The sequence below is a fragment of the Pseudarthrobacter sp. lyk4-40-TYG-27 genome, from assembly GCF_030209295.1.
GTDB lineage: Bacteria > Actinomycetota > Actinomycetes > Actinomycetales > Micrococcaceae > Arthrobacter.
Window position 1 is genome coordinate 57,672 of the sequence record NZ_JARVSH010000002.1, and the last position, 56,530, is coordinate 114,201.

General features: G+C 66.6%; 54 protein-coding genes, 1 tRNA gene and 2 riboswitches (2 of these 57 only partly in view). Of the genes, 42 read left to right on the forward strand and 13 right to left on the reverse strand.

Annotated elements, in window-relative coordinates:
• On the reverse strand, window positions 1–1,431 hold the 5' portion of the coding sequence (locus QRM96_RS03705) for a helicase-associated domain-containing protein (RefSeq protein ID WP_285318419.1). Its footprint begins 1,047 nt before the window's first position; 1,431 of the gene's 2,478 nt are visible here — the first part of the coding sequence; its start codon is at window positions 1,429–1,431; the stop codon falls past the left edge of the window.
• A gap of 10 nt (window positions 1,432–1,441) precedes the next feature.
• Complete coding sequence (locus tag QRM96_RS03710; protein WP_026264694.1) at window positions 1,442–1,675, reverse strand: hypothetical protein; 234 nt, start codon at window positions 1,673–1,675, stop codon at window positions 1,442–1,444.
• A 222-nt stretch (window positions 1,676–1,897) separates the two neighbouring features.
• Between QRM96_RS03710 and QRM96_RS03715 the strand changes: the two genes are divergently transcribed.
• Together QRM96_RS03715 and QRM96_RS03720 are read left to right on the forward strand one after the other, a co-directional pair.
• Complete coding sequence (locus QRM96_RS03715; RefSeq protein ID WP_018762148.1) at window positions 1,898–2,281, forward strand: cold-shock protein; 384 nt, start codon at window positions 1,898–1,900, stop codon at window positions 2,279–2,281.
• A gap of 6 nt (window positions 2,282–2,287) precedes the next feature.
• Window positions 2,288–2,791, forward strand: coding sequence for a DUF3027 domain-containing protein (locus QRM96_RS03720; RefSeq protein WP_285318421.1), 504 nt, complete (start codon window positions 2,288–2,290; stop codon window positions 2,789–2,791).
• Between the two features lie 75 nt (window positions 2,792–2,866).
• Here QRM96_RS03720 and serC read toward each other — a convergent pair whose 3' ends face one another.
• Complete coding sequence (serC, locus tag QRM96_RS03725; RefSeq protein ID WP_285318422.1) at window positions 2,867–3,997, reverse strand: phosphoserine transaminase; 1,131 nt, start codon at window positions 3,995–3,997, stop codon at window positions 2,867–2,869.
• Window positions 3,998–4,269: 272 nt separating this feature from the next.
• Here serC and QRM96_RS03730 point away from each other — a divergent pair, with 272 nt between their 5' ends.
• The 9 genes from QRM96_RS03730 to QRM96_RS03770 all read left to right on the forward strand — a co-directional run bounded on the left by QRM96_RS03730 (window position 4,270) and on the right by QRM96_RS03770 (window position 15,471).
• On the forward strand, window positions 4,270–4,971 hold the full coding sequence (locus QRM96_RS03730; RefSeq protein WP_133832523.1) for an iron-dependent transcriptional repressor DtxR: 702 nt from the start codon (window positions 4,270–4,272) through the stop codon (window positions 4,969–4,971).
• Between the two features lie 118 nt (window positions 4,972–5,089).
• Window positions 5,090–5,320, forward strand: a riboswitch (cyclic di-AMP (ydaO/yuaA leader).
• 12 nt (window positions 5,321–5,332) lie between these two features.
• Complete coding sequence (locus QRM96_RS03735; protein ID WP_109863882.1) at window positions 5,333–6,154, forward strand: M23 family metallopeptidase; 822 nt, start codon at window positions 5,333–5,335, stop codon at window positions 6,152–6,154.
• 128 nt (window positions 6,155–6,282) lie between these two features.
• Window positions 6,283–6,464, forward strand: a riboswitch (cyclic di-AMP (ydaO/yuaA leader).
• A 70-nt stretch (window positions 6,465–6,534) separates the two neighbouring features.
• Entirely contained in the window at window positions 6,535–7,212 is a 678-nt protein-coding gene (locus QRM96_RS03740; protein ID WP_109863860.1) for a C40 family peptidase, read from the forward strand.
• Between the two features lie 162 nt (window positions 7,213–7,374).
• Entirely contained in the window at window positions 7,375–8,142 is a 768-nt protein-coding gene (locus QRM96_RS03745; RefSeq protein ID WP_018762154.1) for an NlpC/P60 family protein, read from the forward strand.
• Between the two features lie 267 nt (window positions 8,143–8,409).
• A complete protein-coding gene (locus tag QRM96_RS03750; RefSeq protein WP_285318425.1) occupies window positions 8,410–8,910 on the forward strand; it encodes an HNH endonuclease in 501 nt (166 codons plus the stop codon).
• A 42-nt stretch (window positions 8,911–8,952) separates the two neighbouring features.
• Entirely contained in the window at window positions 8,953–9,957 is a 1,005-nt protein-coding gene (locus QRM96_RS03755) for an NTP transferase domain-containing protein (protein WP_285318433.1), read from the forward strand.
• On the forward strand, window positions 9,954–11,405 hold the full coding sequence (locus tag QRM96_RS03760; RefSeq protein ID WP_285318435.1) for a molybdopterin molybdotransferase MoeA: 1,452 nt from the start codon (window positions 9,954–9,956) through the stop codon (window positions 11,403–11,405). Before QRM96_RS03755 ends, QRM96_RS03760 begins: the two co-directional genes overlap by 4 nt.
• A 50-nt stretch (window positions 11,406–11,455) precedes the next feature.
• Entirely contained in the window at window positions 11,456–12,340 is an 885-nt protein-coding gene (fdhD, locus tag QRM96_RS03765) for a formate dehydrogenase accessory sulfurtransferase FdhD (protein WP_285318437.1), read from the forward strand.
• Between the two features lie 98 nt (window positions 12,341–12,438).
• Window positions 12,439–15,471: an alpha-mannosidase gene (locus QRM96_RS03770; protein ID WP_285318438.1), complete on the forward strand. Its 3,033-nt coding sequence runs from the start codon at window positions 12,439–12,441 to the stop codon at window positions 15,469–15,471.
• 210 nt (window positions 15,472–15,681) lie between these two features.
• On the opposite strand, the gene QRM96_RS03775 is transcribed toward QRM96_RS03770, so the two are convergent.
• Together QRM96_RS03775 and QRM96_RS03780 are read right to left on the reverse strand one after the other, a co-directional pair.
• Window positions 15,682–16,416, reverse strand: a complete 735-nt coding sequence (locus QRM96_RS03775; RefSeq protein WP_018762160.1) for a hypothetical protein — start codon at window positions 16,414–16,416, stop codon at window positions 15,682–15,684.
• Window positions 16,413–17,144, reverse strand: a complete 732-nt coding sequence (locus QRM96_RS03780) for a hypothetical protein (protein ID WP_018762161.1) — start codon at window positions 17,142–17,144, stop codon at window positions 16,413–16,415. Before QRM96_RS03780 ends, QRM96_RS03775 begins: the two co-directional genes overlap by 4 nt.
• Before the next feature lie 253 nt (window positions 17,145–17,397).
• On the opposite strand from QRM96_RS03780, the gene QRM96_RS03785 reads away from it, so the two are divergent.
• Window positions 17,398–19,059 (forward strand): ABC-F family ATP-binding cassette domain-containing protein, encoded by a 1,662-nt coding sequence (locus tag QRM96_RS03785; protein ID WP_285318439.1) that lies wholly within the window; start codon window positions 17,398–17,400, stop codon window positions 19,057–19,059.
• A 2-nt stretch (window positions 19,060–19,061) separates the two neighbouring features.
• Window positions 19,062–20,975, forward strand: coding sequence for an ABC transporter ATP-binding protein (locus QRM96_RS03790; protein WP_018762163.1), 1,914 nt, complete (start codon window positions 19,062–19,064; stop codon window positions 20,973–20,975).
• Here the strand turns inward: QRM96_RS03790 and QRM96_RS03795 are convergent.
• From QRM96_RS03795 to QRM96_RS03805, 3 genes are all read right to left on the reverse strand, one after another.
• The gene (locus tag QRM96_RS03795) at window positions 20,972–21,394 is read right to left on the reverse strand and encodes an NUDIX hydrolase (RefSeq protein ID WP_285318441.1); all 423 of its coding nucleotides are present in this window, start codon (window positions 21,392–21,394) and stop codon (window positions 20,972–20,974) included. The genes QRM96_RS03790 and QRM96_RS03795 overlap by 4 nt on opposite strands.
• A complete protein-coding gene (locus tag QRM96_RS03800) occupies window positions 21,391–21,867 on the reverse strand; it encodes a DUF6314 family protein (protein ID WP_285318442.1) in 477 nt (158 codons plus the stop codon). Before QRM96_RS03800 ends, QRM96_RS03795 begins: the two co-directional genes overlap by 4 nt.
• A 1-nt stretch (window position 21,868) precedes the next feature.
• Window positions 21,869–21,941 (reverse strand) — tRNA-Arg (locus QRM96_RS03805).
• 82 nt (window positions 21,942–22,023) lie between these two features.
• Between QRM96_RS03805 and QRM96_RS03810 the strand changes: the two genes are divergently transcribed.
• Entirely contained in the window at window positions 22,024–22,791 is a 768-nt protein-coding gene (locus tag QRM96_RS03810) for a DUF998 domain-containing protein (protein WP_133832517.1), read from the forward strand.
• Here the strand turns inward: QRM96_RS03810 and QRM96_RS03815 are convergent.
• A complete protein-coding gene (locus QRM96_RS03815; RefSeq protein ID WP_133832516.1) occupies window positions 22,788–23,414 on the reverse strand; it encodes a hypothetical protein in 627 nt (208 codons plus the stop codon). The genes QRM96_RS03810 and QRM96_RS03815 overlap by 4 nt on opposite strands.
• A 32-nt stretch (window positions 23,415–23,446) precedes the next feature.
• Here QRM96_RS03815 and QRM96_RS03820 point away from each other — a divergent pair, with 32 nt between their 5' ends.
• Complete coding sequence (locus tag QRM96_RS03820) at window positions 23,447–24,277, forward strand: inositol monophosphatase family protein (RefSeq protein WP_285318443.1); 831 nt, start codon at window positions 23,447–23,449, stop codon at window positions 24,275–24,277.
• Between the two features lie 83 nt (window positions 24,278–24,360).
• Window positions 24,361–26,847 carry a DNA helicase PcrA gene (gene pcrA, locus QRM96_RS03825; protein ID WP_502934874.1) on the forward strand — a complete coding sequence of 829 codons (2,487 nt, stop codon included), beginning with the start codon at window positions 24,361–24,363 and terminating at the stop codon, window positions 26,845–26,847.
• Window positions 26,848–26,904: 57 nt separating this feature from the next.
• Here the strand turns inward: pcrA and QRM96_RS03830 are convergent, their stop codons facing one another.
• A complete protein-coding gene (locus tag QRM96_RS03830) occupies window positions 26,905–27,486 on the reverse strand; it encodes a TetR/AcrR family transcriptional regulator (RefSeq protein ID WP_285318445.1) in 582 nt (193 codons plus the stop codon).
• Between the two features lie 121 nt (window positions 27,487–27,607).
• Between QRM96_RS03830 and QRM96_RS03835 the strand changes: the two genes are divergently transcribed.
• The 17 genes from QRM96_RS03835 to QRM96_RS03915 all read left to right on the forward strand — a co-directional run bounded on the left by QRM96_RS03835 (window position 27,608) and on the right by QRM96_RS03915 (window position 44,448).
• Entirely contained in the window at window positions 27,608–28,285 is a 678-nt protein-coding gene (locus tag QRM96_RS03835) for an NADPH-dependent F420 reductase (protein ID WP_018762171.1), read from the forward strand.
• 13 nt (window positions 28,286–28,298) lie between these two features.
• Entirely contained in the window at window positions 28,299–29,300 is a 1,002-nt protein-coding gene (locus QRM96_RS03840; RefSeq protein WP_285318446.1) for an alcohol dehydrogenase catalytic domain-containing protein, read from the forward strand.
• 51 nt (window positions 29,301–29,351) lie between these two features.
• Entirely contained in the window at window positions 29,352–29,900 is a 549-nt protein-coding gene (locus tag QRM96_RS03845; protein WP_018762173.1) for an NAD(P)H-dependent oxidoreductase, read from the forward strand.
• A gap of 60 nt (window positions 29,901–29,960) precedes the next feature.
• Window positions 29,961–30,638 (forward strand): hypothetical protein, encoded by a 678-nt coding sequence (locus QRM96_RS03850; RefSeq protein WP_285318566.1) that lies wholly within the window; start codon window positions 29,961–29,963, stop codon window positions 30,636–30,638.
• A gap of 224 nt (window positions 30,639–30,862) precedes the next feature.
• Complete coding sequence (gene sucC / locus QRM96_RS03855) at window positions 30,863–32,032, forward strand: ADP-forming succinate--CoA ligase subunit beta (protein WP_018762175.1); 1,170 nt, start codon at window positions 30,863–30,865, stop codon at window positions 32,030–32,032.
• 10 nt (window positions 32,033–32,042) lie between these two features.
• Window positions 32,043–32,945, forward strand: coding sequence for a succinate--CoA ligase subunit alpha (gene sucD, locus QRM96_RS03860; RefSeq protein WP_285318448.1), 903 nt, complete (start codon window positions 32,043–32,045; stop codon window positions 32,943–32,945).
• 173 nt (window positions 32,946–33,118) lie between these two features.
• Complete coding sequence (locus tag QRM96_RS03865) at window positions 33,119–33,850, forward strand: FadR/GntR family transcriptional regulator (protein ID WP_285318449.1); 732 nt, start codon at window positions 33,119–33,121, stop codon at window positions 33,848–33,850.
• Window positions 33,851–34,065: 215 nt separating this feature from the next.
• Entirely contained in the window at window positions 34,066–35,415 is a 1,350-nt protein-coding gene (locus QRM96_RS03870; protein WP_285318450.1) for an MFS transporter, read from the forward strand.
• A gap of 9 nt (window positions 35,416–35,424) precedes the next feature.
• Window positions 35,425–36,201, forward strand: coding sequence for an SDR family NAD(P)-dependent oxidoreductase (locus tag QRM96_RS03875; RefSeq protein ID WP_285318451.1), 777 nt, complete (start codon window positions 35,425–35,427; stop codon window positions 36,199–36,201).
• Window positions 36,202–36,319: 118 nt separating this feature from the next.
• The gene (locus QRM96_RS03880) at window positions 36,320–37,009 is read left to right on the forward strand and encodes a GntR family transcriptional regulator (protein WP_109863842.1); all 690 of its coding nucleotides are present in this window, start codon (window positions 36,320–36,322) and stop codon (window positions 37,007–37,009) included.
• A 141-nt stretch (window positions 37,010–37,150) separates the two neighbouring features.
• Window positions 37,151–38,149, forward strand: coding sequence for a sugar phosphate isomerase/epimerase family protein (locus QRM96_RS03885; RefSeq protein ID WP_109863841.1), 999 nt, complete (start codon window positions 37,151–37,153; stop codon window positions 38,147–38,149).
• Between the two features lie 42 nt (window positions 38,150–38,191).
• Window positions 38,192–39,913, forward strand: coding sequence for a dihydroxyacetone kinase family protein (locus QRM96_RS03890; protein ID WP_109863840.1), 1,722 nt, complete (start codon window positions 38,192–38,194; stop codon window positions 39,911–39,913).
• 12 nt (window positions 39,914–39,925) lie between these two features.
• Entirely contained in the window at window positions 39,926–40,420 is a 495-nt protein-coding gene (locus QRM96_RS03895) for a ribose-5-phosphate isomerase (protein WP_018762183.1), read from the forward strand.
• Window positions 40,417–41,370, forward strand: coding sequence for a 3-hydroxyacyl-CoA dehydrogenase family protein (locus QRM96_RS03900; protein WP_175317639.1), 954 nt, complete (start codon window positions 40,417–40,419; stop codon window positions 41,368–41,370). The genes QRM96_RS03895 and QRM96_RS03900 overlap by 4 nt, the downstream gene beginning before the upstream one ends.
• Before the next feature lie 28 nt (window positions 41,371–41,398).
• A complete protein-coding gene (locus QRM96_RS03905; protein ID WP_018762185.1) occupies window positions 41,399–42,166 on the forward strand; it encodes an SDR family NAD(P)-dependent oxidoreductase in 768 nt (255 codons plus the stop codon).
• Between the two features lie 81 nt (window positions 42,167–42,247).
• Window positions 42,248–43,594, forward strand: a complete 1,347-nt coding sequence (locus tag QRM96_RS03910) for an MFS transporter (RefSeq protein WP_285318454.1) — start codon at window positions 42,248–42,250, stop codon at window positions 43,592–43,594.
• Between the two features lie 29 nt (window positions 43,595–43,623).
• The gene (locus QRM96_RS03915; RefSeq protein WP_285318455.1) at window positions 43,624–44,448 is read left to right on the forward strand and encodes a triose-phosphate isomerase family protein; all 825 of its coding nucleotides are present in this window, start codon (window positions 43,624–43,626) and stop codon (window positions 44,446–44,448) included.
• Here the strand turns inward: QRM96_RS03915 and QRM96_RS03920 are convergent.
• Both QRM96_RS03920 and QRM96_RS03925 read right to left on the reverse strand, forming a co-directional pair.
• Window positions 44,400–44,888, reverse strand: a complete 489-nt coding sequence (locus QRM96_RS03920; RefSeq protein ID WP_018762188.1) for an SRPBCC family protein — start codon at window positions 44,886–44,888, stop codon at window positions 44,400–44,402. The two genes, QRM96_RS03915 and QRM96_RS03920, sit on opposite strands and share 49 nt — an antisense overlap.
• Window positions 44,885–45,265: an ArsR/SmtB family transcription factor gene (locus QRM96_RS03925; RefSeq protein ID WP_285318568.1), complete on the reverse strand. Its 381-nt coding sequence runs from the start codon at window positions 45,263–45,265 to the stop codon at window positions 44,885–44,887. The genes QRM96_RS03920 and QRM96_RS03925 overlap by 4 nt, the downstream gene beginning before the upstream one ends.
• A gap of 142 nt (window positions 45,266–45,407) precedes the next feature.
• Between QRM96_RS03925 and QRM96_RS03930 the strand changes: the two genes are divergently transcribed.
• The 8 genes from QRM96_RS03930 to QRM96_RS03965 all read left to right on the forward strand — a co-directional run bounded on the left by QRM96_RS03930 (window position 45,408) and on the right by QRM96_RS03965 (window position 55,061).
• On the forward strand, window positions 45,408–45,812 hold the full coding sequence (locus tag QRM96_RS03930; RefSeq protein WP_285318456.1) for a tautomerase family protein: 405 nt from the start codon (window positions 45,408–45,410) through the stop codon (window positions 45,810–45,812).
• A gap of 186 nt (window positions 45,813–45,998) precedes the next feature.
• A complete protein-coding gene (gene iolC, locus QRM96_RS03935; protein ID WP_285318458.1) occupies window positions 45,999–47,018 on the forward strand; it encodes a 5-dehydro-2-deoxygluconokinase in 1,020 nt (339 codons plus the stop codon).
• An 11-nt stretch (window positions 47,019–47,029) separates the two neighbouring features.
• The gene (locus tag QRM96_RS03940) at window positions 47,030–47,950 is read left to right on the forward strand and encodes a Cgl0159 family (beta/alpha)8-fold protein (RefSeq protein ID WP_166651750.1); all 921 of its coding nucleotides are present in this window, start codon (window positions 47,030–47,032) and stop codon (window positions 47,948–47,950) included.
• A gap of 29 nt (window positions 47,951–47,979) precedes the next feature.
• A complete protein-coding gene (gene iolD, locus QRM96_RS03945; protein ID WP_502934875.1) occupies window positions 47,980–49,929 on the forward strand; it encodes a 3D-(3,5/4)-trihydroxycyclohexane-1,2-dione acylhydrolase (decyclizing) in 1,950 nt (649 codons plus the stop codon).
• A 30-nt stretch (window positions 49,930–49,959) separates the two neighbouring features.
• Window positions 49,960–51,474: a CoA-acylating methylmalonate-semialdehyde dehydrogenase gene (locus QRM96_RS03950; protein WP_285318462.1), complete on the forward strand. Its 1,515-nt coding sequence runs from the start codon at window positions 49,960–49,962 to the stop codon at window positions 51,472–51,474.
• Window positions 51,475–51,544: 70 nt separating this feature from the next.
• Window positions 51,545–52,456: a sugar phosphate isomerase/epimerase family protein gene (locus QRM96_RS03955; protein ID WP_018762195.1), complete on the forward strand. Its 912-nt coding sequence runs from the start codon at window positions 51,545–51,547 to the stop codon at window positions 52,454–52,456.
• A gap of 57 nt (window positions 52,457–52,513) precedes the next feature.
• Window positions 52,514–53,527, forward strand: coding sequence for a Gfo/Idh/MocA family protein (locus tag QRM96_RS03960; protein ID WP_285318464.1), 1,014 nt, complete (start codon window positions 52,514–52,516; stop codon window positions 53,525–53,527).
• Between the two features lie 76 nt (window positions 53,528–53,603).
• Window positions 53,604–55,061: a sugar porter family MFS transporter gene (locus QRM96_RS03965; protein ID WP_285318466.1), complete on the forward strand. Its 1,458-nt coding sequence runs from the start codon at window positions 53,604–53,606 to the stop codon at window positions 55,059–55,061.
• A gap of 63 nt (window positions 55,062–55,124) precedes the next feature.
• On the opposite strand, the gene QRM96_RS03970 is transcribed toward QRM96_RS03965, so the two are convergent.
• Window positions 55,125–55,574 (reverse strand): MarR family winged helix-turn-helix transcriptional regulator, encoded by a 450-nt coding sequence (locus QRM96_RS03970; RefSeq protein WP_018762198.1) that lies wholly within the window; start codon window positions 55,572–55,574, stop codon window positions 55,125–55,127.
• A 172-nt stretch (window positions 55,575–55,746) separates the two neighbouring features.
• Between QRM96_RS03970 and QRM96_RS03975 the strand changes: the two genes are divergently transcribed.
• Window positions 55,747–56,530: the 5' portion of an MFS transporter gene (locus tag QRM96_RS03975; RefSeq protein WP_285318468.1), read on the forward strand. It continues 419 nt past the right edge of the window; only the first 784 of its 1,203 coding nucleotides appear in the window; it begins with the start codon at window positions 55,747–55,749; its stop codon lies off the right edge, out of view.

Genomic DNA, 56,530 nt, shown 5'->3' on the forward strand with positions numbered 1-56,530 from the left:
CTGGAGGACCGCGGCGGCATCGAGTACCGGGGCGGCGCCGTCCGGGGCGGATGCCTCGCACGTGAGTTCATGCAGGATTTCCAGGATGCGTTTACGGACCACCGGGGCATCGGGCCGCTGCGCTCCGGCGGACAACGCGGCGATGGTGGTGCCGGACGCGGGCCGGGCAGCAGGTGTGCCGGGCGAGGTACTGACCGGTTGGCCCACCATCGAGGGGACGCGCTCGCTGGCCAGCCAGGCGTTGACCAGCCACAGCCATTGTTCCTGCCTCGGCAGGAGGAGCCACTCAAGCTGGGGCGGCTGCACCCAGCACGACGAGTCGACGTCGAGGCGGATCAGGCCTGCCAGGCCACACAGTTCAAGAAGCCGCCCCACCGCGCCCTGGTCGATCCGCAGCTGTTCGGAGAGCCGGCGCATTTCGCGTACCCCCACCCCGCCGCTGCGCAAGGTGGCCAGCGGCTGGTCCCGGACGGCATGCAGCAGTTCGGAGACGAGCCTCAGGGTCTCCGAAATCGCGCTCAGGGCCGCGTTCCTTCGCAGCGCTGCGGTGGTCCGGCCGAGCTCGGGGACAGGCGGCGCAAGGGTGAAGTCGTCGATGATGGCACCGCCGCGGAGCGCCAGCCCCACGCTGTGCGGCAATTCGACGTGCGCGGCGTCGAGCGGGACCAGCAGGCCGCGGGCAAGGAGCCAGTCCACCGGGTCGACGTCGGCCGGTTCCGTCAGGACCGAGGCTTTCCGTTGCGCCTGGGGGACGGCACCCATGGCCCAGTTCCGGAACCTGGCGAGCAGCGCCGTCGTCCGTTCCGGGGCTCCGGCGAGGATGTCCCGCAGCCCCTCCGGAGATGATGTCCAGTGCTGGAGGGCCAGTGCCGCGTCCATGGGGGTCGTGGCCTCGTGGACGGCGAAGCCGCTGCGGTGCAGTTCGGCAACCAGCGGTACTGCCCGTTGGGCGAACGCCGGCTGCAGGCGCACCAGTTCCGTGTAGCTGCGGCCCAGTCCGGCCGGGTAGATTCCCACCACGTCCTTGAGGGCGCCCGCCGGGAGATAGAAGACATGTCCGGACGCTGCGGGCGGGGAGCCATGCGGTGGTGCGGCCGGGTGCACCAAGGCAAGTTCCTGCAAGGTGCCAAGGATCTGTTGAATGGTGGCCAGGGACGAACCCCGGACCAGTTTTTGCAGGTTTTCCGCGGACGCGCTGTGGCCGGTGTCGGTGTTGGTGCACAGATGCAGGGTTTCGAGCACCTGCATCTGGGGCCGGTTGAGCCGTTCAAGGGCCCGTTGGACGCTGACCCGGGAGCTCGCCCGCGCTGCGAGTGCCGCGAAATCCGGCACCGAAGGGGAGATCAGGTCCGGCCGCGCGGCGAACAGTGCCCGCAACGAATCGTCGCTGCGTGCCTCCAGGTCCTTGCCGAGCGCACGAATGAGGGACATCAGTCCAACGTTACCGCGGCTCCCGCCTTCCCGCCCGCCGCCGGGCGGCCACGCCATCGAGGACCAGCAGGAGCATCAGGATGAAGGCCACCGGGAGGCCGTACAGCGCTGAGTACGTGACCCAGGTGGGAGCGACGGACCCCGCGAAGGCAAGCGCCATGACCGTTCCCACCGCTACCAGGGAAAGCAGGGCAATAACAGCTGCAAGCACCATCAGGGGCCGGCGGAAACGCAAGGGTGTCATGGAGGTAACGCTACAGCGGCGTCCGGCGTGCCGCTAAAGCCCCGGGCTTGCGCCCGGGGCGGAACAGTACGGCCGGAAGCATGATTAGGGCATGCGGCAGGATAACCTTGAAGCATACAGACCAACACGGTTTGCAGGGCCATACCTTGAACCCGCACAACAATGCGGACGCGGTGGCACCTGGCCGTGTCTCATGACAGCAGAACGAAGAAGGTTGATTACGTGCCTACCGGCAAGGTCAAGTGGTATGACAAGGACAAGGGCTTTGGATTCCTCGCGGGCGAGGACGGCCAGGAGGTCTTCCTGCCCAAGTCGTCGTTGCCCGAGGGTGTAACGGAGCTCAAAGCCGGCACCCGCGTGGAGTTTGGCGTCGCTGACGGCCGCAAGGGCGCCCAGGCACTGGGCCTGCGGGTGCTGGACAAGACCCCGTCCATTGCCAAAGCAAAGCGTCCCAGCGCCAAGGACCTCGCGCCGCTGGTCCAGGACCTGGTGACCGTCCTGGACAACCTGTCCGGGACGCTGTCCAAGGGCAAGTATCCGGACGGCAACAAGGGCAAGGCAATCGCGGCCGCCCTGCGCAAGGTTGCCGACGAGCTGGACGTCTAGGCGCCGATGAACCCCCAAGCTGAACAACCGGGCGTGGCTCCACAGGAGCAAGCTGCCAAGGCTGCGCCAAAGCGCAAGGCCGGGGTTCCGGTATGGCGGACGGGCAAGCCTGACGCGTTCCTGGCAGCAGCCGTCGATGTTGCACGGGCCGCGGTTGAGGGCATCACGCCCGCTGCCACCATCGGGCCGCACCTTGGTGCCAAAAGCGAGGGCGACCGGCTGGTCACGCACTTGTTCGAGTCCCGGCTGGCCGGCTACGGCGGCTGGCAGTGGTACGCGGTGCTGACCCGCAACTCCCGCTCCAAGGTGGTTACCGTCGATGAGCTGGGCCTGCTGCCGTCCGAAGAATCGATCCTCGCCCCGGAGTGGGTGCCGTGGGCCGAACGCGTGCGCCCCGAGGACGAGCACCAGCAGGAACCCGAACAAGCCCGCCAGGAAGAGCCGTCCGCAGCGGAGCAGGCGCCCGGGGATGAAGAGGATGCCGACGACGACGCGGAGCCAAAAGACTAAGCAAGAATTTTCCGCCACACGCGAAAGGCGCCGTCCAGGGGTTATCCCGGGCGGCGCCTTTCGCGTGTGCCTGGACTACTTGCGGAGCTCGCCCACCACATAGTCGATGCTGGACAGCAGTGCCGAGACGTCGTCGGGCTCGATGGCGACGAAGGTGGCGATGCGCAGCTGGTTGCGGCCCAGCTTCCGGTAGGGCTCGGTGTCCACGATGCCGTTGGCGCGCAGGACCTTCGCCACCGTTGCCGCGTCCACCGACTCGTCAAAGTCGATGGTGGCGATGACGTTGGAGCGCTCCTCCGGGTTGGCCACAAACGGGGTGGCGAACTCCGAGGCGTCAGCCCAACTGTAGATGCGGCCGGCGGAATCGGCGGTGCGGGCAGAGGCGAAGTCCAGGCCGCCGTTGGCGTTCAGCCACTGGACCTGGGCGCCAAGGGTTACCAGGGTGGACAGCGACGGGGTGTTGTACGTCTGGTTCAGCCGTGAATTGTCGATGGCGGTCTGGAGGTCCAGGAAGTCCGGGATCCAGCGGCCGCTTGCCTTGATGGCGGCAGCGCGCTCCAGGGCGGCGGGGGAGAAGAGGCCGAGCCAAAGGCCACCGTCGGAAGCGAAATTCTTTTGCGGGGCGAAGTAGTAAACGTCGCTTTCGGCAATGTCGACGTCCAGGCCGCCGGCAGCGGAGGTTGCGTCCACCAGGACCAGGGCGTCCTTGTCGGCGCCCGGCACCCGCTTGACCGGGGCGGCGACGCCCGTGGAGGTCTCATTCTGTGGCCACGCGTAGACGTCCACGCCCGCCTCCGCCTGCGCTGCAGGACGGGTGCCCGGCTCAGACTTAATGATCGAGGACGCTTCCAGGAACGGCGCCTTGTTGGTGGCGGAGGCAAACTTGGAGCCAAACTCCCCGAAGGACAGGTGCTGCGCCTTCTTGGACACGAGGCCGAAGCTCGCGATGTCCCAGAACGCGGTCGAGCCGCCCACGCCGAGGACCACCTCGTAGCCCTCGGGAGCACGGAAGAACTGGCTGAGTCCTTCGCGTACGGAGCCCACCAGGTTCTTGACCGGAGCCTGCCGGTGGGATGTGCCGAGGATAGTCTTCGACGCAGCGGACAGGGCATCGATCTGTTCCGGCCGGACCTTTGAGGGGCCGGCCCCGAACCGCCCGTCCTGGGGCAGGAGGTTGGCGGGAATCGTGATGCTGGTGTCGCTCACAGGTGCTCCATTCGGCGGGGACGAAAGCTGTGGTCCGGGTGGTGGGTGGCCGGGAGCCGGCCATGGCTGCAGTGCAAACCTTCCCCAATTCTGCCTGAAGCGCGCAGGGTGGCGGGAGCGGGCGGCGCCAATGTCCAGCCAATGAGACGCCGCAGGCGGCAGGCCCTATTCGGACTAAATCAAAATAGGCTAAACTCTTCCCCGGACTACGTCGCGGGAAGAGGCGATACGGTGGGACAACGCAAGGTACTGCGCTCGAGGAGCTGAGCTGGATGACGGATCTGATCGACACTACGGAGATGTACCTCAGGACCATCCTGGAGCTTGAGGAAGAGAACATCGTTGCCCTCCGGGCCCGTATCGCCGAACGCCTGCGCCACTCGGGGCCTACCGTTTCCCAGACCATCGGCCGGATGGAGCGCGATGGCCTGGTCGTCGTCTCCGGTGACAGGCACCTGGAACTGACCGACACCGGCCGCAAGCGTGCCACTGAGGTCATGCGGAAGCACCGGCTGGCCGAGCGCCTGCTGGCCGACGTGATCGGATTGGACTGGGCCTATGTCCATGACGAAGCCTGCCGCTGGGAACACGTTATGAGCGAACGGGTGGAGCGGCGCATCTACGAGATGCTGGACCACCCCACGGAGTCGCCCTACGGAAACCCCATCCCCGGCCTTGCCGCCCTGGGCGGAGAGCCCGGACCCGGGTTCGGCGACGGCGCCATCAGCCTGGTGGAGGCAATGAAGGCCTACGGGCCTGAATCGGCAGTGACCATCAGCCGGCTGGCGGAACCGATCCAGGTGGAGCCGGAACTGCTGACCCAGCTCGACGAGGGCGGTATCCGGCCCGGCGCGTCTGTCTCCCTGGAACGCGTCGGTGACTACATTTCGGTACGGGTGGCGGGAATCGAGGGCGCGCTGGAGCTGCCTCCCGAGGTGGCGGCACACGTTTTCGTCGCCGTGAACCAGGCCTGACGCCGCGTTTCCATACCCCACCCGGGGGATTCCACGCAAAGATAACGGAATTGTTACCTAGGGTCTTAAGCCCCTATAGTGGAACCCAGCGTTGATACTTAAGCGTTACCTGATCCGGAGCCGAGCTCTGCCAGCGGGCCAGGTGTACGAGTCGTTACTGGCAGAGGCGGGGGAACCACAACCGGCAGCGGGGGACTGCCTTGGGGTGAAGTCCGTCAGCAGCAAGCCTCTCCAGTGAAGGATTCTTCCGGGAATACCCCTGTGTAGAAGTTTGCCCATGACGGACCGGGTCTTTGATCTCTCTGACCCGAATCCGACAGCTAACTCCGCAGGCTATTCCAGAGAGGAACCCTTCTTGACCATGCAGACCTCCCGGGGCCGCCGTCGCGCGGCGGGCCCCCCTGAGGCACCCCGGGTTGTCGAAGTAGCCGCCGCGGAGCGCCCCCGCGACCCGCAACGGGATGCGCGCCGCCGTCGGGGTCCGTTCCGGCAAATCACCGACTTTGCCGCGGCCAGCGGCATCGGCCAAAAGGCTGGCATCGCCCTCGCCGCCACCGGCCTGGTGCTCACGGTGACCATGCCCGCCACCAGCCCCGTTATGGCGACGGATGCGGCCGGAATCGCGCCCCAGGCCGCCTCCGCAGTCAGCCCCCAGCCCCAGATTTCCGCGGATGTAGGCGCCCAGATCGACTTCAGCCGCTCAGCCGTCGTAACGCAGGCGGACCCCGACGGGAAGCTGAAGCAACTGCTGAGCGCCCAGTCGGCCGGATCGGTAACGCGTGCGGCTTCCGCCGGGACCCTGGCCGCGCCGCTGGCATCCCTCGTGACCGCGTCGCCCTTCGGCTACCGGGTCAGCCCAATCACCGGCGGCACCGGAGATTTCCACCGCGGACAGGACTTCGTGGCACAGTGCGGGACGTCCGTCCTGGCAGCCGCAACAGGAACCGTGACCTTCGCCGGCTGGCACCAGTTCGGCGGTGGAAACCGGGTGGTGATCGACCATGGCAACGGCCTGGAGACCACGTACAACCACCTCTCGTCCTTCAACGTCAAGGTGGGCCAAACGGTCTCCCGCGGCGAAGTCGTGGCGTTGAGCGGGACCACCGGGGCGTCCACCGGCTGCCACCTGCACTTCGAAGTTCAGGTCAACGGCGAAGTGGTCGATCCGATGGGCTGGCTGTAACCGTTTGATTGCGCACTCCCAGATCGCCGTGACCCGCCGTGACCTGAATGTGACATTGAAGCAAAACTGCTGTACCGTCTAACTCGCGTCAACTTTTCCGAAGTTGACGCTCTTGAGTGGATTGCCTAACTCTGCCACCGCTCAAGGTCCGTTCGCATTTCATCGTCTGGCAGGGGCGGGGGAACCAATTTTGGCCTTCTGCGTTCTGGAAGGCCTTGGGGTTAAGTCATGAGCTTCCCAGGAAGCGAAGTGGCCGGGTGACTCCCATCCGAATCCGACAGCTCACCTCGCAGGCATTGGGAGAGGCTACCTTCGTGTCTTCACGCCATAATTCTGCGCGCCACCGTGCGCAAACGGTTCGCGTCAACCCCTTGGACGCCATGTCCAAGGCCGTAAGCGCCAATGCCGGGACCGTGGGCCGCCAGGCTGCCGTTGTGGCAGCGGCTTCAGGCCTCATCCTGAGCATGGGCCTGCCGGCCAACGCCGCGGACACCACTGCCGGCATCTCGGCCTCCACGGAGTCCGGTTCCGCGCAGACCGCCCTTGCTGTCACCGCGGCCCCCACGGCCACCGTTTCCTTCGAGCGTCCGGCGGTCAAGACCACCGCCGCCCCGAAGGTGGAAACCGTGCGCACCCAGTCCACCGCGTCCGCGGACCGCACCGCCACCACTGCCGGCCAGGAGGCGTCCAAGGCCGGACAGGCAGTAGAAGCCGTTTCGTCCGCAGCCACCTCGGGTATCGCCGCGATCGCCTACACCGGCATCGGCCACCCCTACGTCTGGGGCGGCACCACCCCCAACGGCTGGGACTGCTCCGGCTTCGTTCAGTGGGTCTACGCGCAGGCTGGAATCAGCATTCCCCGCACGAACGCGTGGAGCATCATGACCCCCACCTCCACCCCCCAGCCGGGCGACCTCGTGGTCCAGAACGGCGGCGCACACGTCGGCATCTACGTCGGCAACGGCATGATGATCAGCGCGCTCAACCCGTCGCAGGGAACCATGCTCCACTCTCCCGCAGCCACCGGTACTTCCACGTACTACCACCTGAACAAGTAGTTCTTGGGCTCCACGCTCCAAGGGCTATTTCTTTGCCCAAAGCTTTTTCGCTAGAAACCAACATCCCCGTTCGGGACGCGCCGGCGTACCCCCAAGATGCCGGCGCATCCAACCCCCTCGGACAGGCCACCGCGGTCCAGAGGAAAACGAAAGAGAGAACTGATGACGACTCGTGCTACCGCACGGCACCGCGCCGAGGTCACCAAAACCAACTCGATCGCGATCATTGCCAAGGCTGTCAGCGACAACGCCGGCGGCATGGGCCGCCAGGCTGCAGTAATCGCTGCAGCTTCCGGCCTGGTCCTGACCAGCGGCATCGCAGCCAACGCAGCCGACACCAACGTCAAGCGCGACTCGGCTCCGGCATCCGCCATGGAAGTTGAATCCGCCGTCGACGCTCCGATCTCAGCGGCTTCCACCATTGCCATCAGCTTCGAAAAGCCGGCCGTTACCACCACTCCGGCACCGGCTCCCGAGCCCGAGGTTGCGGTGCAGGAAGCCGCTCCCGCTCCCGTTGCCCAGGCCGTTGCCGCTCCCAAGGTGACTGCCAAGGTTGCAACTGCCGATGCCACGGCTGCCCCCGCCGCCCAGGTTTCCGCCAGCGGAAAGGGTGCTGCCATCCTGTCCGCTGCCTACGCCCAGCTTGGCGTACACCAGGACTGCACCATGCTGGTGACCAACGCACTGGCTGCCGTCGGCATCCACTTCCACGACTGGCCCGCCGGTTACCTGTCATTGGGTGACAGGGTGTCCGCATCCCAGGCCCAGCCCGGAGACCTCATCTACTACGCCGACGGTGGCGGAGGAATGGCCCACATCGCCGTCTACGCCGGAAACGGGATGGCCGTCCACGGCGGCTTCAACGGCAACGACACCGTTGTGTTCAGCGCCAACGTTGGCTCCGGACCGGTCTTCATCCACGTTCGGTAACCACTGCCGCCCGCCGCACGCGGCGCCGCATAAGATGTGCCCGGAAGGACCCCTGCCCTTGAGGCGGGGGTCTTTTCCCATTTAACTCCCGCCATTCTGCGTGCATCCCGGCTCCCGCCACCGGGGTGGGATCCGGCCTCCGCGTATACCGATTACCTGATATTGCAATTCTCTGTTTACTCTTGTGATGTCGATCCATAGCCCGGACATGCCGAGGGCAGCCGGCCCTCGTGCCCCTGACGGGTGCGGCCGTGAAGAGGTACGTGCATGCGCACTCTCGTTCTGAATGCTGGATATGAACCGCTGGCGGTTATCACCTTCCGCCGGGCGCTGGTGCTTGTGCTCACAGGCAAGGCGAGCGTGGTGGCCGAGGGGGATGATCCCGTGGTGGGCCCCACTGACGTCCTGGGCCGCCCGTCCGTGATCCTCCTCAACCGCTACATCCGCCCGCGGTACAACCACTCAACGGCCGTCAGCCGCCGTGGTGTGCTTCGACGTGACGGGCACAAGTGTGCATATTGCGGAAAGCCAGCGCACACAATCGACCATGTCCACCCAAAATCGCGGGGCGGAGCCGATTCCTGGGAGAATCTCGTGGCTGCCTGCCTGCGGTGCAACAACGTCAAGGGTGACCATACCCCCGGCGAGATGGGATGGACCCTGCGCTTCGTGCCGGAGCCGCCGCACGGAACCATCTGGCAGATCAAGGAACTGGAGAAGCCAACCCCCGCCTGGGATCCATTCCTGCTTCCCGAGCGCGCCGCCTGACAAGCGGCTTCCGGGCCGGTTGCTGTTCGCTAGGCTGGGTGGGTGCAAACGGACCCGTTGATCTTTGACGCCCTGATCCTGGCGGGCGGCCGATCATCACGGCTGGGTGGAGTACCCAAGCAATCGTTGGTCCTCCGGGGAAGAACCCTCCTGGCATGGACCCTTGACGCCGCTGCCGGTGCCCGCCGCACGGTTGTTGTGGGCGACGTTTCCGCCGGCAGCCCTCCGTCCCGCGGGGCTGCCGATGAGGCCGGACCCGCCCAGGCCCTGCCGCCAGGCGTCCTGTCCTGCCGGGAGGAGCCGAAGTTTGCCGGTCCTGCCGCCGGGATCTCAGCCGGCCTCGATGCCCTTGCCACCTATGGGGGAGGGGCGCCCTTCACTCTGGTTCTCGCCTGCGACATGCCGCTGGCAGCCCGGGCGGTGGCGATGCTCCGGGACGCGGTGGCAGCTGCGGGCGATGGCCGGGGCGCCGTGGCCCGCTCTGCCGACGGCAGGGAACAGCCGCTGGCAGCCATATATAACACTGATGAGTTAAAAAGATCGTGCGGTGAGTTGTCCCGCCGGGACGCCCTGGTCAACGGCTCCGTGAGGTCCCTCCTTGCTAATCTGGACGTGCAGCTTGTCACAGTCCCAGCCGGGTCCACTGCCGACGTGGATACGTGGGGTGATGCTGCCACGCTGGGGATCGCCGCCGGGAGCCAGCGTGAAGACTTTGACCAAAACGTGCGGAGCCAACGTGGGAGGCAAGTCGTGAAAAGCCAGGACGAGACGCTGGAGGAATGGTGCAGGGCCCTGCTCCAGGCATACAAGCTGGAGGACGTCCAGGTGGACGTGAACGCAGTGCTGTCCCTTGCCGGCGTCGCAGCCCACGCCGTGATCCGGCCGGCTGCTCCACTCACCACGTTCATCGCAGGATTCGCCGCGGGGCTGGCTGCCGCACCGGGCAGGGAAATGGACACGGCGTCCATGGAAGCGGCGATGGCCGTGGCTCGGTCCCTGGCTGCCGACTACGAGAATGAAGCTGCCGCCGGGACCCCCGGCGAATGACGGCAGAACCCCGCGACTGGCCGGAGGTCCCACCTGCCGACGAGCCCGAAGCACCACAGGGGACCGCCGGGCACGAAACACCTGGACCGGAAACCACGGAACCGGAGGCTGAAACCAGCGGGCACCACCTGGCGCACACCTGGGAAGAAGCCCGGCAGGCTGCGTTCGATGCGGCCACCCCGATCCCGGCAGGGCCGGTGCCGCTGCGCATGGCCCTCGGCCGCAGGCTCGACCAGGACATCCTGGCACTCCAGGACATGCCGCACTATGCGTCCTCAGCCATGGACGGCTGGGCGGTCAACGGCAGCGGCCCCTGGATTCCGGTGGACCCCGGGAACCGCCTTGCCCCGCACCAAGCAAGCATCATCGTTACGGGAGGCCTGATCCCGGCCGGAGGCAAAGCGGTCCTGAGGACCGAGAATGCGGTGCTGGCCACGGACGACGAGGGACTCCCGCTGCTGATGGCCGGAGGAAAGGCGCGCCCGGGGGAACCTCGCGCCGGTGAGCACATCAGGAAAGCGGGCGAAGAGGCCCTGGAAGGGGACGTCCTGGTCAAAGCCGGCGTGGACCTCAACCCCGCACACCTGGCACTGGCCGCACTGGCCGGACACGATGAACTCCAGGTTCAGGGAAAGCCCGTGGTGCGCCTCGTCCTGACAGGCTCCGAGGTGGTGGACTCAGGAACCCCCGATCCGGGCAAGGTGCGGGATACCTTTGGGCCCCAGCTGCAGGACGTCGTAGCGATGCTGGGTGGCATACCGGGCGGCCAGCAGCGAATCGGCGACTCCTACGAGGAATGGCTTGCGGCGCTCGAGGACGTTGTGCCGGAGGTGCCGGACGCGCCGGACCTGCCGGCCGACGTCGTCATTACCACCGGAGGAACCGGGCGCTCCGGGACCGACCACTTCCGCCGGGCCGTGGCTGAACTTGGCGGCCGGCTGGTCATCGACGGCGTGGCCATGCGTCCGGGGCACCCCGCCGTCCTTGCCGAACTTCCGGACGGCCGCTTTGTCCTGGGCCTCCCGGGCAACCCGCTCGCGGCCATGATGGCATTGTCCACTGTGGGCGCACCACTCCTCGCAGCGCTGGGCCACGCCGCCATGCCCGCCGTCCAGGAGGTGCCGTGCGGCACCATGATCGAACCGGACCCGGGGCGCACCCGGCTGATGCCGTTCCGGCTGCTGTACGGCATGGCGTCGCCGGCCCAGCACACAGGACCGGGAATGATGCGGGGACTGGCTGCCGCCGACGGCGTCCTGGTGGTACCGCCGCACGGCGTGCAACTGGGGGAGCCGGTGCCGGCCTTCGCACTGCCCTGGGGGCCGCCCTTCCCGCCGCCCGCGGACGCGGCGGCCAAGGCCAAGCCCCGAACCGCCGGACGGACCGGGCAGCCCAAGGGCAAGCCCGCACCCAGCGGCCCCGTGGACTGGAGCGCGCTGCTGGACTGAGCCGGGCGCCGAAAGTGCCATGATGGAGTCATGACGAGGCAGGCTGGAACATGGGACGCGTAACCCAGCGCCGAAAGGTGCACAAATTCGTACTGGATGGATCGCCGGGCGCCCTGGAGTACCCGGTCCGCCACCGCGAAGACGTCCTCGCGGTGGAGGAGCCGCTGGAAATCCGGCTCGGCAGGCTTTCCTACTCGGTGACCATGCGGACTCCCGGGGACGACTTTGACCTCGTGGCCGGATTCCTGGTGTCCGAGGGCGTCATCTGGGCTCCGGAGCAACTGGTATCGCTGCGATTCTGTGCCGGCGAGGACGAGGACGGCGTCCAGACGTTCAACGTGGTGGAGGCCCAGCTGCGGCCCGACGTCGAGGTTCCGGATACCGGGCGTAAGGTCTACACCTCAAGCTCCTGCGGCATCTGCGGAACCGACTCCATCGATGCGGTCCAAAAGTCCTCGCACTTCAGCCCGCAGTCGGATCCGCTGAGAGTCGATGCGGAGGTCCTGGCGTCGCTGCCCGGGCTGCTGCGGAAATCCCAGCGCCTCTTTGACGATACCGGCGGAGTGCATGCCGCGGGCCTCTTCAGGATTGGGGACGACGGCGAGCCGCGCCTCCTGTGCCTGCGCGAGGACGTGGGGCGGCACAACGCCGTGGACAAGGTGGTGGGGTGGGCGTTGCGCGAAGGCCTCCTGCCGCTGACCGGCACAATCCTGCAGGTGTCCGGACGGGCGTCCTTCGAACTGGTGCAGAAGGCATCCCTCGCCGGGATACCCGTCCTGGCCGCCGTCAGCGCACCGTCGAGCCTTGCCGTGGAGCTGGCCGAGGCCAACGGGCTGACCGTGGCGGGCTTCAGCCGGGGCTCGAGCTTCAACGTCTACTCCGGTGAAACCCGGATCCTGCGACCGGAAGCCGCCGTCCCGCAGGCTCAGGGGTGAACGTCCGGCTCGAGGGGTTGGATGCCGCGAAGCCAACGGGTAGATTTGTCCATCGAATGGACACAATGATCCAGTTCCAAGCTTAAAGAGGACCAATATTGCATGACGACCGCAGGATCACGGAAGTCCGCCTGGCAAGGTTTGTGCGCGAGCGCATCACCCCGGCCGTCTACAGCAGGACGGTTCCGCTTGCCCTGAGCAGCTGGGAAGTTCCCGGCGAGCCGGTCCCCGCGCTGGAAGCGATGCGGCAGCAGTTCCAGCCGCAGGAACACGGCGCGCCCTGGGGCAAGCCGTGGGGGACCACCTGGCTGCGGCTTCAGGGCGAGGTGCCGGAATCGTGGGGCGGCGGCCCGGACACCACCGTGGAGGTGGTGGTTGACCTCGGGTTCACCACGGAGGCGCCCGGATTCCAGTGCGAGGGAATCGCCTGGCGTTCAGACGGGACCACCATCAAGGCAATCTCACCCCGCAACCAGTACATCCCGCTGAAGCTCCTGGGCAGCGGCATGGCCGTGGACTTCTACGTGGAGGCCGCTGCGAACCCCGACATGGCGCAGGGCTGGACCTTCGCGGCCACTCCGCTCGGCGACAAGGCAACAGCCGGCGGAGCGCCGCAGTACCGGCTCGGGACCATCGCCATCGCCGAACTGAACCAGTGCGTGTGGGAACTCCAGCAGGACATCTGGACCCTGTCCGGCCTGATGGAACAGCTGCCCTTGGAACTGCCGCGCCGCCACGAGATCCTCAGGGCGCTGGAACGCATGATGGACGTCATGGACCCGGACAACGTCGCCGGGACTGCGGCGGCAGGGCGTGAGGCCCTCGCCGAGGTCATGCGCCGGCCAGCGTACGCCTCCGCCCACCAGCTGGTGGCCACCGGGCACGCGCACATTGACTCGGCGTGGCTCTGGCCCGTCCGCGAAACCATCCGCAAGTGCGCCAGGACGTTCTCCAACGTCGTGGCCCTGATGGACGAGAACCCGGACTTTGTCTTCTCCTGTTCCTCCGCGCAGCAACTGGCCTGGATCAAGGAGTACTACCCGGAATTGTTCGGGCGGATCCGCGAGAAGGTGCGCGCCGGCCAGTTCGTTCCGGTCGGCGGCATGTGGGTGGAATCGGATACCAATATGCCCGGCGGCGAAGCGATGGCCCGGCAGTTCGTGGAGGGCAAGGGCTTCTTCCTTTCCGAGTTCGGCATCGAGTGCAGGGAAGCCTGGCTGCCGGACTCGTTCGGGTACAGCGCGGCGCTTCCCCAGATCGTCAAAGCGGCAGGCAGCCGCTGGTTCCTCACGCAGAAGATCTCCTGGAACCAGACCAACAGGATGCCCCACCACACCTTCAACTGGGAGGGGATCGACGGCACCCGGCTGTTCACCCACTTCCCGCCGGTGGACACCTATAACTCGGACCTCAGCGGCCGCGACCTGGCCCACGCAGAACGCAACTACCGGGACCACGGACGCGGCACCGTGTCCCTGGTGCCGTTTGGCTACGGCGACGGCGGCGGCGGTCCCACGCGGGAGATGCTGGCTGCCGCGGCCCGCACCCGGGACCTTGAAGGTTCGCCCAAGGTGCGGATCGGGTCGGCGGAGAGCTTCTTCCGGCAGGCCGAGGAGGACTACCAGGGGCTGCCCGTCTGGGTGGGCGAGATGTACCTGGAACTGCACCGCGGCACCTACACCAGCCAGGCGCGCACCAAGAAAGGCAACCGGCGCAGTGAGCACCTGCTGCGCGAGGCGGAGCTGTGGTGCGCCACGGCTTCGGTCCGTACTGGCGGCGACTATGAGTACCCCGCCGCTGAACTCCGGCGGCTTTGGCACTTGGTGCTCCTGCAGCAGTTCCACGACATCCTGCCGGGCAGCTCCATTGCCTGGGTGCACCAGGATGCCGAGCGGAACTACCGGGCCATCGACACCGCCCTCGAAGCAATCATTGGCCAGGCGGGATCAGCCATGCTGGGTGCGGGCGAACAGGAGTTCCTGCTCAACGCGGCTCCGCACGCGCGGCAGGGTGTTCCGGCGCTCGCCGCGGCCACGCCCGCGGCCGCGACGGACGCCGTACAGGCCACCCGGGATGGCGACTGCTGCATCCTGGACAACGGCATCATCCGCGCAGTGGTGGACGCCGACGGGCTGCTGGTCTCCCTCCGCGACCATGCCACCGGCCGGGAGGCCATCGCCCCCGGCCAGCGCGGCAACCTGCTGGAGCTGCACCGGGACACGCCCAACGAATGGGATGCCTGGGACATCGACGAGTTCTACCGCCGGAACGTCACACCTTTGCGGCACGCGGAATCGGTCCGGCTGTCCACCGACGGGGCGGCCGCCGTCGTCGTCGTGGACCGGCTGGCAGGCGCCTCGCCGCTCACGCAGCGCATCACCCTTGCGCCCGGCAGCCCCTCACTGGAAATCACCACCACCGTCGACTGGCAGGAGCGGGAGAAGCTGCTCAAGCTGGGCTTCGCCCTGGATGTGAGGGCCGATCGGTCCGCAGCGGAAACCCAGTTCGGCCATGTCTTCCGGCCCACCCACACCAACACTTCCTGGGAGGCCGCCAAGTTCGAAATCTGCGCCCACCGGTGGATCCACGTTGGCGAGCCCGGCTATGGGGTGGCAGTTTCGAACTCTTCCACGTACGGCCATGATGTGGGCAGGAGCGTCAGGGACACCGACGGGGGAACCACCACGACGGTGCGTTTGTCCCTGTTGCGGGCACCCAAGTTCCCCGACCCCGACGCCGACCGCGGCCGCCACGAATTGACAGTGTCCATCCGCCCGGGCGCCGGCATTGCGGACGCCATCGAGGAGGGGTACCGGACCAACCTGGCGCCCCGGCTGGTTCGCGGTGCGGCGCCGGTGGAGCCTTTGTTCACGGTCAGCAATCCTGCGTTGGTGGTCGAAGCGGTCAAGTGTGCGCAGGACGGTTCGGGCGATGTGGTGGTGCGGCTCTATGAGTCCCTGGGCCAGCGCTCAGCCGGGCGTATCACCGCCAATTTCCCGGTTAGTGGAGTGGTGGCCACCGATCTGCTGGAGCGGGCAGGTGACGCGCCGGGAGTTGATCCGGACGGAAGCGGGGCCGTACTCAGCCTGCGGCCGTTCCAGCTGGTCACCCTGCGCTTCACCCGGCAATAGCACCTGCACGGCCGGGTACAGAGCCCTTAAACAGGCTGAGTGGGGGCGGTCCCCAACGATCCGCCACCACTCATCCCCCCAATGTGTGCGAAGGCATCTTGGACGTCCCGGCGATTCAGAATTTATCCCCGTTCAAAAGCGCCTGGTCCGCCCGCCTTCACACATTCATGATTGTGTCACACGCTAATGATTTTGTGAAAGCGGAAAAGGTCACATTTCGGTAGATGTCTTTCGGGACCCCGAATGCCGGTTGACGATCCGGGCTGTCCAGATCAGGGCCAGGCCGACGACGTAGCAGAGGACTGCCGAGTAATTGATGATGAATTCCGCCGCGCTCATCGACGGCGGGATCAAGGGAAAGAGCAGGGTCAGCGCAACGGCTGCCCCGCCCAGTGCCAGCAATCCGGCGGCAATCCGCACCAGGAGGGGCAGGCGTTCCCGCACTGCGCGCACCATCGGCGGAACCAGGGCGAGTGCAACGAACGCGGGGTACGCCCGGCCGGCGGCGCCGTAATACTCGACGAGGGCGGAGTTGCGTCCGCCCTTGGCGGAAATGGCCATCAAGCCGGCGGAGGAGCCCGACGTGTCCATCAGCAGGAACAGGGCAACCATTACGGCGGAGATGGTGAGCAGGACCATGAGCCCGGTCTTTCCCGTGATCAGCCGGTAGGCGCCGTCCGCGCCGAAGCCCCTGGAGACGCGGATGCCCAGGAAGAAGATGGCGCCGAAGACGACGAAGCGCAGCAGCAGGTTGGCCAGGTTGATTCCGCCCATCGCCTGGTCGATGACGAGGTAAGGGCCTTGGATGCTCAAGAGGATGGCAAGCGTCATCAGAGCGAAGATGCCGAACAGGGAACGGTTTTCGCCGCGGAGGGCGCTGGGAATGCGTGCTGCGGCGACGAGGCCGCAAATGGCCAGCGTGCTCCACTGGAGAGTCTCGATCATCCCAGGTTCTCCCATATTTTTTCCGTTTGCGCCTGGTCATGTTCATGCCGGCGCAGCACTTTGCCCAGGGCCTGCAGCCGGTCTCCCGCGAGCACGGTGAGTTCACCGTCGGAGAGGCTGTCCAGTGCGGCCTGCCGGGCCCCCGCGGGCCAGCCGGCTTCCTCCTCGGTGACAAGTCCCGTCGCCACCAGGCCGCCCACGGGGCCCACCCCCGCCGCCACGGCGGTGGCCATGGCGAGTTCGGGGGAGAGCCGGTTGGCCGTCAGCTGGGCTGAATAGTTTTGCGGAGCCACCCCGGTGCTGGCCGACACCCGCTGCCGGACCTCGCCGTCGTCGATCGCATCAACCCAGTTCTTCACCGAAGTGGCGTGCGGGGCCGGGCCCAGGGCGGGTGCGGCAGCTCCCGGGGCAGGGTCCATGGCGGACCGGGACAGGAGGGCCCGCAGGAGATCGGGCGTGGAAATCTGGCTGACCAGCTCACACTTCGTCGGCGGGTGGGGCGGGCCGGCCAGGACGCGGTAATCGTCGAAGACGGCCAGCGAAGCGACCGGATTCGCGTGATAGGCGCGGCTGATGCTGACCACGGTGTGGACGGCCACCTTTCCCCTGACCAGCTGCTGGGCGAGGGTGGTGCGCTTGATCCCGGAAACCCGGCAGACGTCCGCAGTGCTGGCATCGGGTGCGATGCTTTGCAGCCAGCGTTGAAACGCCTTGGCGGGAATGGTCATGGAAAGCCCTCTGAAGAACGTATGGTGGTGTGGATAACTTTACCGTGCCGGCCGGCCCGGACCCGTGCCGCGGATTTTGCCCGCGCCCCACATTCGTCTATAGTTGATGGTCGAGCCCGTTGGTCCGTACACCCCCCAAGTCCGGACCAGCGGGTTCTTCTATGTCCTGCAGCCCCAGCGGCGCCGCGGCCCCGTAACCGCTGCTGCGCCGGCCGCATATTGGCTGCCCGGGCAGTGGCGAAAGGACGAATCAATGACTGCAACCCTCGTTGCCAAGGACGTCTCCGGCGGCCACGGCCACCGTGTGCTCTTCTCAGGGCTTTCGCTGACGGTCGCCCCGGGCGACGTCGTCGGGGTGGTGGGAGCAAACGGCGCCGGGAAGTCCACCCTGTTGCGCCTCCTCGCCGGCGTGGACCAGCCGCAGGACGGTTCGATCAGCCTGGCCCCGGCCGACGCCTTCGTTGGCTGGCTTCCGCAGGAGCACGAACGCCTCTCCGGTGAGACCGTGGCCGGCTACATTGCCCGCCGGACCGGCTGCGCGGAAGCGACTCTGCAGATGGAAACCACCGCGGAGGGCCTGGGTTCCGGCGAACCCGGGGCCGACGATGCCTACTCACGGGCGTTCGACCGCTGGATGGCCTCCGGCGCTGCGGACCTCGATGACCGCATTCCGGCTGCGCTCGCCGACCTCGGGCTGGACGCCGGCCCGGATGCGCTGATGACCGGACTGTCCGGCGGCCAGGCCGCCCGGGTCGCCCTTGCCGCGCTGCTGCTGAGCCGGTTCGACGTGGTGCTGCTCGATGAGCCCACGAACGATCTGGACCTCGCCGGTTTGGCCACCCTGGAAAACTTCGTCCAGGGGCTTCGCGGCGGCGTGGTGCTGGTCAGCCACGACCGTGAGTTCCTGGCCCGCTGTGTGACGCGCGTGGTCGAGCTGGACCTTGCCCAGAACAGCGTGGCCGTTTACGACGGCGGCTACGACGCCTTCCTCGACGAACGCGCGGTGGCCCGACGGCACGCCCGCGAGAAGTACGAGGACTTTGCCGCCACCAAGGCAGACCTGGTGTCCCGTGCACGGACCCAGCGCGAGTGGAGCTCCCAAGGCGTCCGGAACGCCATGAAGAAGAGCCCGGACAACGACAAGATCCGCCGGGCCGCCAGCACGGAGTCCTCGGAGAAGCAGGCCCAAAAGGTCCGGCAAATGGAGTCCCGCATTGCCCGGCTGGACGTGGTGGAGGAGCCCCGCAAGGAGTGGCAGCTCCAGTTCAGCATCGGCCAGGCACCCCGCTCCAGCGCCGTCGTCGCCACGTTGCGCGGGGTGGTGGCCCGCCAGGGGGACTTCACGCTGGGCCCGGTGAACCTCCAGCTCAACGGCGGGGAACGCATCGGGATTACCGGGCCCAACGGCGCCGGAAAGTCGACCTTGCTGCGGCTGCTGCTGGGCACCCAGGAACCGGACGACGGCGAAGCCTCCATGGGTGCCTCCGTCGCCGTCGGCGAAATCGACCAGGCCCGCGGGCTGCTTGACGGTGCCCGGCCCCTGGGCGACGCCGTGGAGGCCGTCCTGGCCGATTGGAACAGCGCCGACGTCCGCACCCTCCTGGCCAAGTTCGGCCTCAAGGCGGACCACACGTCCCGGAGCGTGGATTCCCTGTCGCCCGGAGAACGGACCCGGGCAGCTTTGGCGCTGCTCCAGGCCCGCGGGGTGAACCTGCTGGTCCTGGACGAACCCACCAACCACCTGGACCTGCCCGCCATTGAGCAACTGGAAGAGGCCCTGGAAAGCTACGACGGCGCCCTGTTGCTGGTCACCCACGACCGCAGGCTGCTCGAAAATGTTCGGCTCGACTCACGGTGGCACCTGGAAGACGGCAAGGTCCAGGAGCTCCACCACACTGCAAGCCAGGAGAAATAACCATGAGCATGGACCGCGTGGCCTGGAGCTCGCTCTATAACATCAGCACCGCCAAGAGCGGCTCGCAGCCGTTCTCCAAGGAAACCCTGAAACGGGTGCTGGCCTTCGCCGCCCCGCACAAGGGCAAGCTCATCGCCTTTGTGCTGTCCTCCATCGTCGCGGCGATCCTTGCCGTCGCAACCCCGGTACTCGCCGGCCAGGTGGTTGACGCCATCATCGCCAAGGCCGCCGCCGGCACGGTGATCTGGCTGGCGGTCCTGATTGCCATCGTCGCCGTCGCGGAGGCCGGAGTGGGCCTGTTGACCCGCTGGCTGTCCTCGACCATCGGCGAAGGCGTCATCGTTGACCTGCGCACCCGGGTCTTCGACCACGTGCAGCGGATGCCCATTGCCTTCTTCACCCGCACCCGGACGGGAGCCCTGGTCAGCCGCCTCAACAATGACGTCATCGGGGCACAGTCCGCTTTCGCCGGAACCCTCTCCGGCGTCGTGAGCAACTCGGTGGCGCTGATCCTGACGCTGGCCGTAATGCTCAACCGGTCCTGGCTGGTGACCGTCCTCGCCATGGTGCTGCTGCCGATCTTCCTGATCCCGGCCCGGCGCATGGGCTCCAAACTGGCAGACCTGCGCCGCGAAGCCGCAGCTCACAACGCCGCCATGGGCACCCAGATGACGGAGCGGTTCTCCGCACCGGGTGCCACCTTGGTCAAGCTGTTCGGCCGCCCGGACGAAGAGTCCCGGGAGTTTGCCGCCCGGGCCGGCCGCGTACGCGACATCGGCGTCCGGATGGCCATGCTGCAGTTCACGTTCGTCACGGCCCTGACCCTGGTGTCCGCACTGGCGCTGGCCCTGGTGTACGGCCTGGGCGGCTGGCTTGCCCTTGGCGGACAACTGGCGCCCGGTGACGTGGTGGTCCTGGCGCTGCTCCTGACCAGGCTCTACGCCCCGCTTACCGCGCTGTCCAACGCCCGCGTGGAGGTCATGAGTGCGCTGGTGAGCTTTGAACGCGTGTTTGAAATCCTTGACCTGAAGCCGCTCATCCAGCAGAAACCGGACGCCGTGCCCGTGCCTGCCGGTCCTGTGTCGGTCGAATTCGACAACGTCCGCTTCGCATACCCGTCGGCGGACAAGGTCTCCCTTGCATCGCTCGAAGAAGTCTCAACGCTGGACACCCGCGGCGGCGAGGAAGTGCTGCACGGCATCAGCTTCCGGGTGGAGCCTGGCCAGACGGTGGCACTGGTGGGCTCCTCCGGGGCGGGCAAGTCCACGATCGCCCAGCTGCTGTCACGGCTGTACGACGTCGATTCGGGCGCGGTGCGGCTGGGCGGTACCAGGCCGGGGTCCGGCCTGGACGTGCGGGACACCACCTTCGATTCCCTGCGCGACACCTTGGGCATGGTGACCCAGGACGGGCACCTGTTCCACGAGTCCATCGCCTCCAACCTGCGCCTGGCCCGGCCGGACGCCACCGAGAAGGACATGTGGGACGTGCTCCGGCAGGCGCGGCTCGAAGGCATGATCCGGTCCCTGCCGGACGGACTGGACACCGTGGTGGGGGAGCGGGGCTACCGGCTCTCAGGTGGTGAACGCCAGCGGTTGACCATCGCGCGCCTGCTGATCGCCCAGCCGCGGGTGGTCATCCTGGACGAGGCCACCGCAGCACTGGACTCGACGAATGAAGCCGCCGTCCAGGCGGCCCTGGGCGCCGCGCTCGAGGGCCGGACCGCCGTCGTGATTGCCCACCGGCTCTCCACCGTGCGTGCCGCCGACGCCATCCTGGTGGTGGAAGACGGCCGGATTGTCGAACGCGGAACCCATACCGAGCTCCTGGCCGCGGGCGGCCGCTACTCGGAGCTCTACCGGACCCAGTTCGCCGAAGCCACCGCCGTCGCGGAGGAAGCCGTCCCTGAGTTCTAGCGGCGGAGCGGCCGCGCGGCCAGCACGGGCAGGATGTGGTCCGTGAGCAGCGGTGCGAGGTCCGCCGGGAGGGATGCGCCGTCCCTCCCGGCGTAGTCCAGCCAACGGATCTCGGCGATCTCCGCGGCCGGGTTGGCCTGCCAGGTACCCGGGGCGAGGAACACTGTGGCTTCGATGTCGGTGGCGGCCTCGTTCGCGGCGTCGGCGATCCAGACCCCCATTAGTTCCAGGTCCTCCGGGCGCACCACGATGCCCACCTCCTCGGCCAGCTCGCGGGCTGCGGCTTGAACGGCGGTTTCACCCGGCTCCGGCTTGCCGCCGGGGTGCATGAACATGGCCGTGCCGCGTTTGCGGACGGTCAGGAGACGTCCGGCATCATTGAATACACAGACGGCAGATACCACGATCCTGTCCTTCACGCGGGAATCCTTTCCAAATGTGAGACCAGCAGCAGGTCCTTACGGGGACCGGTGACATCCCAGCTGTAGCTGAACCGGTCAGGTGCCTGGTACGTGTAGGTCACGCGGTAGGTGTCCGGATCGCACCAGTGGCTGTCGATGCCTGCGTCGGCGGTGAAGCTCATTCTGTGGAACGGCCTGCCGTCGGGAAAGAACACGTCCAGCGCATCGGGCCGCGCCGTGGGCCTCAGGACATATTCACGCGTGGCGGGGCCCGTAAAGGAAGGCCAGCGCATGGTGCCTTCCTCGCGCAGGGACAGTCCGCCGTCGTCCATTGGGGTGAAAAGGACGACGCCGGAAAAGGTTCCGTGGGTGCCGTCCGACCTGTCCAACAGGTCCCGCTCCAGCTGCCAGCGGGCTGCCTGTCCGGGCTGCGCGTGCTGGTCGCCCAGGAGGTAGGCGCGGAGGCTGGGCTCCGGGGAAGGGGAGTTCAAGTGCCCTCGATTGGAATCGAACCAACGACACCGGCTTTAGGAGAGCCGTGCTCTATCCACTGAGCTACGAGGGCGGGCATTCGGCAACCGGCGGGGCCGGCTGGTCCGAACACGGTTACAAGCATACAAGGTGCCGGGCCGTACTACGCTCAAAGCATGAGTCCAGCCCCGACTGCCGCTCCCGCTGCCGCCTACCTGCCGGACACCGCGTCCACCCGGCACTACATCGGTGCCTGGTCCGTGCTGAGCGTGCTGCAGTACTTCCTCGCCGAGGCGGTGGTGGCCATCGCCTGGGCCGGCCCGCGTCCGTATGACCTCCGGACCGGCTACATCAGCGACCTTGGTGCGCTGCACTGCGGCGTCCATGCCGGGCGGCAGGTGTGCTCGCCGCTGAACTGGCTGATGAACGGCTCGTTCGTCCTCCAGGGCCTTGGACTGCTGCTGGGTGCGGCGCTGCTGAGCTCGGGGTTGCTGTGCGTCGCGGCACGGCATGGTGCCCGGGTTGACCATGCACACCGGAAGCCGCTGCTGGCCGCCGTGTGGGTGCGGGTGCTGACCGGGGCCGCGGGGGCAGGGACCGTGGTGGTGGGCCTGGTCCCGGAAGACGCCGGTTCACCCTTGCATTACGTGGGGGCCATAACCTACTTCCTGGCCGGCGGGTGTGCCCTGCTGGTCCTGGGCATCCTGTGGCGGCGGCAGACCGGCATGGCGTGGTTCCTGATGGTCTGCGGCGGCGTGTCGCTGGCGGCCGTGGCGACCGGCGGCCTGACCCGCATGGACGTGCCCGAGCCCGGCACGCTGGAACGGCTGATGGGCTATCCGGTGACGGTGGGCATGGCCGCCGCCGGGTTGGTCATTGCGCAGCGGGTGCGGCGGCACCGGAAGGAACGGCGGGCGGCGCGCGCCAGGGCAGCAGCTGCCTAACGCTCTTTCCGTTCCCGCCTGTTGAGGAACACGGCCGCGGCCCCGGCCAGGAGGCTCAGCACCAAAAGTACCCAGCCGGCAACGGTGAGGCCGGACGCCAGGCCAACCTGGCCGGCGTCGGGTCCGCTGGAAGCCATCATGGCGTCAATGGCCACGTTGCCGCCCAACCGGACCACCACGAACAGCATGGGCAAAGCCCACAATGCCCAGCGGAGCGCCTTCCGCGCCACGTTGGTGCCGATGAGGAGAAGCCAGGTAAAGCCAAAAATCAGCGGGAAGAGCGTCCCCGCGGTCTTGTGGACGTAGCTCAGCTGGCCCAGGGCGTCGCTGTCCATGACCTCCTGCAGACGGCTGATGTAGCCCGCATCGAAGCCGCCCACCAGAGAATCCGGCATGGCCATCTCCTGGGAGAGCTGCGTCATCTGGGTCAGGGTCAGCAGGTGCAGGTACCAGAACAGGAACAGGCTGGCCACCACGCCGGCAATGACAATGAGGTTGCTGTTGCCTTGCGCCTTCTCCGGCGTGCGCGCGGTGGAGGGGTTGACCACCGGTGGCAGGTGATGCTGCGGCACAACCGCGTTGGCGCCGTGCTTCTTGATCCGCTGGGCAGGGGTTTTGGCCATGGCACCATTATCCCGCCCCATAAACTGAACCCATGACCACTGGCCGACACAGCGCAGCTGTTCTTGACCCCGCATTGGACGACTACGAGCTGGCGGCGGCGCTGGTCCGTGAAGCAGGACAGCTGGCGCTCCTCATGCGCATGGCCGGCCTGGAATCGGAACAGAAGACCTCCGTCTCGGACGTGGTGACTGCGGCCGACCACGCCGCGGAGGCCTACGTGCTGGAGCAATTGCGGCGCTGCCGGCCGGACGACGGCATCCTGGGCGAGGAGGGCGCGTCCGTCCAGGGAGCGAGCGGCCGGACCTGGGTGATCGACCCCGTGGACGGCACCTACAACTTCCTGCATGGCTCCACTTACTGGTGTTCAGCCATAGCGCTCAAGGATTCCGCCGACGTGTTGCTCGGCGCCGTCTTCCAGCCAGAGGAGGACAAACTCTGGCTCGGCGGACGGGACCGACCCGCAACCCGTAACGGCGAAGCGCTCACCGTCTTCGCCGACGACAGCGGCAAGCGGAACACCACTCCCGTGGCCGAACTCGGCGCCGCCACCTACATCCACCCCACGTGGCTGATGGATCCCCTGTGCGCCATGCCGTGGCACGCCGCGGCAACGTCCGCAGCGTCCCTCCGCATGCTGGGCTCGGGTTCCTGCGACCTTGGCCGGGTGGCGGACGGCCAGTTGGGGTGCTGGTTCCAGCACAGCTGCCCGGAGTGGGACTGGCTGCCGGGCAAGGCGATCGTTCTTGCAGCCGGCGGGGCCGTGGACACCGTCCACGTCAACGGGCTGGAGTGGTTCATCGCAGGAGGAACGACGGCGGTCCGGGAGCTGCGTGCGGCCCTCCTGTCAGGCTCGGTGGCGTAGCACCACCGCGGGCACACAGCCAGTAATCCACAGCCTGGAAGGCGGTGTCAGTCCCACCGCCTAGACTTGTAGGCACCATGGATATGTTGTTTGACCCATACTCTGACGGGCCGTTCAAGGCCGCTCCTGCCACCACCGCCCGCACCAAGTCGCCCTCCGAAGGCGCCGTTGCGGTCCCCGGGGGCGGGGGAGGCGTGCGCGCAGGACAGGCACCGGAAGGGCATTCCCGGGGCCACCGCCCGGATGCCGCAGCCTTGCTGGAGGGGTTGAACCCGCAGCAGGAAGAGGCAGTCAAGCACTCAGGCCCGGCGCTGCTGATCGTCGCCGGTGCAGGATCCGGCAAGACCCGCGTGCTCAGTAACCGGATCGCCTACCTGATTGCCACCGGCCGAGCCCACCACGGCGAAATCCTGGCCATTACCTTCACCAACAAAGCGGCCGCCGAAATGCGGGAGCGCATCGAAGCGCTGGTGGGCGGACGCGCCAAGATCATGTGGATCTCCACGTTCCACTCGTCCTGCGTGCGGATCCTGCGGCAGGAGGCGGCCAACGTCGGGCTGAAATCGAACTTCTCCATTTACGACTCCGCCGACTCCCTGCGGCTGGTTACCCAGGTCTCCAAGTCCCTTGACCTGGACCCCAAGAAGTTTGCGCCCAAGGCCATACAGCACAAGATCTCCGCGCTGAAGAACGAGCTCATCGACGCCGACTCCTTTGCCTCCGAGGCCAACTACAACGATCCGTTCGAGCACGCCGTTGCGGACGTCTACAAGGGTTATACCCAGCGCCTCCGGCATGCCAACGCGATGGACTTTGACGACCTCATCGCCGAAACCGTCTACATGTTCCGTGCCTTCCCGGCCTTGGCAGAGTCCTACCGCCGCCGGTTCCGCCACGTCCTGGTGGACGAATACCAGGACACCAACCACGCCCAGTACGCGCTGGTGCGCGAAATTGTGGGCGAAGGGCCGGGCGCCTCGGAACTGACCGTGGTGGGCGATTCCGACCAGTCCATCTATGCCTTCCGCGGCGCCGACATCCGCAACATCGTGGAATTCGAAAAGGACTACCCCGAAGCCCGGACCATCAAGCTGGAGCAAAACTACCGCTCCACCCAGAACATCCTGAGCGCCGCCAACTCGGTGATCTCGCGCAACCCCAACCGGCCCGAAAAGCGGCTCTGGACGGCCGAGGGCGAAGGCCACAAAATCATCGGATACGTGGGCGAGAACGAGCACGACGAAGCGCAGTTCATCGCCAAGGAGATCGACCGGCTCCAGGACGAAGACAACCTGCGGCCCGGTGATGTTGCCATCTTCTACCGGACCAATGCCCAGTCCCGCTCCATTGAGGATGTGCTGGTGCGCGTGGGCTTGCCCTACAAGGTGGTGGGCGGCACGCGCTTCTACGAACGCAAGGAAATCAAGGACGCCCTGGCTTACCTTCGGGTCCTGGTCAACCCGGACGACGACGTCAATCTTCGCCGGGTGCTGAACGAGCCAAAACGCGGCATCGGCGACCGCGCCGAAGGTGCGGTGGCAGCGCTGGCCGAGCGTGAGCGGACCTCCTTCATGGCAGCCGCCCGCCGCGCCGACCAGGCACCCGGGATGGCCACCCGGTCCGTCAATGCCGTCCTGGGCTTCGTGAAGATGCTGGACGACCTTGCCGAAGTTGCGGTGGGGTCCGGCGCCGCCGCCGCACTCGAAGCTGTCCTGGAGCAGACCGGATACCTGGCCGCGCTGCGCTCCAGCACCGATCCCCAGGACGAATCCCGCGTGGAAAACCTGGCGGAACTGGTTGCCGTGGTCCGCGAATATGAACAGGAGAACCCGGAAGGCAGCCTGGCCGCGTTCCTGGAGCAAGTCTCGCTGGTGGCCGACGCCGATCAAATCCCGGACGCCCCCGGCGCGGACATCGATGCCGCCGTGGCCGAGGCGAAGCGTCTCGGCGTGGTCACGCTGATGACCCTGCACACGGCCAAGGGCCTGGAATTCCCGGTGGTGTTCCTCACTGGCATGGAACATGGATTGTTCCCGCACCAGCGATCCGCCACCGATCCCAAGGAACTGGCAGAGGAACGCCGGCTTGCCTACGTGGGACTCACCCGTGCCCGCAAGCGGCTGTACGTGACCCGCTCAGAGGTCCGCAGCATGTGGGGCCAGAGCCAGTACAACCCTGCCAGCCAGTTCCTCGAGGAGATTCCCGCAGAGCTCCTTGAGTGGAAACGTGAGGGCACCAGCCGGCAGTCGTGGGCCGGCGGCGGTTCCATCGGGTCCGGCCGTTACAGCGGGTCCTTCTGGGGCGCCGGCACCTCCCGCGGAGCGGCGGCGGACTCTTCCGCCGGGTTCAATGCCGACGTTCCGGCGTTCCTTGCCAAGACCCGGGTGCAACCGCAGAAGGAAATCATTGCCGTCAGCGTGGGGGACAAGGTCAACCACACCAGCTTCGGAAACGGTACGGTACTGGCGCTCGAAGGGGCGGGGGACAAGACGGTCGCCAAGGTCAAGTTCGACGTCGGCGAGAAGCGCCTGCTGCTGCGCTACGCGCCGTTGACCAAGCTCGACGCCTAGGGGCGGACGAGCGGGCGCACGCCCGGGCTCCCGCCAAGAGCATCCACCGTTGCGGCGTTAACTGCGGGCCGGGCAGGACGCGGCCACCAGGCGGCGGGCCATCTCCACCGCACGCGGCCCATACACCGCGCCGTCCAGGACCGCGGCCGTGGCGTAGGCGCCGTTGAGGACAATGAGGAGTTCTTCGGCGAGCCGGTCAGGTTCCTCGGCCCCTGCCTCGGCCGCCAGGGTGTGGAACCAGTCGCGGACCTGCTGCTTGTGGGCGACCGCGGCGAGGTGGGCCGGGTGCACGCCGTCGGGGAACTCCGTGTTGGTGTTCAGCATGGGACACCCCCGGTAGCTGCTTCCGGCGCAGTCGGAGGCCAGTATGTCGAACACGGCAATGAGTTTGTCCTGCGGAGATCCTTGCCCGCCGGCGGCCTCACGCATGCGCTCGAACCAGGCGTCTGCCCGGCCCTGGACATAAGCCGTGGCCAGGGCGTCCTTGGTGGGGAACTGGCGGTAGACGGTCGCGTTGCCCACCCCGCACTCCTTGACCACGGTGTCCATGCCCACGGCCCGTATGCCGTGGGCGTAGAACAGCCGCGTGGCCACCCCAAGTACATTGCGCCGGTTTTCCTCAGCCGTCCTGCGCGCCACAATTCTCCTCCAGTGTGCTCCGATACCGACTGACCCAGTTTGACAGACGGAACGATCCGTCACAAACTTGGGAACGATCCGTCACATTGAATGGCGGCCCCGCCATCACCAGGAGAACACCATGAAGACAGCAGTACTTGGAACCGGAATGGTTGGCCGGACCATTGCCGCACGCCTCGCGGAGCTCGGCCATTCCGTCACCATCGGCACCCGCGACCCCGCGGCCGCCATGTCCCGGACCGCAGCAGACGCCATGGGCAACCCGGCCTTTGGGACCTGGGCCGCTGAGAACCCGGCCATCAAGGTGGCACGGTTCTCGGATGCGGCGGAAGGCGCAGGGCTGGTCGTCAACGCAACCAACGGCGGTGCATCGCTCGAGGTGCTGGAGCAGGTCGGCCCGGAAAACCTCGACGGCGCGGTGGTCCTGGACATCGCCAACCCGCTCGACTTCAGCAACGGCATGCCTCCCACCCTCTTCGTCAAGGACACCGATTCCCTGGCCGAGCAAATCCAGCGGGCCTTCCCCGCGGCCCGCGTCGTCAAGGCCCTCAACACCATGAACGCGGACTTGATGGCCTATCCCGGACAGCTGTCCGACCCCGGATCAGTCTTCGTCTCCGGCAACGACGCCGAAGCCAAGGCCGTGGTCACCGGACTCCTGAAGGACTTCGGCCACCAGGACGTCATCGACCTCGGCGACATCACCACGGCGCGCGGAACCGAAATGCTGCTGCCCGTCTGGCTCCGCCTGTGGGGCGCACTCGGAACGCCTGCCTTCAACTTCAAGATCGTCCGCTGACAGGACAACCACCATGAAAGCCGTCCACATCACCGCTCCGGGGGCGAGCCTGCAGCTCGCTGAAACCGATCGCCCGGAAGTTCCCCACGGACATGTACTCCTCAAGGTCGCAGCCAGCGGCATCTGCCACAGTGATGCCATGCCCGGAGCAGGTATGGCGTCTTCCTACCCGCGCATCCCCGGCCACGAGGTCGCCGGAACCGTCGAGCTGGTGGGCGACGGTGTGACCCGGTGGGCGCCCGGCCAGCGCGTGGGCGTCGGATGGTTCGGCGGGGCGTGCTTCCAGTGCGACCCATGCCGGCGCGGGGATTTCATCTCCTGCGAGGCCGGAAAAATCACCGGGCTGACTGCCGATGGTGGCTATGCGGAGTACGTCCTCGCCCCGGCTGATGCCCTCGCTGCCGTCCCCGACGCACTCACGCTTGCCGAAGCTGCTCCGTTGATGTGCGCAGGCGTCACCACCTTCAACGGATTGCGCCACAGCGGTGCCCGGCCGGGAGACCTCGTTGCCGTCCTTGGATTGGGTGGCCTGGGACACCTCGGTGTCCAGTTCGCGGCCAGGATGGGATTCGAAACCGTCGCCATTGCGCGCGGCGCCGAAAAGGAACCCTTTGCCCGTGACCTCGGCGCCCACCACTACATTGACAGCCTCAGTTCCGACGTCGCCGCGGAACTGAGGGGCCTCGGCGGTGCCGCCGTCGTCCTCGCCACCGTGACCGACGCCCATGCGATGTCTGCCGCCGTTCCGGGGCTCGCGGCCCGTGGCCGGCTCGTGGTCCTTGGCGTCCCGCACGAACCAGTCCCGGTTGACGCCGGCCTCCTCGTGGGCGGAAGCCGCTCGATCGCCGGGCATGCCTCCGGGACGGCGAAAGACTCCGAGGACGCGCTTCGCTTCGCGGCGATGACCGGGGTGCGCCCCATGATCGAAACCTACCCGCTCGTGCAGGCAGCCGAGGGCTTCAACCGGATGATGTCCGGCCGGGCGCGCTTCCGCGTCGTCCTGACCAATGACTAGGCCCCTGGCGCCGGAACCCGAAGCTGCACCGGAAGGACATACGGACGCTCCATGACCAACCAACGCACCCTTGTCATCGTTGCCCACCCCGATTTGGCAGGATCCCGGGTCACCGCCCATCTCGCCGCCTCCATCGGGGACCTTGATGGTGTCACAGTCCGGGACCTGGCGTCCCTCTACCCTGACCGTCGCGTGGACGCCGAGCTGGAACAGCGGTACCTGCGGGAAAACGACACCATCGTGCTGCAGTTTCCCTGGCACTGGTATTCCGTTCCCGGACTGCTGAAGGAATGGATGGACCAGGTGCTCACCCGCGGTTTTGCCTACGGCGCCGGTGGGGACGCGCTGCACGGGAAGCGCCTGCAGCTTGTCACCTCAACCGGGGGACCGGAATCCTCGTACTCCCCAGCAGGCCACAACCGTTTCACCATGGCCGAGCTGCTGCGGCCCCTGGAGGCCACCGCACACCTCTGCGGGCTGGACATGGCCGAGCCCGTGGTCCTGCACGGGGCGCATGGGGCGACGCCGGAACAACTGGCGGCGCATTCCCGGCGATACCGGGACCTGCTCTCCGCGGTGCCTGCAACAGCTGGCAGCTGAGCGCACGCCGTCTTCCGGTGGCGGGGCATAATGGAGGCCATGCGACGGACTGCGTGGGGGATGCTCGCTGCCCTATTCCTGATGGCCGGCACCGGATGCTCGGTGACAACCAGCGACCCTTCCTATGTCCCGCCGCCTCCGCGGCCGCCGATGGAGCAGCTGGCGAACGCGCCGCTGGCCGACGCGAAGCAGTTCTCCAGCGGCGGCGATGTCCTCTCCTTCATTACCGCCGACCGGACCGTCGCCTGCTCGCTGACCTCCGCCCGTGGAGAGCACCTGAACCTGCCGTACGAGCAGAACAGCTACAGCAACGCGGCCAACAACAAGCTGCCCATCGTCCCCGTGGCCCACTGTGAATTGGCCGCCTATCCGGCGCCAAAAGCCGCCGATATCAAGGACGATTGCGCAGGAACCCACCTGGGCTACCTCGGCGGCACAGCCCTGCTGGCGCCGGACAGTGCACGCTACGGCGAGTGCCGTTCCGGCGTGACGACCATGGAGGCAACCTACGGACCCAAGGGAAACAAGGCAGGACCGCTGACGCAGCTGCCCGTGCTTGCCGACGGGCAGAACCTGGAGCGCAACGGACTGCGCTGTTCGGCCTACAACGGCGGTGTGGCGTGCGGAAACGTCTCCGCCGGCGTCGGATTCTTCGTTTCAACTGAACGTTACGAGCTGATTCCCGGACCGGACAAAAGCACCGCCCCGCCGCAGGCAGGGGCCTCAAAAACCCCGTAAATCCGCGGTTTTTCTACGCCCCATAGAATAGTGTGCTTACTCACATAAGAGGTACTCTGGGACGGCCCGGCCGCTCCAAAGGACTAGAGTTCCCCATGGAGCATTACGCCGCGTGGCTCGTTTCCAGACAGGCCGCCGGTGCGTGCAATCCGCAGCCCGGTCATCGTCCTTCCGATGGTGTCCGACTGTACAGAAACTACTTCGACGTAGAAGGACACTAAACCGTGGACCTGTTTGAATACCAGGCGCGCGATATGTTCGAGGCGCACGGTGTACCCGTGCTTGCCGGCATCGTGGCGTACACCCCAGAAGAAGCAAAGGCAGCTGCCGAAAAGATCGGCGGCGTGACTGTTGTCAAGGCACAGGTCAAGGTTGGCGGTCGCGGCAAGGCCGGCGGCGTCAAGGTCGCAAAGTCTGCCGACGAGGCGCTTGAGCACGCCACCAACATCCTGGGCATGGACATCAAGGGCCACACCGTTAACAAGGTGATGATCGCCCAGGGTGCAGACATCGCCGAGGAATACTACTTCTCCGTCCTGCTGGACCGGGCCAACCGCAACTACCTGGCCATGTGCTCGGTTGAGGGCGGCATGGAAATCGAGCAGCTCGCCGTCGAACGCCCCGAAGCGCTGGCCAAGATCGCCATCGACCCCGCCGTGGGCATCGACCAGGCCAAGGCCGACGAAATCGTCGCAGCCGCAGGCTTCGCCGAGGAACTGCGCGGCAAGGTCGCCGCCGTGATCCTCAAGCTCTGGGATGTCTTCAAGAAGGAAGACGCCACCCTGGTGGAGGTCAACCCCCTCGTCAAGACCGGCGCCGGCGACATCGTCGCCCTGGACGGCAAGGTCTCCCTCGACGAGAACGCCGGCTTCCGGCACGCCAAGCACGCGCAGCTCGAGGACAAGGATGCTGCAGACCCCCTTGAGGCCAAGGCAAAGGCGCAGGACCTCAACTACGTCAAGCTCGACGGCGAAGTAGGCATCATCGGCAACGGTGCAGGCCTGGTCATGTCCACCCTCGACGTCGTGGCCTATGCCGGTGAAAACCACGGCAACGTCAAGCCCGCCAACTTCCTGGACATCGGCGGCGGAGCCTCCGCCGAGGTCATGGCCGCCGGCCTGGACGTCATCCTGGGCGACGAGCAGGTCAAGTCCGTGTTCGTCAACGTCTTCGGCGGCATCACCGCCTGCGACGCCGTCGCCAAGGGCATCGTTGGCGCGCTGGCCGAGCTGGGCCACTCCGCGAACAAGCCGCTGGTAGTCCGCCTTGACGGCAACAACGTCGAGGAAGGCCGCCGCATCCTCACCGAGGCCAACCACCCGCTGGTAACCCTGGCCGCCACCATGGACGAGGGCGCCGACAAGGCCGCCGAGCTCGCCAACGCAGCTAAGTAAGGGACGCACCATGTCTATCTACCTCAACAAGGATTCCAAGGTCATCGTCCAGGGCATCACCGGCGGCGAAGGCACCAAGCACACCGCCCTGATGCTCAAGGCCGGCACCAACATTGTTGGCGGCGTCAACGCCCGCAAGGCCGGCACCACGGTCCTGCACGGTGACAGGGAAATCAACGTCTACGGCACCGTCAAGGAAGCCATGGCTGAAACCGGCGCCGACGTCTCCATCGTCTTCGTGCCGCCGGCCTTCACCAAGAACGCGGTCGTCGAAGCCATCGAGGCAGGCATCGGCCTGGTCGTGGTCATCACCGAAGGCGTTCCCGTCCAGGACTCCGCCGAATTCTGGGCGCTGGCCCAGTCCAAGGTGGATGCCGACGGCAACCAGGTCACCCGCATCATCGGCCCGAACTGCCCGGGCATCATCACCCCCGGCGAAGCACTGGTGGGCATCACCCCCGCCAACATCACCGGCAAGGGCCCGATCGGCCTGGTCTCCAAGTCCGGCACCCTGACCTACCAGATGATGTACGAACTGCGCGACCTGGGCTTCTCCACCGCCATCGGCATCGGCGGCGACCCCATCATCGGCACCACCCACATTGACGCCCTGGCCGCGTTTGAGGCTGACCCCGAGACCAAGGCCATCGTGATGATCGGTGAAATCGGCGGCGACGCCGAAGAGCGTGCTGCCGACTTCATCAAGGCCAACGTCACCAAGCCGGTTGTTGGCTACGTGGCCGGATTCACGGCTCCCGAAGGCAAGACCATGGGCCACGCAGGCGCCATCGTTTCCGGTTCCGCCGGTACCGCCCAGGCCAAGAAGGAAGCCCTCGAGGCCGCCGGCGTCAAGGTCGGCAAGACGCCGTCCGAGACCGCCAAGCTGCTGCGCGAGGTTTTCGCAGCCCTCTAGGGGACTTGCACTCAGCGCGGGGCCACTCCCGCCTGCCCCATCTGATGGGGCGGGCCGGGCAGTGGCCCCGCGTTCGGCGTTTAAGCGGGTCTCGTAACCGACGTCGCCGCACTCCCTGCGTCGAGTAGGGTTGAATGGCAAGAGGGGCCACGGTGCCCAGGCAGGGGAGCAGGATGGCAGAGGCGCGGCGCACGCTGGTTGACGTCGTCGTGGACAAGGTCCTTGAGCACATTCTCAGCGGGGAGATCAAGGCCGACGACGCCCTGCCGCCGGAGGCGGACATCGCCAAGGAATCCGGGGTCAGCAGGCTGACGGCCCGGGAGGCCATGAAAGTGCTGAAGGCCCAGAACGTGGTGTACGTCAAACGCGGCCTCGGCACATTCGTCAACCCGCCCGAACGCTGGACCGGCATGGACGCCATCATGCAGGCGGCCTCCAGGGGAGTAGCCTCCGACCAGGTGGCCCTTCGCCTGCTCGAGGTCCGCCGGATGGTGGAGACCGGTGCGGCGGAACTCGCCGCCTCCCGCCATCGCCCGGCTGACCTTGCAGCCTTGCGGGAGAGCGTGGAGCAGATGGAAGCGGCGCACAATGCCGGAGACGTCGATGCCCTGACCGTGGCCGACATCGCGTTCCATGACACCGTGCTGCGCGCGTCCGGCAACCCGTTTGTCCCCGCCCTGCTGGGCCAGCTTTCCACCCTGCTGTATGCCATGCGCCGCGAGACCTCAGCCTTCCCCGACGTGCAGCGCCACGCCATCCACCACCACAAAATGGTCCTTGCCGCCATCGCCGAGGGCGATCCTGCCACGGCGCGCTCCACAATGGACGCCCACATCACCCAGACCTTCGAGGACTACGAGAACTACCTCGCCGTCTCGAGCCGAAACAGCGCCACGGCCCGCTAGGCACTGCCGGGTGAAACCCGGGTGCACGCCGTTTTCCCTGCCGCCCGCGGGCAGCCTCCCGCATGTGTTGACGCCCACATCTCCCTGTGGCTAGAATCGCAGTCAGACATCAGACATCTGATATCAAAATCCCCCGAAATGCCGCCAGCCAAAGGAGTCGTTATGTGCGCGCATTCCCCTCATAAAGGTCCCCACGCCACCGCGGGAGGCCAGCGATGAGCTCCCGCACCGCCGCCCCCGCACTCAGCGAACTGGGCGAGACCACCCTCCGCAAGGTCCGTCGGCGGCTGATGCCCCTGATCGTCCTTCTGTACTTCATCGCCTACCTCGACCGGAACAACGTCGGCTTCGCCAAGCTTGGCATGCAGGGCGACATCGGCCTCACCGAGGCTGCCTATGGCCTGGGTGCCGGCATCTTCTTCCTGGGCTACGCCCTGCTGGAAATCCCCAGCAACGGCGGCATGTACCGCTACGGCGCCCGCAAGTGGATTGCCCGCATCCTGATCAGCTGGGGCATCTTCGCCACGGCCATGTTCCTGGTCAACGGCGAAGCCACCTTCTACATCATCCGCTTCCTGCTCGGCGCGGCAGAGGCCGGCTTCTTCCCGGCCATCCTCTTCTACCTGACCCTGTGGTTCCCCGCGGCGCAGCGCGTGACTGTGCTTGGCATCTTCATCCTGGCCCAGCCCATCTCCAACGCCCTCGGTGCTCCCGTCTCCGGCATGCTCCTGAACCTGGAAGGCGTCGCGGGCCTGCACGGCTGGCAGTGGCTCTACATCCTTGAAGGCATCCCCGCCATCATCCTGGGCATCATCACGCCCTTCGTCATGACGGACCGCCCGGAACACGCCAAGTGGCTCAAGCCGGAGGAGCGCGAATGGCTCTCTACGACCATGGCCGCGGAACTGGCGGACAAGCAGAAGTCCGGCAACCACAACTTCCTGGCCGGCCTGAAGGACCCGCGCACCATCGCCTACTCGGCGCTGTACTTTGGCCTGGTCTGCGGCATCTATGGCCTGGGGCTCTGGCTGCCCACCATCGTCAAGGCGCTTGGTACGTTCGACTCCACCCAGGTGGGATTCATCGTCTTCATCCCCTACGCCATCGCAGCCGTGTTCGTCTACTTCTGGAGCAAGCGCTCGGACCGCACCGGCAACCGTGTGTGGCACGCCAGCATGAGCATGGTGCTCGCCGCCGTCGGCCTCCTGGGCGCCGGGTACCTGCTCCCGGTCAATGCCGTGCTGGCCATGGTCTTCCTGACGCTCGCGGCCATGGGGATCTACTCGGCGATCGCACCCTTCCTGGCCATGCCGTCGGCCGCCCTCACCGGCGCTGCGGCCGCAGCGGGCCTTGCCATGGTCAACTCCCTTGGCAACCTGGGCGGCTTCGTGGCCCCCTACATCGTGGGCATCCTCAAGGACGCCACGGGGAACAGCCAGACCGGCCTGGTGTTCCTGGCCGCCTGCCTGGCCGTGACCGCCGCCGCCACCTACCTCTACGCACGCAAGCGGCCCGAAGGTGCCTCCGCCCCCGGAGCCACCGTCCCTGCCCCCGAAACCCACTAGGAGACCCCCATGACCACACAGCACATCTTCCCCGCGGAACGCACCGCCGTCCTGACCGGTGCGGCGTCGGCGCGCGGCATCGGCCGAGCCACGGCTGACCGGCTGGCCAGCGAGGGCTGGTCCATCGCGATCCTGGATATCAATGCCGAGGACGCCCAGGCGGCAGCCGCCGAAATCGGTTCCAGCCGGGCGGTCAAAGCGATCGGCGTGGGAGCCGACGTGTCGGACGAAGCATCCGTGGACCGGGCCATCACGGAGATCGAGCAGGCCCTTCCGCCCATCGTGGGACTGGTCAACCTGGCCGGAATCAGTTCGCCCACCCCCTTCATGGAGACCACCGTGGCGGAATGGGACAAGGTCTTCGCCATCAACATGCGCGGCACGTTCATCGTGTCCCAGCGCGTCCTCAAAGGCATGATCGAACGCGGACTGGGCAGGATCGTCAGCATCTCCTCCATCTCCGCCCAGCGCGGCGGCGGCACCTACTCCAAAGTGGCATACAGTGCCTCCAAAGCAGGAATCCTGGGCTTCACCCGTGCCCTGGCCCGGGAAGTGGGCGAGCACAACATCACCGTGAACGCGATCGCGCCGGGCCCGATCGACACGGACATCATGGGCGGCACGCTGACCGACGAGCGGAAAGCCCAAATGTCGGATGGCATCATGATGGGCCGGGTGGGAACCAGGGAAGAAGTGGGTGCCCTGATCGCCTTCCTCCTGGGCGAGGACGCCGGTTACATCACTGCGGCCACCTACGACATCAACGGCGGCCTGCAGGTCTCCTGACCGCGCAGCCGGGACTGGTGCCGTGCGGCGTGGCGGCCGCACGGCACCGGCGTGGGTGTGCCCGGGGACACCCGGCTCCGCAGCGTTCCCGCCAGTTCACCGGCTATAGGATTTCTACATGGCAACCAAAAACCAGGCCTCGGGCGGCGTCAGCAGGCAGGTCCTCGCCGACCACGTTTACGAGGCGCTCCTGGGTGCCTTGATGGACGGCCGGCTGGAAGCCGGTACCCCCGTCAGCATTGATGGCATGGCCCGGGAACTGGACGTTTCCCCGACCCCGGTCCGTGAGGCGCTCGCGCGGCTGGAAGCCACCGGTATGGTCCGGCGGATGGCCCTGCGCGGATACCGGGTGGCGCCCCTGTTCTCCCCGGAAGAGCTGGCAGACCTGATGGACGCGCGGCTGGTGATCGAACCGGCCAATGCCTTCATGGCCTGCAAACACGCGGACCAGGAACTCACCGGGCGGCTCCAGCAGGCCATCGAGGACCTCAAAGCGGCGCCCCGCGGCCCATCGTTCGCCGAGTTCCGCGCTTATTGGGAAGCGGACGAACGCTTCCACCGCATGATCGCCGAATCGGCGAACAACCAGTTCCTGCTGTCCGCGTACAACGCCCTTGGTGGCCAGGTGCAGCGTTTCCGTTTCTTCGGGGGCCTGGGCGTCACGGACGCCGACTACGCCATTGCCGAGCACACGGAGATCCTGAAAGCCTTTGAAGCCGGCGACGCCGAGCTTGCCCGGCAGAAGATGATCGACCACATCGAAGGCGTCAAGCAGCGCTCGCAACACGACAGCGAAGTGCGAAACTAGCAGCACCGCCCGGCGCTGTCCTGGCGGCCCCGCGGCCCCCGGTCGCCACCTCATGGCCCATTGGCCTCCACAAGACCCCTTGACAATGCCGTCGAACAGCATAGATCCTATAGGAAATGCGATTCATGATCTGGAGTGACAATGCCGTACACCGCTGAAAACTGGCCCATCGCCGCTGCCCTGCTGCAGTTCCCCGGAACCCGGCCGGACGGAACCGCCGTCCAGGACGCCCCTGCCGGAGACTGGCAGCAGGTCTTCCAAGAAGTCGCCGACGCCGGTTTCACCAATGCCGACCTCACCGACAGCTGGGTCCGCCCCGGCGACCTTTCCAGCGCCCGGCTGGACGAGCTGAAAGCCGCTGCCACGGCCGCCGGCCTCGGACTTCCCTCCATCTCGGCCATCCGCCGCAGCGTGATCGAGGAAGGCAACTGGGAAGAAAACCTTGCCTACACCCACCGCACGCTCGACGCCGCAGCACAGCTTGGCTGCGAGGTTGTCTCGATCGGGCTGCACCAGGCCATTACCCCCGAGCAGCGGAAGCAGCTGTGGTTCTGGACCGTCGAGGGCCACAAAGATCCGGTGGGGGACAAGGAAAGCTGGAACAACGCCGTCACCCGTATCCGCGAAGTGGGCAAGCACGCCGCCGAACTTGGCCTCCTGGTGTCGCTGGAGATGTACGAGGACACGTACCTGGGCACCGGCGATTCCTCCGTGCAGCTGGTCCAGGACATCGACCTGCCCAACGTAGGGCTGAACCCGGACCTGGGTAACCTGATCCGCCTGCACCGCCCCATCGAAGACTGGCGGGAGCTGGTGCACAAGACCCTGCCGTACGCCAACTACTGGCACGTCAAGAACTACATCCGCGATGAAAACCAGGCCCGCAACCAGTACGTCGCCATGCCGGCTCCCATGGAATCAGGCCTCATCAGCTACCGCGAGGCGTTCCAGTTCGCCATCTCCGTCGGCTTCCAGGGCATCATCTGCACGGAGCACTACGGCGGCGACGGCCTGAGCGTCACCGCCGCCAACCAGGAGTACCTCCGGCGCCAGGTCCTGCCCAAGCGCGACGGCTATGCCCTGGGCACCAGCCTGGTGGCGCAGGGCCGGCAAACCCCCGCGGCAGTCCCTGCACGCTAGCCGGCCGGCTCCCAACCGATCCAACGGGTTCAACGAGGAATCATGACAAAGATATTTGACGATCCAGCGCAGTTCGCAGACGACGCCCTCGACGGTTTCGTGGCCGCCAACCGCCAGTATGTGGCGCGTGTCGACGGCGGTGTTGTCCGTTCCACCGAAACTCCCGAGAACCAGGTGGCAGTGGTCATCGGTGGCGGCTCCGGCCACTACCCCGCCTTCGCCGGCCTGGTGGGGGCCGGGCTCGCCGCCGGAAGCGCCTGCGGCAACATGTTTGCCTCCCCCTCCGCGGGGCAGGTCTACCGCGTTGCCAAGGCAGCCCAGACCGGCGGCGGCGTCCTCCTCAGCTACGGAAACTATGCCGGCGACGTCCTCCACTTCGGCCAGGCCCAGGACAAGCTGAACGCCGAAGGCATCCAGACCCGGACCGTGCTGGTCACCGACGACATCGCCAGCGCACCGGTCGAAGAAATCGGCAAGCGCCGCGGTATCGCCGGCGACCTCACGGTCTTCAAAATTGCCGGCGCGGCGGCAGAAGCCGGACTGGACCTGGACGAGGTGGAGCGGCTTGCCACCAAGGCGAACCACCACACCCGCTCCTTGGGCGTGGCGTTCGCGGGGTGCACCCTTCCCGGAGCAGCAGAGCCCCTCTTCACCGTTCCCGAAGGCATGATGTCGGTGGGGCTGGGTATCCACGGCGAACCGGGCATCTCCGAGCAGCCGCTTCCCACCGCCAGTGAACTGGCCAAGCTGCTGGTGGACGGCCTGCTGAAGGACAAGCCCGAAACCGCAAGCCAGCGGGTAGTACCCATCCTCAACGGCCTGGGGACCGTCAAGTACGACGAACTCTTCCTGCTGTTCGGCAGGATCGAAGCCCTGCTCACCGAGGCCGGACTGGAGATCGTCGAGCCCGAGTGCGGTGAGCTGGTCACCAGCCTGGACATGTCCGGCCTGTCCCTCACGCTGTTCTGGCTGGACGCCGAGCTGGAGAAGTTCTGGGCCGCCCCCGCTGACACGCCGGCCTTCCGGAAGGGCAACCTGGCACCCCGCCGGGCCCGGGCCGTCGAATCCCTGGCCGAGGCGGCAGCCATCACTTCGCTGGCCGCCACCCCGGCCTCAACCGCCCTGGCAGCCACCGCGGTTGACGCGCTGAAGGAGGCCCGCGCCGTCGTCGTCGAACACGAAGACGCCCTGGGAAAGCTGGACGCCATCGCCGGGGACGGCGACCACGGCATCGGCATGCGGCGCGGCGTGGACGCTGCCGTAGCCGCCGCGGAGCAATCCCACGCCGGCGGCGCCGGCCTGGAGGAAGTCCTTGCGGCGGCAGGGGAGCAGTGGGCCGAGCGGGCCGGCGGTACCTCCGGGGCCCTCTGGGGCGCGGCCGTCACCGCCGTCGGCAGGACGCTGGGCAGCAAGGACGCCTACACGGCCGCCGACGCGACCGCGGCCGTCAACGCCCTCCGCGACGCCATTGTCACCCTGGGCAAGGCGGAAGCCGGGGACAAGACCATGGTGGATGCGCTGCTTCCGTTCGCCGAAACCTTCGCCAAGGCAATAGACGACGGCGGCAGCCTGGCTGCAAGCCTCAGTGCGGCAGCGGAGGCGGCAGCAAAAGCCGCTGATGAGACAGCCGGCCTCAGCCCGAAGAAGGGCAGGGCCCGTCCGCTGGCCGAAAAGAGCCTGGGCCACCCGGACCCCGGTGCTGTGTCCTTTGGCCTCATCGCCCGCAGGGTGGCCGATTACGCCGCCACCATCGAAAGCCACTGAAGGAGAACCGTTATGACTGAGCAATCCCCAACCGGCTGGCGCATCGTCGTCGGCAATGACGAAGCAGGCGTGGAATACAAGAACGCCCTGCGGGAACTGCTGGAGGCTGACCCCCGGGTTGCTTCCGTGGAGGATGTGGGAGTCGGCGCCGACGACACCACCGCCTACCCCCACCTGGCCGTCGCCGCCGCCCGCAAGGTGGCGGCCGGCGAAGCGGACCGTGCCCTCCTGATCTGCGGAACCGGCCTGGGCGTCGCCATCTCAGCCAACAAGGTACCGGGCATCCGGGCCGTGACGGCCCACGACAGCTACTCCGTGGAGCGGTCTGTGCTCTCCAACAACGCGCAGGTGCTGACCCTGGGCCAGCGCGTCATCGGCCTGGAACTGGCCAAGAAGCTGGTGGGCGAGTGGCTCAACTACCGCTTCGATGAAAACTCCGCATCCGCGGCCAAAGTAGACGCCATCTGCTCCTATGAGGGCGCGTCGGAAGGACTTGAAACCACATGAGCATCCGTAATATCGCAGTCGTCGGTTCCGGCTACATGGGCGGCGGAATCGCCCAGGTCCTGGCCCTTGCGGGGGCCCGCGTGGCGCTCGCCGACGTCTCCGCCGAGATCGCCCAGGGCAACTACGAGCGCCTGCTGAAGGAATCCGACGAATTCGTGGCTGCCGGTCTTTTCCCGGCCAACGCCACGGACCTGCTGAAGGAAAACCTCTGGGCAGCCAAGGACATCGAGGAGGCGGTGGCGGACGCCGAATACATCGAGGAGGCCGTGCCGGAAGTCCTCGAGATCAAGCACGCCACCCTGGGCCGGATCAGCGCCGCCGCGCGCCCGGACGCCATCATTGGCTCCAACACCTCCACTATTTCCATTGCCAAGCTGGCCGAAGTGGTGGAGAACCCGGAGCGCTTCCTGGGCGTCCACTTCTCCAACCCGGCACCGTTCATCCCCGGCGTGGAAGTCATTCCGCACGAGGGGACCTCCGAGGCGACCGTGCAGGCCGCCCGCACCATCGTGGGGGAGACCGGCAAGGAAACGGCTACCGTCAAGGATGTCACCGGCTTCGTGCTGAACCGGCTCCAGTACGCCCTCTTCCACGAAGCCGCCCAGGTGGTGGAGGAAGGCATCGCCACGGCCGAGGACGTGGACACGCTGGTCCGTACCACCTTCGGCTTCCGGCTGCCGTTCTTCGGTCCCTTCGCCATCGCAGACATGGCCGGCCTGGACGTCTACGCGTTCTGCTACAAGTCGCTGCAGACCGGCTTCCCGGAGCGGTTCGCCACCCCGCAGATCCTGCAGGAAAAGGTCGACGCCGGCCAGCTGGGCACCAAGACCGGCTCCGGCTTCCTCGACGTCCCGGCTGAGCGCACCGCAGCTTTGGTTGCCTACCGGAACAAGGCCTACGTCGCCATGCAGAAGCTCATCGAGGACCTGGGCCCGGCCCCGCTGTCCTAGCCCCTCCCTGAACCAGAAGGAACATTCCATGACAGTTTTCCCCGCAGACCGCACCGTGATTGTTACCGGCGCAGTCTCTGAACGCGGCATCGGCCGCGCCACGGCCGTCTACCTCGCCGAACGCGGCTGGAACATCGGCGTGATCGACCTTGACGACGCCGCCAGCAAGAGCCTGGCCAAGGAACTGGCCGAAAAGCACGGTGTCAAGGCCCACGGCGCCGGCGCCAACATCGGCGACGAAGCCTCGGTCCGCGCCGCCATCGACGAGATCGAGGCCGAGCTTCCGCAGCTGGTTGCGCTGGCGAACATCGCGGGCGTCAGCTCCCCGGTCCCCTACCTCGAGCTCGACGCCGGCGAATGGGATCGGGTGCTCAACATCAACATGAACGGCGTGCACTACGCGACCCGCCGGGCCGCCGAATCGATGGTGAAGAACCGGCTGGGCCGGATCGTGAATATCTCCTCGGTCTCCGCCCAGCGCGGCGGCGGCACGTTCAGCAAGACCCCGTACTCCGTAGCGAAGGCCGGCGTGATCGGTCTTACCCGCGCCACCGCCCGCGAACTGGGTGAGTACGACATCACGGTCAACGCGATTTCGCCCGGTCCGATCGACACCGACATCATGGGCGGCACCCTCAGCGAGGAACGCAAGGATGAACTGGTCAGGGACCTCGTGGTGAACCGGGTAGGCACCACACGGGATGTTGCGGCAGCCATCTCCTTCCTGATCGGTGAGGACGCCGGGTACATCTCCGGCCAGACGCTGAACGTGGACGGCGGCCTGTACATGCACTGACGGCACCGTGCCGCCACCACCAAGCCCTGCGGGCCGCCGGCCCGCAGGCCCATCACCGCCACCCACTCGAAGGAGAGTGCTGTGTCTGAAACCACCGCAACATCAAAGGAACTCCTGGCCCGGCCGGTCCTGAAATCGGCAATCTTGAAGGCGGCGCGCCGGCTCATGCCGATGCTGGTCATCCTCTACGTCGTCTCATTCCTGGACAGAACCAACGTCGGTTTCGCCGAGGCCGCGCTGGGCGCGGACAAGGGGGTGTCCGCCGCAGCCTTTGCCCTGGGCGCCGGCATCTTCTTCATCGGCTACGCGATCTTCGAGATTCCCAGCAACCTGCTGCTCAAGAAGGTCGGTGCCAAGGTCTGGCTGGCACGCATCGCCATCACCTGGGGCATCGTCTCGGCATGCTTCGCCTTCGTCCAGGGCGAAACCTCGTTCGTGATCCTGCGCTTCCTCCTCGGCGTCACCGAGGCGGGCCTGTTTCCCGGCGTGATCATGTACCTGGCCGAATGGTTCCCGAACAAGGTCCGCGTGCAGATGTTCGCCATCTTCTACCTGGCCCAGCCCTTCTCCCAGATGATCGGCAACCCGCTCTCAGGCTGGCTCATCAACATCGGCGACCAGGTCCCCGGACTGCGCGGCTGGCAGGTCATGTTCTTCGTCGAAGGCATGCTGGCCGTCCTGGCCGGCATCGCGGCGTTCTTTTTCCTGATCAATGGTCCGGAGAAAGCCAAGTTCCTCAGCAGCGAAGAAAAGTATGCGCTGAAGGAAGTCATGGCCCTGGAGGACACCATCAAGGACGAGCATGGCCCCCGCGGCATCCTCGCCGCCCTGCGCAACGGCCGCATCTGGTACTTCACCGTGATCTATTTCTGCCTGCAGGTCGCGGTCTATGGTGTGACCTTCTTCCTGCCGCAGCAGGTGTCCTCCCTCACCGGGCAGAAGGTGGGACTCGCCGTCGGCCTGCTGATCGCCGTGCCATGGTTCTTCGGCATCTTCTCCTGCTACTTCATCGGCAAGGCCGCGGACACGGTGGCGAAGCGGCGGAAGTTCGGCACCATCCTGTTCATCTCCACCGGACTGTGCATCTTCGGCTCAGCCTGGGCGGGGACCAACCACCAGCCGGTCCTGGGCATGGTCTTCATTACCCTGGCAGTCTGCAGCTTCCTTGCCGTTGGCCCCGTGGTGTGGTCGTACCCCGCCGCGTTCCTCGCCGGGTCTGCTGCCGCGGCAGGCATCGGGTTGATCAACTCCCTCGGCAACCTGGGCGGCTTCGTGGCACCCATCCTGCGGACCGCAGTCAATGAGGCCACCCAGTCGCCAACGGGCTCCATGGGCGTCTATGCCCTGGGCGTCCTGCCGTTTGTGGCGGCCGCAATGATGTTCGCCACGAGACGGTTCAAGAACAAGGCCGACGACCTGCTCGACTGAGCGCACCACACCATCCACGCAAGGAAACCATGAGCACCTCCGGCAGCAGCACAGGCAACGGCCCCCTCTACATCGGTGTCAGCACCAAGATGTACCTGGGCTACCAGGAAAGCCTGCGCTGGCTGTCGGAGGTGCGTTCCATCGTGGATGACAGGCCCGGGCTGGGCACGGATTCCGCCGCGGAGTCCCCGGTCCGGGTCTTCGTCATTCCATCTTTCCCGGTCCTGGAGCCCGCCGCGCGGATCCTGGCGGGGTCGCCGGTACTCCTTGGAGCGCAGAACTGCGCCTGGGGCGACGGGCCGCTGACCGGTGAAGTCAGCCCCGGCATGCTGGCCGAGCTCGGCGTCTCACTTGTCGAGATCGGCCACGCAGAACGCCGCCGGCTGTTCGCCGAGGACGACGCCGTCGTGGCCCGCAAGGTGCGTGCCGTCGTCGGCCATTCCCTCACCCCGCTGCTGTGCATCGGGGAACCGGACAGGCTCGACGCCGGTGCTGCCGTGGACTTCTGCGTGCGGCAGGTCCGGGCCGCGACGGGCGGCGACACGGACCTGCTGCCCCGCCTGGTCCTAGCCTACGAACCTGTTTGGGCCATCGGCGCCGACGAGCCCGCCGCCCCGCACCACGTCAACGCCGTCCTCGGGCTCATCCGGGAGGCCCTGGGCCCGGGCTGCCCCGTGATGTACGGCGGCAGTGCCGGCCCTGGACTGTTGCCGCAGCTGGGAGCCGCGGACGGACTCTTCCTGGGCCGGTTCGCCCACGACCCCGCGAACCTGGGCCGCGTCCTGGATGAGGCGGTGCTTTTGCGTCAGGCGGGAGCCGTTGCCCCGGCCAGCAATTCTTCCAGCCGCTCGTAACCCTCGGACAGGCCGCCCTCCATGCCGGACTGGGCCATGCCGTCGCGCGCTTCCTGGCTGGGGTAGACGGAATGTCCCCGCAGTCGGGTCCTTCCGTTGCCGAGGTCCTCGAACGTCATGAACTCCAGGCTGACCACATCCGGATATCCGCCGAACTCGAAGGTCTGGATGGCGAATTCGTTCTCGCGGACCGTGTGGAAAATGCCCTTGAACTCGTAGGCGACACCGTCGCGTCCGGTGTGCAGGTAGCTGTAGCTGCCGCCGGTGCGGAAGTCGTAGTGGTCAATGTCCATCTTCATGCCCCGCGGGCCCAGCCACTGGACAATGAGGTCCGGTTCTTTGTGGGCGCGGAACACGTCCGCGACCGGAAAATCGAACTCGCGCTCGTAATCGATGAAGGGGACGCCCTCGGGAACGCTGAGTTTCAGGGAATTGCTCATCTTGACTCCTGGGTGGATTGGTCGACACTGTGGTGGCCGCCGCTGTGGGCAGTGCTTGTTCGAAGAACGGCGTCGAGGCTCCGGAACTGGCCTTCGCGGATCAACCGGTATTGGTCAATCCATGCGGTCAGCGCCTCAAGCCGGGCCGGGTTCAGGTGCACGGGCCGGCGCTGTGCGTCCCTGGTCCGGGTCACCAGTTCCGCCTGCTCGAGTACCTGGATGTGTTTCGAGACCGCCTGCTTGGAGATCTCGAACGGTTCCGCCAATTCGTTCACTGTTGCCGGGCCCCTGCTGAGCCGGGCGATGAGGCGCCTCCGCACGGGATCTGCCAGGGCCATGAAGGCCACGTCCAGGGCCGCGTCATCGGAGATCAACATCATTTCCTTTAATCAACTTTTTTGTTTATCAACCTTGCGGTTGATTAATTGTAGGCACCATCGCGGGTTCCCCGCAAGGGTTTGTTCCCTTGTTGCATCACTTGTTAGTATGTCAGGACAAAGCAAACGAAGGAGAATGAGCATGCCGCTGGTCCGCATTGACGTCAACGAAGGCCGCACCGCCGAAGAATTGCAGGCGCTGAGCCGAGGGATCCATGAAGCAATCCTGGCCGAGTATGGCATTCCGGAGCGGGACTACTTCCACATCCTGACGGAACACCCCCAGGGCCGGATCATTGCCCAGGATGCGGGCCTCGGATTCGAGCGCACCGGGGGTGTGGTGATGATCCAGATCTTCACCCAGGCGGGCCGGTCGCAGGAGGCCAAGCAGGGGCTTTTCGCGGCCGTGGCGGAAAAGCTCGCCGGACTGGGGGTCGCCGGCGAGGATGTCTTCATCGGCTATGTGGAAAATGGCGCCGGTGACTGGTCGTTCGGTTTCGGCCGCGCGCAGTACGCTACCGGCGAGCTGGCGGTCCCCAAACACTGACTGCCGGCCTCTACCGGTCGCGGGTACCGGGTCTGCTGGTGGTTGTAAGTATGTCAGAACAAACTTTTGACAGGACATTCGATCTACGGCAAAGTAGTGCCTGTGGCCCACGCCACGGCCTGCCAGTCCCGGAACTCCTGCCCCTCAAAGGGCCCGGGTTCCACACCAGAAAGGTCCGCGATCACCGTGACCCACGAGCTTCTTACGATCGGGCGCATCAGCGTTGATATCTACCCGAACGACATCGGGGTTGGCTTGGAGGACGTTAATTCCTTCGGCAAGTACTTGGGTGGTTCACCGTCCAACGTTGCTGTTGCCGCCGCCCGCCATGGCCGCCGCACTGCCGTCATTACCCGTACCGGGGATGACCCGTTCGGTGTTTACCTGCACCGCGAGCTGCGCAAGTTCAACGTCGATGACACCTTCGTGACCCCGGTGAAGGACTTGCCCACGGCGGTAACCTTCTGCGCGATCAAGCCGGCAACCGATGAGTTCCCGCTGTATTTCTACGGCCGGTTCCCTACCGCGCCGGACCTGCAGATCAATGCTGAAGAGCTGGACCTGGACGCCATCCGCCAGGCAGGGATCTTCTGGTCCACCGTGACGGGCCTGTGCCAGGAGCCCTCCCGGTCAGCGCACATCGCAGCCCACGAGGCGCGCCCCCGCACCCGCTTGGCTGAAGGTCAGTTCACCATCCTTGACCTGGATTACCGGCCCATGTTCTGGCCATCCGAGGAAGAGGCACGGGCCGAGGTCGCCAAAGTCCTGCCGTATGTCACGGTCGCTATCGGCAACGACAAGGAGTGCGCCGTCGCCGTGGGGGAGGGGACTCCTGATGAGCAGGCGGACCGCCTGCTGGCTGCGGGCGTGGAGATCGCCGTCGTCAAGCTCGGCGCCGAAGGCGTGATGGCGAAGACCCGCACCGAGCGGGTGGTGTCCGCTCCCGTTCCGGTGGAGACGCTGAACGGCCTGGGTGCCGGCGACTCGTTTGGCGGCGCGTTTTGCCATGGGCTCCTCTCCGGCTGGCCGTTGGCCCAGGTCCTGGACTACGCCAACGCCGCAGGTGCGATCGTCGCCTCCCGGCTCTCCTGCGCAGATGCCATGCCGACGCCGGAGGAGGTCACTTCGCTGCTGGCCGAACGCGGCCGGCCGGTCCCCGGCGACGGTGCCGCCGCGCAGCTTGCCACCGAAGGAGCAGCACTGTGACCCTCACCCCGATGGCTTCCAACCGCACCCTGGATGATGATCCGCGCCGCTATGAGCACCTGAGCACCATCCGCCTTGAGGACCCGGAGGCTGTGGCCCGCGCCGCGAAGTCCCGCCGCCGCCACCCGGGCCTGAAGTCCGGACGACAGAACTTCATCGTCGCGGCCGACCACCCGGCCCGCGGCGCCCTTGCCGTCGGTGCGGATCCGGTGGCCATGGCAGACCGCCGCCAACTCCTGGATCGGCTCCAGATCGCGTTGGCCAACCCCGCCGTCGACGGTGTCCTGGCCTCCCCGGACATCATGGACGACCTCCTGCTGCTGGGTGCCCTGGACGGGAAGCTCGTGTTCGGCTCGATGAACCGTGGCGGCCTGGCCGGGCTGGTCAACGAGATCGATGACCGGTTCACCGGCCACACGGCCGCGGCGCTGGAGGCCCTTGGTGCCGACGGCGGGAAGATGCTGACCCGGATCTGCCTGGGCGACCCGGATACGGTCGCCACCCTGGAGGCGACCGCCCACGCGATCGATTCGCTGGCCGAACGGAAACTGATCGCCATGGTGGAGCCCTTCCTCTCGGTCCGCGAAAACGGCCGCGTCCGCAACGACCTGTCCACCAATGCGGTGATCAAGTCCATTGCGATCGCCGAAGGCCTGGGTTCAACCAGCGCCTACACCTGGATGAAGCTGCCGGTGGTGGCGGAGATGGAACGCGTCATGGCGGCCACCACCATGCCCACGGTACTCCTGGGCGGTGACCCGGACGGCACCCAGGATGAGGTCTTCGCCACCTGGGAAGCAGCGCTGGCGCTTCCCGGCGTCCAAGGCCTCACGGTGGGCCGCACCCTTCTCTATCCCGCAGACGGGGACGTCGCCGGCGCCGTCGCCACCGCCGCCTCGCTGCTGCACCACACCACGGAAGCATCGGAGTAGTCCCCATGGGCACCACAGGAACACGCAGGATGACGGTGGCCCAGGCCGTCGTCGAATACCTGTCCAAGCAGTACACCGTTGACAACGTTGGCGGCGTGGACTACCGGGAGCGGCTCATTCCGGGCACCTTCGGTATCTTCGGCCACGGCAACGTTGCCGGCGTTGGCCAGGCGCTGAAGCAATACCAGCAGCAGGACCCGTCCCTGATGCCCTACCACCAGGGCCGGAACGAGCAGGCCCAGGTCCACCAGGCCGTCGGCTACGCCCGGCACACCCGCCGCCGCCAGACGTTCGCCATCAGCACCTCGATTGGCCCGGGGTCCTCGAACCTGCTGACCGGCGCCGCCTTGGCCACCACCAACCGTTTGCCGGTCCTGCTGCTGCCGTCTGACACGTTCGCCACCAGGGTCGCGGATCCGGTGCTGCAGCAGCTCGAACAGCCGTACGCCTATGACCTCTCGGTCAACGACGCGTTCCGGCCGCTGTCCAAGTTCTTCGACCGGGTCTCCCGGCCGGAGCAGCTGTTCTCCGCGTTCCACCACGGGCTGCGGGTCCTGACCGACCCGGCCGAAACCGGGGCGGTGACTATTTCGCTGCCGCAGGATGTCCAGGCCGAGGCGCTCGACGTCCCGGAGGAATTCCTGGCCGAGCGGGAATGGCGGATCCGCCGCCCCGAGGCCGAGGACGACGACATCGCCCGCGCCGCGGCGGCGATCCGTGCCGCCAAGCGCCCGCTGGTCATCGCCGGCGGCGGCGTCCTCTACGCGTACGCCAACGACGAACTGGCAAAATTCGCCGAGCTGACCGGGATCCCGGTGGGCAACACGCAGGCCGGCGTCGGCGTCTTGCCGTGGGACCACAAGCACTCCCTCGGAGCGATCGGCTCCACCGGCACCACCGCGGCGAACGCCATTGCCGCAGAAGCGGACCTGATCATTGGCATCGGCACGCGCTACGAGGACTTCACCACCGCGTCACGGACCGCGTTCCAGAATCCCGACGTGAAGTTCATCAACATTAACGTCGCCCCGCTCGATGCCTACAAGCACGGCACCAGCCTTCCGATCGTCGCGGACGCCCGCAAGGCGCTGGTGAAGCTGAACGCGGCCCTGGGCGGCTACCGTACCGGCGCAGACCTGGCGGAAAAGGTCGCGGCGGAGAAGAAGCGTTGGGACGCCACCGTGGATCAGGCGTTCGACACCCGGTACACCCCGCTGCCGGCGCAGAACGAAATCATCGGCGCCACCAACCGGGCCATGGAGGCGGCGGATGTGGTGATCTGCGCTGCAGGGTCGCTGCCCGGCGATCTGCACAAGATGTGGCGCGTCCGCGACCCGTTCGGCTACCACGTCGAATACGCCTACTCCTGCATGGGCTACGAAATTCCCGGCGGCCTCGGGGTCAAGCGGGCAGTGCTCGCCGAAGCGGCGCGTGCGACGGCGGCAGGCGGGGACCGCGCGGACGTACGGGACGTCGTCGTCATGGTGGGCGATGGCTCCTACCTGATGATGCACACCGAACTGGTCACCGCGGTCGCCGAACGCATCAAACTGATCGTGGTCCTGATCCAGAACCATGGATACGCCTCCATCGGCTCCCTGTCCGAATCCCTGGGCTCGCAGCGCTTCGGCACCCGCTACCGGGCCCTGGACGAGGAGCAGCACAGCTTCGACACCGGCGAGACCCTGCCGGTGGACCTTGCACTGAACGCCGAATCCCTGGGCGTGAAGGTCATCCGGATCGAACCCGGGGAGAAGGTGATCGCCGAACTGGAGCAGGCCATCCGCGATGCCAAAGCCGCCCCCGAGGGCAGCGGGCCCATCCTGATCCATGTCGAGTCCGATCCGCTCCTGGACGCACCATCCTCCGAGTCCTGGTGGGACGTTCCGGTCGCGCAGGTTTCCGAACTGGACTCCACCACGCAGGCCTACGGGGCCTACGCCGACCACAAGTCACGCCAGCGCAAACTGCTCGGCTGACCCACTTTCCCCTACTCAAGGAAGAGTTCCATGACTGCCACCACCACTGAAGCTACCGTGATCAACCACTTCATCAACGGCGCCGAAACCCCGGGCGAGGGCGACCGCACCACGAACGTCTACAACCCTGCTACGGGTGCCGTCACCGGCGAGCTGCGCCTGGCCAACCGGGCCGACTTGGACACCGCCGTCGCCGCTGCCCGCAAGGCCGCCGATTCCTGGGGCGAGACCTCCCTGGCCAGGCGTACCGCAGTGCTGTTCACGTTCCGCGAGCTCGTCGCCGCCCATATGGATGAACTCGCGGCCCTGGTCACCGCCGAGCACGGCAAGGTCCTTTCTGACGCCAAGGGCGAGATCGGCCGTGGCCTGGAAGTGGTGGAGTACGCCTGCGGGATCCCCACCCTGCTCAAAGGCGACTACTCGGACCAGGTCTCCACCGGCATCGACGTCTTCTCCTTCCGTGAACCGCTCGGCGTGGTCGCCGGCATCACCCCGTTCAACTTCCCCGTCATGGTGCCGCTGTGGATGGCCCCGATGGCGATTGCCACGGGCAACGCCTTCATCCTGAAGCCCTCCGAACGCGACCCCTCCGCCTCCCTGCTGCTGGCCAAGCTTTGGAAGGAAGCCGGGCTGCCGGACGGCGTGTTCCAGGTCCTGCACGGCGACAAGGAAACCGTGGACGGGCTCCTCACCCACCCGGACGTGGACGGCATCTCCTTTGTCGGCTCCACCCCGATCGCCCAGTACGTCCACGAGACCGCCACCCGGCACGGCAAGCGCGTCCAGGCGCTGGGCGGGGCGAAGAACCACGCCATCGTCCTGCCCGACGCCGACCTGGACAATGCGGCGGACCACCTCGCGGCCGCCGCGTTCGGCTCCGCCGGCGAACGCTGCATGGCCATCTCCGTCGCGGTCGCCGTCGGAGACGCCGCCGATGCATTGGTGGCAAAGGTCCAGCAACGCGCCGAAGCCGTGAGGGTCAACAACGGCACCGCGCCCGGCGCCGAAATGGGCCCTGTCATCACCCCGGCCTCCAAGGAACGCATTGTCCGGATCGTCACCGACGCCGAAACCGCCGGCGCCGCCATGGTGGTGGACGGCCGCGACCTGGTGGTCCCCGGCCACGAAAACGGCTTCTGGGTAGGCCCCACCGTCCTCGACCATGTCAAGACCGAAATGACCGCCTACACGGAGGAAATCTTCGGTCCCGTCCTGGTGGTGGTCCGCGTCGATACCCTCGAGGACGGCATCAAGCTGATCAACGCCAATCCCTACGGCAACGGCACCGCCATCTTCACCTCCTCCGGCGCGGCCGCCCGCACGTTCCAGCGCTCGGTAACCGTCGGCATGATCGGCATCAACGTGCCCCTTCCGGTCCCGGTGGCCTACCACTCCTTCGGCGGATGGAAAGCCTCGCTCTTCGGCGACAAGCACATGTACGGTCCCGAAGGCGTCTCCTTCTACACCCGCGGCAAAGTGGTCACCTCCCGCTGGCCCGAAACCCACCACGCCTCCGGCGCCTCCTACAACTTCCCCTCCAACTAGTCCCCATCCGGTTTCGGCAGGCTCAACCACCGCTGGTTGAACCTGCCGAACCCTCCAAAGGAACAGGCACATGACTGAGAACAAGCTGATCATCGGCACGGCACCGGACTCCTGGGGCGTCTGGTTCGCGGACGATCCCCAGCAGACCCCGTGGGAACGCTTCCTCGACGAGGTGGCCGAATCAGGCTACAAATGGATCGAGCTGGGCCCCTATGGCTACTTGCCCAACGATCCCATCCGGCTTGCCGAAGAACTGAAGCAGCGTGACCTCAAGGTCACAGCCGGCACCGTATTCACCGCGTTCCACCGCGGCCTGGACCAGTGGGAAACCGCCTGGGAGCCCGCCCGGAAAGTCGCTGAACTGACCGCCGCCATGGGCGGAGAGCATATGGTGGTCATCCCGGCCATGTGGCGCGACGACGTCACCGGCGAGGCCGTGGAGAGCGGGACACTGAGCGAGAAGGGTTGGCGCGACCTGTTCGCCGGCCATGACCGCCTGGGCAAGACCCTCCTGGAGGACTTTGGCCTGCAGCAGCAGTTCCACTCCCACGCAGACTCGCACGTGGGAGCCCAGGAGGACATCGAGACCCTTCTGAACGCCACGGACCCGAAATACCTGAACTTGTGCCTGGACACCGGCCATGCCGAATACTGCGGCGCCTCAAGCCTGGAACTGATCAAGAACTACCCGGACCGGATCGGCTACCTGCACTTGAAGCAGGTCAACCCGGAGATCCTGAAGAAGGTCAACGACGAGAACATGACCTGGGCCGCGGCGAACCTCGCAGGAGTCATGACCGAGCCGCCGAACGGGCTGCCCGACCTGCGGGCGGTCATCGACGCAGTGGAAGCCTTGAACCGGCCCATCTTCGGCATCGTGGAGCAGGACATGTACCCCGTGGCCTTCGACGTTCCGATGCCTATCGCCAAGCGCACCCGAAACTACCTGCTGTCCTGCGGCTCCCGCACGACCGTCAGCTGACGGACCAGCACAGGCGGACTGCACCTCCCTTCCCTCCAGAACCAGAAGGACTGAACAATGACTGAATCCCTCCGCGTCGCCGTTATCGGGGCAGGCCGCATGGGCGCAGACCACATCCAGCGCCTCAGCAAGCGCATCCACGGAGCAGAAGTTGCCGCCGTCGTCGACGTCGACCTTGCCCGCGCGCAGGCCGCCATCGAAGGCATCCCCGGTGCCGTTGCCCTCACCGACGCCGAGGAAGCCCTGATTCACGGTGGCGTCAACGCGGTGCTGATCGCCACCCCGGGGTTCCTCCATCAGGACATCCTGCTCAAAGCGCTCGCCAAGGACATCCCGATCCTCTGCGAAAAGCCGCTCACCCCGGACGCCGAATCGTCCTGGAAAATCGTCGAGGCCGAGGTTGCCCTGGGCCACCAGCGCATCCAGGTGGGCTTCATGCGCCGCTTCGACGCCGAATACGCGGCCCTTGGCTCGATCATCCGGAACCAGGAATTGGGTGAGCTGCTGATGCTGCACCATCAGCACCGCAACCCCACCACCCCCAAAGGCTTCACCAACGAGATGCTCATCAACGACTCCGTCGTCCACGAATTCGACGCCATCCGCTACTTCACCGGCGAGGAAATCACCAGCGTCCAGGTCCGCCTGGGCAAGGCAACCAGGACCGCGCCCAACGGCCAGCACGATCCCCAGCACGTCCTCATTGAAACCGAGTCAGGGGTCCTGGCCGACGTCGAAATCTACGTCAATGCCAAGTTCGGCTACGAAGTGGCTACCCAGGCCACCTTCGAGGACGGCATCGTCAGCATCGGCGGGGACACCGGCCCTTACACGCGCAGCGCCGGCCGTTGGGGCGGCAACGTCACGCCAGGGTTCGAGGAGCGTTTCGGAGCCGCGTACGACGTCGAAATCCAGTCGTGGGTGGACGCGGCACTTAAGGGCGGGATCGGCGGCCCCTCCGCCTGGGACGGGTACGCCACCGCCGCGTGCTGCGAAGCGGGCGTCGAGGCGCAGAAGAACGGTGAAAAGGTGGCCGTGAAGTTGGCCGCAAAGCCGGACCTGTACAAGTAGGACAGGAGGGGGACGGGCCGGCCATCCGTCCCTCTTTTGTGTCCGCATCCCTGCTGGTCCACAATGGAGTGTTTATGTGAAATCCACTCCTGACCAGCATGCGTCGCACGGGCTGCAGCACGCCACCATCCCGCCGGGCAACCACAGGCGAGCACTGCGGACTGCCACCATCATCGCCACCTTGGGCGGCCTGCTCTTCGGCTATGACACCGGTGTAATCAACGGGGCACTGCCGTACATGCAGGAGGACCTGGGCCTGACACCACTGACCGAGGGCCTGGTCACGTCGTCCCTGCTGTTCGGTGCGGCCTTCGGTGCATTGTTCGGCGGCCGCCTGGCGGATCGCCACGGCCGGCGGCTGATGCTCATGGGGCTGGCCGTGATCTTCCTGGCGGGCACCCTTGCCTGTACCTTCTCGCCGAACACCGGGGTGATGGTCGCCGCCCGGTTCGTCCTGGGGCTCGCCGTGGGCGGGGCGTCCGTTACGGTCCCTGTGTATCTGGCCGAGGTGGCGCCGGGAAACCGGCGCGGCCGCATTGTCACGCGAAACGAACTCATGATCGTCACCGGGCAGCTGCTGGCGTTCACCTTCAACGCCTGCCTGGGCAACTCCTTCGGCGGGTCGCACGGCATTTGGCGCTGGATGCTGGTGATCGCCACGCTGCCGGCCATCGCTTTGTGGATCGGGATGAACTTCATGCCGGAGAGCCCCCGGTGGCTGGCGTCCACTGGCAGCTTCGGCGAGACGCTCAGGGTGCTGCAGCGGATCCGATCGCAGGAGGAAGCAGCCAGGGAGTTCGAAGAAGTCAAAGCCATGGCCCTGGAAGACGGCAAGTCCACGATGGGCTCGTGGAAGGACCTCGGCATCCCATGGCTCCGGCGCATCTTCTTCGTGGGACTGGGCCTTGCCGTGATCCAGCAGATTACCGGCGTGAACTCGATCATGTACTACGGAACCCAGATCCTCTCCACGTCAGGCTTTGGCCGCGAGGCCGCCTTGACGGCCAATATCGCCAACGGCACCATCTCGGTGCTTGCCACGTTCGTGGGCATCTGGCTGCTGGGCAAGGTGGGCCGGCGCAGGATGCTGATCACGGGACAAATTGGTACCACGACGACGCTGCTGCTGATCGGCCTCTTCTCGCTGATCCTCCCCGAAGGTCCGGACAGGGGCTTCGCCATCCTGGCCCTGACCGTGACGTTCCTGGCCTTCCAGCAAGGCGCGATTTCACCGGTGACGTGGCTGATGCTCTCGGAAATCTTTCCGTTGAAGATCCGGGGGCTGGGGATGGGTGCTTCGGCGTTCCTGCTGTGGACCGTCAACTTCCTGGTCGGTTTCGGATTCCCGCAGCTGCTGGCCGTCATCGGGATCTCCAACACCTTCTTCGTGTTTGCCGGCTTGGGCATCGGTGCCATCGGCTTCGCCGCCAAGTACGTGCCGGAGACCAAGGACAAGAGCCTGGAGGATCTGGAGCACTACTTCAAGAACGTCGCCGCCGGCCACCCCACGGACGCCGCGGCCAAGGTTCCCTGACCCTCCCCGTCCGTTACCGCGCAGAAAGCAGCAGCCCGTGTGCTGATCCTTCCGGGGGCTGCTTTATGCCGGCGCGTGCAACCGGGGCAGGGCGTCCACCAGCGGCGCCAGCTCCGGGACCGCCTGGGCCTGGTCCAGCGCACGCTCCAGGGTGGCATCGTGGACCGGCCGGGCCTCAGAAAGCAGGTTGATGCCGCTGCCGGTCAGCTCGGTGTAGATGCCGCGGCGGTCGTCGTCGCACAGGATCCGGGTCAGGAGGCCGCGGTCCTCCAGCCGGTTCACCAGCCGGGTGGTGGCGCTGGGGCTGAGTGCCGTGGCGCGGGCAAGTTGCTGCATCCGCATATGCCACCCGTCCTGCCGGCTGAGGGCATCCAGCACGGTGTACTCCACCACGGAAAGCCCCGACTCGGCCTGCAGGGAACGTTCCAGCTCACCTTCAATCAAGCCATGCAGGGCCGCCAAGGTGCGCCACCCCTGGGCGCGTACCTCAACGGCGTCGTCCTTGATGCCCATGGTTGCTCCTTCACCACAATGGCGCCAAACGGGCGGCCATCGATCATTGAACGCAGATAGTTGCTTGCGCGGTATATTTGCATGTGCAACAATAAATACCGCGCCTGCAACTATCTTAGGCGCCTTCCCTTCCACGGGACAACCAACCCCTGCAACTCGAAGGAGCATTTCCATGCCTGTTGGCCTGATAGCCCTCGCCCTCGGCGGCTTCGGAATTGGACTCACCGAATTTGTCATCGCCGGACTGCTTCCGCAGGTGGCCGCGGATTTCGGCGTCAGCGAGGCCTCCGCCGGATGGTTCATCTCCGGTTACGCGCTCGCCGTCGTGGTGGGCGCGCTGGGCCTCACCGCAGCCGTGACGAGGCTTGAACGCAAGCCGGTGCTGGCTGCCCTGCTGGTCCTGTTCATCGCAGGAAACCTGCTCTCCGCCACCGCTGGCGGATATTGGCCCATGATGCTGGGCCGGATCATCGCCGCCCTGTCGCACGGTGCCTTTTTCGGAATTGGCGCCGTGGTGGCCGCGGGCATGGTTCCGCCCAGCAAGAAGGCCGGTGCCATTGCGCTGATGTTCACCGGACTCACCGCCGCCAATGTCCTGGGCGTTCCGTTCGGCACGCTGTTGGGCCAGGCCGCCGGATGGCGGGCTACGTTCTGGGCCATCACGGTTATCGGGGTGGCCGCCCTCGCCGGCATCCTTGCCCTGGTGCCCCGGCAGGCCGGTGAAGCCGACAAAGCGGGCAGCCTCCGCTCCGAGCTGCGGGCCTTCCGCTCCGGGCAGGTTTGGCTGTCCATCGTGGTGACCATCCTCGGCTTCGGCGGAATGTTCGGCGCGTTCACCTACATCGCCTACACGCTGACCGAGGTGTCCGGCTTCGCCGCCTCCACCGTGCCATGGCTGCTGATTGTCTTCGGCGTGGGACTCTTCGCCGGCAACACGCTGGGCGGAAAAGCGGCAG

Bases quoted from the DNA above. Each gene is read 5' to 3' on its own strand.
- QRM96_RS03740 (WP_109863860.1), top strand. From the start codon at position 6,535: ATGTCCAAGGCCGTAAGCGCCAATGCCGGGACCGTGGGCCGCCAGGCT.
- pcrA (WP_502934874.1), top strand. From the start codon at position 24,361: ATGTTGTTTGACCCATACTCTGACGGGCCGTTCAAGGCCGCTCCTGCC.
- QRM96_RS03790 (WP_018762163.1), top strand. From the start codon at position 19,062: ATGAGCATGGACCGCGTGGCCTGGAGCTCGCTCTATAACATCAGCACC.
- QRM96_RS03815 (WP_133832516.1), bottom strand. From the start codon at position 23,414: ATGGCCAAAACCCCTGCCCAGCGGATCAAGAAGCACGGCGCCAACGCG.
- QRM96_RS03760 (WP_285318435.1), top strand. From the start codon at position 9,954: ATGACGGCAGAACCCCGCGACTGGCCGGAGGTCCCACCTGCCGACGAG.
- QRM96_RS03950 (WP_285318462.1), top strand. From the start codon at position 49,960: ATGACTGCCACCACCACTGAAGCTACCGTGATCAACCACTTCATCAAC.
- QRM96_RS03940 (WP_166651750.1), top strand. From the start codon at position 47,030: ATGGCTTCCAACCGCACCCTGGATGATGATCCGCGCCGCTATGAGCAC.
- QRM96_RS03865 (WP_285318449.1), top strand. From the start codon at position 33,119: ATGGCAGAGGCGCGGCGCACGCTGGTTGACGTCGTCGTGGACAAGGTC.
- QRM96_RS03785 (WP_285318439.1), top strand. From the start codon at position 17,398: ATGACTGCAACCCTCGTTGCCAAGGACGTCTCCGGCGGCCACGGCCAC.
- fdhD (WP_285318437.1), top strand. From the start codon at position 11,456: ATGGGACGCGTAACCCAGCGCCGAAAGGTGCACAAATTCGTACTGGAT.
- QRM96_RS03955 (WP_018762195.1), top strand. From the start codon at position 51,545: ATGACTGAGAACAAGCTGATCATCGGCACGGCACCGGACTCCTGGGGC.
- QRM96_RS03735 (WP_109863882.1), top strand. From the start codon at position 5,333: ATGCAGACCTCCCGGGGCCGCCGTCGCGCGGCGGGCCCCCCTGAGGCA.
- QRM96_RS03845 (WP_018762173.1), top strand. From the start codon at position 29,352: ATGACCAACCAACGCACCCTTGTCATCGTTGCCCACCCCGATTTGGCA.
- QRM96_RS03890 (WP_109863840.1), top strand. From the start codon at position 38,192: ATGACAAAGATATTTGACGATCCAGCGCAGTTCGCAGACGACGCCCTC.
- QRM96_RS03895 (WP_018762183.1), top strand. From the start codon at position 39,926: ATGACTGAGCAATCCCCAACCGGCTGGCGCATCGTCGTCGGCAATGAC.
- QRM96_RS03780 (WP_018762161.1), bottom strand. From the start codon at position 17,144: ATGACCATTCCCGCCAAGGCGTTTCAACGCTGGCTGCAAAGCATCGCA.
- QRM96_RS03915 (WP_285318455.1), top strand. From the start codon at position 43,624: ATGAGCACCTCCGGCAGCAGCACAGGCAACGGCCCCCTCTACATCGGT.
- QRM96_RS03710 (WP_026264694.1), bottom strand. From the start codon at position 1,675: ATGACACCCTTGCGTTTCCGCCGGCCCCTGATGGTGCTTGCAGCTGTT.
- QRM96_RS03720 (WP_285318421.1), top strand. From the start codon at position 2,288: ATGAACCCCCAAGCTGAACAACCGGGCGTGGCTCCACAGGAGCAAGCT.
- QRM96_RS03750 (WP_285318425.1), top strand. From the start codon at position 8,410: ATGCGCACTCTCGTTCTGAATGCTGGATATGAACCGCTGGCGGTTATC.
- iolD (WP_502934875.1), top strand. From the start codon at position 47,980: ATGACGGTGGCCCAGGCCGTCGTCGAATACCTGTCCAAGCAGTACACC.
- QRM96_RS03810 (WP_133832517.1), top strand. From the start codon at position 22,024: ATGAGTCCAGCCCCGACTGCCGCTCCCGCTGCCGCCTACCTGCCGGAC.
- QRM96_RS03905 (WP_018762185.1), top strand. From the start codon at position 41,399: ATGACAGTTTTCCCCGCAGACCGCACCGTGATTGTTACCGGCGCAGTC.
- QRM96_RS03840 (WP_285318446.1), top strand. From the start codon at position 28,299: ATGAAAGCCGTCCACATCACCGCTCCGGGGGCGAGCCTGCAGCTCGCT.
- QRM96_RS03925 (WP_285318568.1), bottom strand. From the start codon at position 45,265: ATGTTGATCTCCGATGACGCGGCCCTGGACGTGGCCTTCATGGCCCTG.
- QRM96_RS03930 (WP_285318456.1), top strand. From the start codon at position 45,408: ATGCCGCTGGTCCGCATTGACGTCAACGAAGGCCGCACCGCCGAAGAA.
- QRM96_RS03900 (WP_175317639.1), top strand. From the start codon at position 40,417: ATGAGCATCCGTAATATCGCAGTCGTCGGTTCCGGCTACATGGGCGGC.
- QRM96_RS03730 (WP_133832523.1), top strand. From the start codon at position 4,270: ATGACGGATCTGATCGACACTACGGAGATGTACCTCAGGACCATCCTG.
- QRM96_RS03885 (WP_109863841.1), top strand. From the start codon at position 37,151: ATGCCGTACACCGCTGAAAACTGGCCCATCGCCGCTGCCCTGCTGCAG.
- QRM96_RS03920 (WP_018762188.1), bottom strand. From the start codon at position 44,888: ATGAGCAATTCCCTGAAACTCAGCGTTCCCGAGGGCGTCCCCTTCATC.
- QRM96_RS03820 (WP_285318443.1), top strand. From the start codon at position 23,447: ATGACCACTGGCCGACACAGCGCAGCTGTTCTTGACCCCGCATTGGAC.
- QRM96_RS03970 (WP_018762198.1), bottom strand. From the start codon at position 55,574: ATGGGCATCAAGGACGACGCCGTTGAGGTACGCGCCCAGGGGTGGCGC.
- sucD (WP_285318448.1), top strand. From the start codon at position 32,043: ATGTCTATCTACCTCAACAAGGATTCCAAGGTCATCGTCCAGGGCATC.
- QRM96_RS03880 (WP_109863842.1), top strand. From the start codon at position 36,320: ATGGCAACCAAAAACCAGGCCTCGGGCGGCGTCAGCAGGCAGGTCCTC.
- QRM96_RS03835 (WP_018762171.1), top strand. From the start codon at position 27,608: ATGAAGACAGCAGTACTTGGAACCGGAATGGTTGGCCGGACCATTGCC.
- QRM96_RS03870 (WP_285318450.1), top strand. From the start codon at position 34,066: ATGAGCTCCCGCACCGCCGCCCCCGCACTCAGCGAACTGGGCGAGACC.
- QRM96_RS03775 (WP_018762160.1), bottom strand. From the start codon at position 16,416: ATGATCGAGACTCTCCAGTGGAGCACGCTGGCCATTTGCGGCCTCGTC.
- QRM96_RS03850 (WP_285318566.1), top strand. From the start codon at position 29,961: ATGCTCGCTGCCCTATTCCTGATGGCCGGCACCGGATGCTCGGTGACA.
- QRM96_RS03875 (WP_285318451.1), top strand. From the start codon at position 35,425: ATGACCACACAGCACATCTTCCCCGCGGAACGCACCGCCGTCCTGACC.
- QRM96_RS03745 (WP_018762154.1), top strand. From the start codon at position 7,375: ATGACGACTCGTGCTACCGCACGGCACCGCGCCGAGGTCACCAAAACC.
- QRM96_RS03960 (WP_285318464.1), top strand. From the start codon at position 52,514: ATGACTGAATCCCTCCGCGTCGCCGTTATCGGGGCAGGCCGCATGGGC.